This window comes from Leisingera sp. S132, assembly GCF_025144465.1.
GTDB lineage: Bacteria > Pseudomonadota > Alphaproteobacteria > Rhodobacterales > Rhodobacteraceae > Leisingera.
This window is the reverse complement of the sequence record NZ_CP083553.1, coordinates 1,441,382-1,496,802: the sequence shown is the minus strand read 5'-3', so window position 1 is coordinate 1,496,802 and position 55,421 is coordinate 1,441,382. Positions and strand designations below refer to the sequence as shown.

The window sequence follows — 55,421 nt, the reverse complement described above, 5'->3', positions numbered from 1 at the left end:
GCGACAGCGCCTCAAACGGGCCGCCGTAGCGGTGCCGCATGGCCAGCCGGAACATTTCCCAGGCGCCCTGGACGAACAGCGCCCACAACACCAGCACGGCCATGCCCGTCAGTCCATTATTGATCGCCGGCACAACACCGCGGCCTGCGCGTTTGCCCATGAAGATCCAGCCGCAAAGCAGACCCAGCACCACGTTGATATGCACAAAATATCCGAAGTTGGTGCCTTCGGGCAGCTGCGGCATGACCAGAAACGAAACGATAAACGCCAGTGTTGCCAGGGAAATTGCGGCGGCTAGGCGGGCTCCGGTGGGCATGTCAGGTCAGTTCCGTGGCGCAGTTCAGTTAACGATGCGCAACTGTAATCTGCGTCACGTCGCAATTTCCAGTCTTAAAGGCAGCGGCGCAGGAAGTGAGGTAAAAGTTCCACATCTTGTGGAACCGTTCATCAAAGCCCAGGGCTGCGATCCGGTCCCACCGGGTGTTAAAGGTCTCATGCCAGCGCCGGAGCGTCTGGTCGTAGCTGCTGCCGAATTCGATCGACCGGACCACACCGAGCCCGGCCTTTTCCACCTGGGCGCGCAGCACTGACGGGGACGGCAGCATGCCGCCCGGGAAGATGTGCTTCTGGATAAAATCGACGCCCTTGCGGTACACCTCCCAGCGCCGGTCCGCGACGGTGATGATCTGAAGTGTCGCCTTGCCGCCGGGCTTTAGACGGTCCCGGACCGCGCCGAAATAGGCGGGCCAGTATTTTTCTCCCACCGCCTCGAACATCTCGATCGAGGCGATTCCGTCGAATTGGCCCCGGCAGTCGCGGTAGTCTTGCAAACGCAGCTCTACTGCATCTTAAAGCCCCGCTTTTTCAACCCGTTGCCGGGCAAACCTTAACTGTTCCTTACTGATTGTCAGCCCGGTGACACGCAAGCCGCGCTGGCTTGCGGCATATTCGGCAAAACCGCCCCAGCCGCAGCCGATCTCCAGCACATGGTCGCCGGGCTTGACCCCCATCTGATCCACAAGGGAGGCGTATTTGGCGGTCTGCGCCGTCTCAAGGCTGTCCTGGCCGCTGCGGAACAGGGCGCTGGAATAGGTCATCGTGTCGTCGAGCCACAGCTGGTAGAACGCATTGCCGAGATCGTAGTGATGGGCGATGTTTTTCCTTGCCTGGCGGCGGTGGTTGCGGTGCAGCCAGAAGCGGAAGCGTTCATAGGCGCGTGCCAGCCCCTGGCCCGGAAATCCGTCATAGACGGTATCGGCCCCCATATGCACAAGATCCATAAAGGATTGCAGGTCGGAGGTGCTCCACCAGCCTTCGAGATAGGCGTCTGAGAAGCCCAGGTCGCCCTCGCGGATCAGGCGGGCAAAGCAATCGGGGTGGTGGATGATCAGATCCGCCGCGGGTCCCGGATTGCGGCCCCTGGCAGTGAAAATGCGCCCGTCCGGCAGCTGGATATCCAGCTGCCCGACCTCCATGGCCTTTACCTTGGCAAACACTGCCGGAAAGTAGCGCGGCAGGTCTTTCTGGCCCTCAACGGACGTGAACTTCATTCGCTTCCCCCTGTGCAGGAAACAGGCGTGCTATGGCAAAAAGCTAGGCCGCAGGGGGCTTTGAGGCAAGGAAACTATGCGTTAGCCGTTTTCACGGCTGTTGTGATAGGCCGTGAGCGCGCGGTCCCGGCCTGCCTGCAGGCTGATGACCGGCTCCGCCCGCGCCATGTCCGGGGAAAGGCCCCAGGACAGCGGGGCTGCGCCGTAGAAATCCAGCGCAGTCTGCGGCGGTTTTCCCTGGCCTTCAGCTATCCAGCGGCGGGTGTAGGCGCCATCGGGGTCGAACTTGTCCAGCTGGCCCGACGGGTTGAACACGCGGAAGAAGGGCGCCGCATCGGGGCCGGAGCCCGCCACCCATTGCCAGCCCATGGCGTTGGAGGCCGGATCCCAGTCCACCAGCGTGTCCGCGAACCAGTCCATTCCAATTTTCCAGTGGGCCATCAGATGCTTGGTGAGGAAACTTGCCACGATCATCCGGGCGCGGTTGTGCATCTTTCCGGTCACAAAAAGCTCTCGCATGGCGGCATCGACAAAGCCGTATCCGGTCTGGCCGCGCTGCCAGGCCTGCACTTCGGGCGTCACCTCCTGCGACCATGGGAAATCCTGCCATTCCTGCCGCCAGCTGGCGGTCAGGATATGCGGCGAGTGATACATCAGGTGATAGGCAAACTCGCGCCAGACCACCTCTTTCAGGAAGGTCTCCGCTCCCTGGCTGGACTGCTCCATTGCCGCGCGGCCCCGGTGCCACAGGCGGTGCGGGCTGATTTCGCCCCAGGCGAGGTTTTCCGACAGGCCGGAAGTGGCGTCCTCGCCTGGAAAGTCGCGGCGGTCCTTGTAGGCGACGACCTTGTCTTCCAAAAATTCATCCAGCCGCGCCTGCGCCGCAGCCTCCCCCACGCGGCAATAGCGGGCCACAACTTGGGCGCCGCGGCGCATCGCGGCGGCCATGTTCCACGCAGCCAGGCTGTCACTGGCAGGCCATCTGTCCGGCGCGGGCAGTTTGCCCGGCGCAGGCAGCAGGCTGGATACATCGCGCACCCGCACGGATTTCCAGAACGGGGTAAAGACCTTGTACATGCCGCCGGTCTTGGTCTCGACAGACCAGGGTTCAAACAGCAGCCGCCCGCCGTGGGACTTGGCCGCAATCCCCTGAGCCTTCAGCTGTTGCTTGACCTCCGTGTCACGGGTTATGGCCTGCGGATCGTAGAGGCGGGACCAATGCACCGCCCCTGCCCCGGTTTCCTCGGCCAGCTCCCGCAGCACCGCAAGTGCTGAACCCCGCCGCAGGATCAGGCGCGATCCGGCCTTTTCCAGCGCCCTGGCAAAGCAGTCCAGCCCGAGGCCAAGCCGGAACTTGGGAGCCGCGCCCAGCGCCAACTCCTGTTCGTCGAGGATATAGACGGGCAGCACCGGGGCGCCGCTGTTCACGGCAGCCGTAAGGGCCGGATTGTCTGCCAGGCGGAGATCCCGCCTGATCCACCAGATGACCGGGGCACGGCTGTTCATATCGTTTCCTTTTGCGGTTCCTGTTACAGCACCCGGTCCAAGGCCTCGATCAGCTTGGCGATTTCTGCCCCGGACGTGTAGTGGGTGAAGCTGATACGCAGCACACCCTCGGCTGGATCAATGCCCATCGCCTCCAGCGCGCGCACGGCGTAGAAATCGCCGCCGCCTGCCATGATGCCATGTTCTGCAAGCTGTGCCGCAACCGGCTCAGCCGCGCGGCTGAGGGCCAAGGCCACGGTGGGTGCACGGTTTCCGGCGGTGGACGGACCCAGCAGGCGCAGATCGTTGCGGTCCTTCACTGCGTCCAGCAGCGGTTGCAGCAGCTTGATTTCATGCGCGCGCATCAGGTCGTGGACAAAGGCGCCGGTTTCGGAGGCGCTGCCGCTGTGGCCGTGATGCGCCGCCAGAGACTCGAAATAATCCGCCATGCCGGCCGAAGCCGCCACCTGGGCGTGGTCAGGGCCTGCCGGAGTGAAGCGTTTGTAGAGGTCGCCTGCGTTGAAGTAATGCGCCTGGTTGGGCAGCAGCGCGCCCAGCGCGCGGCGGATCACCATGACGCCCTGATGCGGACCGTAGGTCTTGTAGGAGGAGAACAGGTAGATGTCGGCGCCCAGTTCATCGACGTTGGGCAGGCCGTGCGGTGCGTAAGAGACGCCATCGACGCAGACAAAGGCACCCGAGGCATGGGCCAGCGCGGTGATCTCCGCCACCGGGTTGATCTCTCCCACCACGTTGGAGCAATGCGGGAAACAGAGCAGGCGGACGTTCTCATCCAGCAGGTTTTCCAGCTGTGCCGTATCCAGATGGCCGGTCTGCGGGTCGAGCTGCCATTCGCGGACCTCGATCCCCTCCTCTGCCAGACGCCGCCAGGGGCCGGTATTGGCCTCGTGGTCCTGATTGGTGACGATGATCGCCTCGCCCGGCTTCATCAGCTTGCGGAAGGCCTGCGCCAGCACGTAGGTGTTCTGGGTGGTCGAGGGGCCAAAGCTCAGCTCATCCGTGGCAACCCCCATCAGCGCAGCCAGGCGAGCGCGGGCCTCGTCCATTTCCTCGCCGCCGAGACGGGACGCCTCGTAGGGCGCGTAGGGCTGGACCTTGCGCTGGGTGTAGAACCGGGTCAGCCGGCCGATCACTTGCTGGCAGGTGTAGGACCCGCCGGCATTTTCAAAGAACGCCTGCCCCTCAAGGCTGGGTTCGGCAAAGGCGGGGAACTGTGCCCGGACGAAATCAATATCCAAAACGCTCATCGCGTGTCTCCTCAGTCGCTGCGGTTCAGGGGGCGACCGGCACATGCCAGGGATCACCCCGAACATGGCAGGTCTTCCAGCCGAGCCGCGCTCCCGCACAAGGATTGAGGGATCGCAGGCAGCCCTGCAAGGCGCAAAAGCCGGAGCAGAACGCAAGGGTCGTAGCGTACCCGTAGCGGTCCGGTCAAGCGGTATGGCTGATGCCGGAAACTGTCATCAGGGCATGGCAATCTGGCGGCATCACATCATGGAGGATTAGATATGGCTTTCACACCAAAGGATTTCCTGGTCTGGGGCGAGCTGCCGGTCAGCGACCTGGACGCGGCCGTCACCTTTTACAGCAAAGTGACGGGGGCCGATCTGAGCATCGACAGCAGCGGCCCGAACCCGATTGCGATGTTCAAACCCGCGGATCAGGCAACTGGTGTTGCCTTGCATCTCTATCCCGGCAAACCCGCAGGCGACGGCCGCGGCCCCACCCTGCATCTGACTGCCGAGGGCGAACTGGAAGACGTGATGGAGCGGGTCACGGATGCAGGCGGCAAAGTTGTCTCGGAAACCATCGAGATCCCGCCCGGGCGGTTCTTTTATGCCACCGACCCGGATGGCAATTCGCTGGGCTTCTTCAAGTACAACGGATGATAAGGCAAACACCCCGGCAGATTTGCCGGGGTGTTCTGTCACGCATGGCAAGCGACCCTAGCGTGCCTCTGTCTGCAGGCCGCGGAAGATCGCCCAGCACATCAGCAGCAGCACCACGGTGAACGGCAGGCCAGTCGAGATCACCATCGCCTGCAACGCGCCAAGGCCGCCGCCGAGCAGCAGAACGATGGCAACGGCGCCCTCGAAGATGCACCAGAACACCCGCTGCGGCACCGGCGCGTCGACCTTGCCGCCTGCTGTGATGGTATCGATCACCAGCGAGCCGGAGTCCGACGAAGTCACGAAGAACACCACCACCAGCACGATGCCGACAAAGGAGGTGATCCCGGCCAGCGGCAGCTCTCCCAGCATCTTGAACAGTTTGAGTTCAAGCGCCGCGTCCTGCGCCCCGGTGAAACCGTCAGACAGCACCTGTTGAATGGCTGTGCCGCCAAAGACGCTCATCCACAGAACGCAGACGAGGCTGGGGATCAGCAGCACGCAGATCACGAACTCCCGGACGGTGCGGCCGCGGCTGACGCGGGCGATGAACATGCCCACAAACGGCGACCAGCTGATCCACCAGGCCCAGTAGAAGGCGGTCCAGCCCTGGCTGAAGTTCACATCCTCGCGCCCGACAGGGTTCGACAGTGCCGGCAAATACTCGACATAAGCCATAAGGCTGGCGGCAAACCCTGTCAGGATAGCGGCGGTCGGACCGACCAGCAGCACGAACACCAGCAACAGGAAGGCGAGCCCCATGTTGATCTCCGACAGCACCTTCACGCCGCCGTCCAGGCCGCGCAGGACCGAGATCAGCGCAACAGCAGTGATCGCGGAAATCAGGATCACCTCGGTGGTCGCGCCTGCCGGCACGCCAAACAGCTCATTCAGGCCTGCGTTGGCCTGGGTCGCGCCGAAGCCAAGCGAGGTTGCGAGGCCGAACAGCGTGGCAAAGACCGCCAGAATGTCGATGACATGGCCGGTCCAGCCCCAGACGCGCTCGCCGAAAATCGGATAAAAGGCAGAGCGGATGGTGAGCGGCAGCCCCTTGTTGTAGGTGAACAGCGCCAAGGCCAACGCCACAATGGCGTAAATGGCCCAGGGATGAAGCCCCCAGTGGAAGATCGTCGCGGCCATGCCCAGGCGCACCGCCTCGGCTTCATCCCCCGCTGCTGCGCCCAGCGGTGCCCAGTCGGTCCGGGCGCCGCCGCCCTCAGGCACAGTCGTGCCGCCAAAGGCGGTGGAGAAATGGCTCATCGGTTCGCTGACGCCATAGAACATCAGGCCAATGCCCATGCCCGCGGCAAACAGCATCGCAAACCAGCCCAGGTAATTGTAATCCGGCATTGCCTCATTGCCGCCCAGGCGCACCTTGCCCCAGGGGGAGACGATCAGAAACAGGCAGAACAGAACGAACAGGTCTGCGGCACCGAAGAAGAACCAGTCGAAATTGCTGGTGACGGCGGGGCGCAGCCAGTTGAAGAAGGCGCCCGCCTGTTCCGGCAAGGCCAGCGCGTAAAACACAAAGGCCACGATGACCAGCCCGGACACCAGGAACACCGGGTTGTGAATGTCGACCCCGAACGGGCCGATCTGGGTTTCGATATTGTCCTGACCGATCTCGTATTCGGTATCTATGATATCCGCCTCGCCCTCTGGGGCGGGGATACCCTGATTGGTGGTTTCGTCAGCCATTGCAGCCTCCTTTCCCGAATGCTTTGCCGTGCAAACCTCCGTTTGCACGCTCGTAGAGGGCGGCGCGCCGCCTTGCCCGCGGCAGTGAGCGGACAAAGGGCGGCAAATCGGCATCATGCCCGGGTATTCAGATTTCTTGCGGCTTATGGGCGTCAGCCCGGGTACCGCGGGGCAATGCAGCCCGAAGGACTGCCCGGAAACACCGCAGCCCGATATTGGGGCCGCCCTTGGAGAATGAAAAACGCGCGGGCATCGCCGCGCGTCTTCCGACAGATACAAGCCATTATAAGGATTTAGGCGTTCACGTCCACCACCACCCGGCCCTTGACCTGACCCTTGAGGATGTCCGCGCCCAATTGCGGCAAATCGCCAAGGGCCGCGGGCTGGATCATCGCTTCCAGCTTGTCCATCGGCAGGTCGCTGGCGATGCGCTGCCAGGCACGGACGCGGTTTTCATAGGGCTGCATGACCGAGTCGATGCCCAAGAGGTTCACACCGCGCAGCAGGAAGGGGATCACGGTCGCAGGCAGCGCTGCCCCGCCTGCCAGGCCGACCGCAGCAACCGAGGCGCCGTATTTCATCTGCCCCAGCACGCGGGCCAGCATGGCGCCGCCAACAGCGTCCACGCAGCCCGCCCAGGATTCGCTCTCCAGCGGGCGCTTGGTGGTCTCGTTGATCTCCTCCCGCGCAACGATCTGCGTTGCACCCAGCGATTTCAGGTAGTCCGCCGTTTCCGGTCGGCCGGTCACGCCAGCCACTTCATACCCGAGGTTCGCCAGGATCGCGGTGGCGACAGATCCGACACCGCCCGCGGCGCCGGTGACCAGCACCGGGCCATGCCCGGGTTCCAGCCCGTGATCCTCCAGCGCCATGACCGCCAGCATTGCGGTAAAGCCCGCGGTGCCGACCGCCATCGCCTGGCGGCTGTCCAGCCCCACGGGCAGCGGCACCAGCCAGTCCGCGCGCACGTTGGCTTTCTGGCTGTAGCCGCCCCAATGGGCTTCGCCCACGCGCCAGCCGGTCAGCACAACCTTGTCGCCTGGCTTGTAGCGGTCATCCGACGACGCTTCGACGGTGCCGGCAAAGTCGATGCCCGGCACATGCGGGTACTTGCGCACCAGCCCGCCGCCTGGCCCGATGCACAGCCCGTCCTTGTAGTTCACGGTGGAGTATTCCACCGCCACGGTCACCTCGCCCTCGGGCAGCTGATCCAGGCTGATCTGCTCCACCGCGGCAGTGGTCTTGCCGCTGTCTTCGTCCTTGTTCACCACCAGTGCATTGAACATCGTGCCATCCTTTCCTGTACCGCGAACCAGATCCCATGTTCATCCGGCCCAATATATCCCGGGGCGCCGCGGCCTGCCGCGGCGGGGGCAGCGCCCCCGGTGCTCAGCGTCAGCGCCAGAATTTCTCCTGCACTGTAGCAGGCCGCATGCCTGCCGGGGTCTCAACCTCCAGCGCAGTGCCCGGTGCCCAATGGGACCGGTCCACCATGCCAATTGCCGCGTTCACGGCGAACTCCGGCGAGAAGATGGCCGAGCCAATCTCTCCGGCCCGGCGTCCGTCCGCGTAAAGCGGCCAAGCGTCCAGGCAGGGCGGGATCTCTCCGCCAATCACCAGCGGCCGGATCTGGCGGGCGGGGCCATTGGCCGCCTGCTCTGCCAGTGCAGCCTTGCCAATGTAGTCCTCCGGCGAGTTGCAGAACTTGCCCAGCCCGCATTCATATGGCGTGTTGTCGCGGGTCATGTCGTTGCCGTAGCTCAGCAGCCCGCTTTCGATCCGTTCGATCGCATTGGGGCAGCCTGCCCGCACGCTCAGGTCTGCGCCGGCCGCAAACAGCGCATCCCACAAGGGCATCCCCAGATCCGAGCCTTCGACGTAGACCTCGAACCCGCCCTGCTTGGACCAGCCAGAGCGCGCCACCACGAGTTCAGCACCCTGAAATTCAAGCCGCTTGTAGCGGAAGAACCGGATATCACGCACCGCTTCGCCAAAGACGCGGGCCATCAGATCATCCGCCTTGGGGCCCTGCACCGCCAGCGGGGAAACATCAGGTTCCGTGATCTCCACATCGAAGCCCTTGGCAATGGCGATCCCGAGCGCAAATTGCAGCAAGTCGCCGTCGGCAAGCGACAGCCAGTAGTGATCCGCGGCCAGTTTCACCGCCACCGGATCGTTCAGCATGCCGCCGTTGTGATCGACCGTCGGCACATAATAGCACTGGTCGTCTGCCATCTTGTCCATGTCGCGCGGGCTGATCAGCTTCATCAGCCGCAGCGCGTCCGGCCCCTTGATGCTGACCTGGCGCTCGCAGGCCACGTCCCAGACCTGCACGTGCTCCTTCAGGTGAGCGCAGTCGTATTCCAGGCTGTCAAATACCGTTGCCAGCAGCATGTGGTTGTAGACCGTGTACCCCTTGACGCCCGCGGCCTCGACACCGGGGGAAAAGGGCGTGCGCCGGATGCGGCGGGAGGGAAAGATGCTTGCCATGCTCAAGTCTCCGTTTGAGCGTTTCAGGTGATTGGCTGCGTGCGGCAGAGCCAATGCCGCAAAAGCCTGCGTGCAGAGGATCCAGGCATTGCCCTCCCCCGACTCAGGCCTTAGGTTTTAAATGTCAGACTTTTAAATGTCAGACAAATGATTTCTTGCCCGGGCCGCGTCCGGGCCGCACATTGCAAGGACACCGGGTATGCAGATTGACCCCAGCAGTTCCGCCGATCTGTCGGTTCAAATAGCCCAGGCGATCAAGGATGCCATCATCTCCGGAGACTTGAACGTGGATGAGCGGCTGCCGTCGGAGGCGGAGCTGTCCGATCATTTCCGTGTCTCCCGCCCGACGGTGCGCGAGGCGCTGAAACGGCTGGCGGCGCAATCGCTGATCCGCACCCAGCGCGGAGCTTCCGGCGGGGCCTTTGTGAACCGGTTGAGCTTTGAAGATGCCTATGCGCAGCAGGTTACCACCTCGACCCTGCTCTTGAGCATGAACGAAGTAAGTTTTGATACCGCCTGCGAGGCGCGCTATGCGCTCGAGCGGTCCTGCGCGCCGCTGTCGGCGGAACGACGCAGCGCTGACCACCTTGCCACCATGCGGGCAGAGATTTTCCGCCAAGGCCAGCCAGGGCTGACGGATGTGGCCTTCTGCGCCTCGGACGTGGCCTTTCACCGGGCGCTGGTGGACGGGGCCTGCAATCCGGTTCTGTCCTATCAGCTGGCCGGCGCGGTGGAGGCGATGCAGCCCCTGATGAACATGATCACCTTCACCGCCCGCGACCGCGCCGTGATCACCGGGCTTCACACCCGGATTGCCGATGCTATCGAGGCGGGCGATGGCGGCGCAGCAGTTGCGGGCCTGCAGGACCTCGAAGATGAAACCCGCAAACTGGCAGCCAATGTCTTTTCCGCACGGGCGCGGAGGTAAGGTTTTGTTAACCATAAGCCGGGAAGCTTCCGGCATGGTCAAACCCGGTTCCTCCCTGTCCCCGGATATCTGGATGCGAGATATCTTCGCCTGCAAGGCAGTGCAGAACGGCGGCGTGGTCCGCCGCAAGCTTCGCGACATTGAGCGCCATGCCGGGATGGAGGCGTTTCTAGCGGAGGTGCGCGCCCGCGGTTTTCAAGCGGTGCAGAACCGTGAGCAGGTCATCATCTTCTGCAACAGCGCCCCGATCCGCAGATTGATGCAGCACCGCCGCTTCCCGGCGCGGGAAACGGCCAAAAATCCTGCGAGGATTTTTAAGTGCATCAATTGCCGCTAGCGCCGGTTTTCCGCGCCGGAAAACTGGCCGGAATCCTCGCAGGATTCCGGTTCCCCCCTTTGCATCCGCGCAGAAGCCGACTATATGACTCCTGTTCCCTAGTGGAACTATGGACATAAACGCGCTCGTAATAAGCGGATCGGACCCGGGGGCGGTACCCGGCGGCTCCACCAATATCCTTCGTTTGGGGATCATGGGGCCGAAACAGGATCGACGGACGTCTAAAGGGGTTTTGCTTTGTCTCGGCGGGGTGCCACCGTACCGGCCCAAACAGTACAATTGCAAACGACAATCGTGCTCCGGTTGCTCTGGCTGCGTAAGCAGTCCGAAAAACCGAAATCTAAGCCCTTAGGCTTTGCAGCTTAAGGCGGGGTTCGCAGGTACCTGGCAACAGAAACCTGCACTTTACCTTTCCCCGGATATCATGATTATTTGACGCAACCGGATGCAGCCGCGTCTTTGGCCGGACACCGGCTCCCTAAGGGTAAACATGATCAAAACCGCCAGCACACTCCACGTTTCGCCGCGACGGGTATCCCCGGCGGACAGCCCGGCTCAGCCTGTAGCGGATGCCTGCCCCAACATGGCTGCGCCATTTGACCCGGACAGGTGCGCAGACATGCCGCTGACTCATCTGCTGCATTTCTGGTTTCAGGAAGTCTGGTGCAAAGGCAACCTGAGTGCCGTGGCACAGGTGATGACCCCAAACACGCTGATCTCCGGCGCGGTCTCAGCCCTGGCCGAACCGGAATGCGACTACAGCGAAGTGGTCGCGGCGCTGCGCAATCTGGTGGGGCCGATGCGGGTGGCCTTCACCCACGCAATGGAAACACGGGACTGGGTCTCTGTCCGTCTGCTGGTCGACACCAGTGATCCCAAGGATGGAACTGCGTTCCAGTTCACCGGCCAGGTCATGGCACGGGTGGCAGACGGCAAGATCGCGGAACTGCATTCCAACATGGATTATTTCAGGATGTTCGAACAGCTTGGCCAGCTGCCGCCGGAGGCGATGGCCATCTGCATGACCGGCGAGCGGCTGCGGTAACGCAAACCTGCAAATACTTGACAACGCGGGTGCAAACGCGCTTTTTTGAGGCCCATGGGGACAACCGCGAACGCCCCGTGAGGCGACAGCCCAAGGTTCGCATGTTAACCTTGCTCGCGAGGAGACATGCCCATGGCTGCCCCGAATGAAATCACCCCCGCCCAGCTTTTGCGCCTGATTGGCACGCCAGATGCGCCGGTTCTTGTGGACATCTGCACCGATGAGGACTTTGCTGCGGATCCCTATTTGATCCCCGGCTCCTCCCGGCACCCGCATACCGGCATGGAAGATCTCAAGGAACGCCTTGGCGGGCGGCCATGCGTGCTGATCTGCCAGAAGGGCCTCAAGCTGTCGCAAGGCGCCGCAGCCTGGCTGCGCCACGACGGGATCGCCGCTGAATATCTGCAAGGCGGCATGTTTGGCTGGCGCAGCATGGACGGCGCGCCGCGCATTCCAGCCGCCGCCCTGCCCGCCCCTGTCCGCGGCAGCACCCTTTGGGTGACCCGCCACCGTCCCAAGATCGACCGCATCGCCTGCCCCTGGCTGATCCGCCGCTTCGCGGATTCGGCGGCACGGTTTCTGTTTGTTGCTCCTTCCGAAGTGTCGGGAGTGGCTGAACGTTTCGGCGCCACGCCCTTTGACGTCGAGGATGTGTTCTGGTCGCACCGCGGGGATCTTTGCACCTTTGACACCATGCTGGATGAGTTCTGCCTCAGAACCCCTGCGCTTGACACCTTGGCCCGGGTTGTGAGAGGCGCCGACACCAACCGGCATGATCTGGCGTCCGAGGCTGCAGGGCTGCTCGCACTCTCGGTCGGGCTGTCGCGCCAGTTCAAGGACGACCATGAGCAGCTGGAGGCAGGCATGATCCTTTATGACGCTTTATACCGCTGGGCCCGGGACGGGCGCGGCGAAGGCCACGACTGGCCTGCGGACCGGAAATCATGAACCCGCCCGCCTGGACAGAGATGCTCCGTGTCTTCGGGCGCATCGGCGTGCTGAGCTTTGGCGGCCCGGCAGCCCAGATCGCCGTGATGCACAAGGAACTGGTGGAAGACCGTCCCTGGCTGAGCGAAGAGAGTTTTCTGCGCGGGCTCAGTTTCTGCATGCTCTTGCCGGGACCGGAGGCGATGCAGCTGGCCACCTATACCGGCTGGCGGATGCGCGGTACTGCAGGCGGGCTGCTGGCAGGTCTGCTGTTTGTGCTGCCGGGCGCGGCAGTGATTGCAGCCCTGGTTTGGCTTTACGCGCTTTATGGCACGCTGCCGGCGGTGCAGTCGGCCTTCCTGGGAGTCAAGGCAGCCGTGGTTGTCATCATCTTGCAGGCCATGCGGCGGCTTGCCGGAAAGGCGCTGAAGCAGCCGTTGGACTGGGCGCTGGCGGGGTTTGGGTTTGCCGCGCTGTTCCTGCTGAACCTGCCGTTTCCGCTGGTGGTGCTGGCCGCCGCCTGTATCGGCCTGATGCGCAAGGACGCCAATGCCCCCGAAGCGCTGCATGCCCCGCCCGCCAGCAATGGCAGCACCGTGCGAACGATTGCCCTCTGGGGCGCCTTGTGGCTGCTGCCGCTGATTGCCCTGAGCCTGTCCGATGCGTCCTTCCTGGCGGATATCGGCTGGTTTTTTTCCAAGCTCGCCGTGGTGACCTTTGGCGGGGCCTATGCAGTGCTGGCCTATGTCAGCCAGACCGTGGTCAGCCAGTTCGGCTGGATCAGCGCCGGCCAGATGATCGACGCATTGGGGCTGGCAGAAACCACCCCCGGCCCGCTGATCCTGGTCACTCAATTCGTCGCCATGCTGTCAGGACTGCAGGCGGGCGGTTCCGGCCTGTTCCTTGCCGCGGGTGCAGTGGCGCTTTGGTCCACCTTCATGCCTTGCTTCCTGTGGATCTTTGCGGCTGCGCCCTATGTGGAACGCATCGCATCGCATCCGCGCCTCGGGATGGCGCTGAAGGCCGTGACCGCCACTGTTGCGGGCGTCATCCTGAATCTGACAATGTGGTTCCTGATGCATGTCGCCTTTGCCGGGACGACGGTATTTGAGGCTGGCGTTCTGCACATCCCAGTCCCCGTCTGGAACAGCCTGAACACGCCAGCCTTGTTGCTGGTTCTGCTTGCCCCGCTGGTGGCGCGGGCCGTGCGCGGCAATATGCTGCTCTTGCTGGCAATGATGGCGGCTGCTGGCCTGGCCATCGCTGAATTACCGTTTGCAATCAGCTGACTGCAGATTGTCACAGGGCCTGTTCTGCAGTAAAAATAATTGAGCGGCCCGCAAGGCTGCTCTTTTGTTTCCGGCAGAATCTCTTATGCTTAACAGCAAATGAACAAAGGGTGACTGCATGTCCCGTGAAATCGACTATGGCAACCTGATGCACTCTGCCATGCGCGGCCTGATCCGGACCGTGCTGCAGGACGTTTCCGACAATGGTTTGCCTGGCAACCATCACTTTTTCATAACCTTCGACACCGCTCATCCGGACGTGGAACTGGCGGATTGGCTGTCCGACCGCTACCCGGGTGAAATGACCGTCGTCATGCAGCACTGGTTTGACAATCTGACGGTTGATGACGACGGCTTTGGGGTCACGCTGAACTTCGGCGACTCGCCTGAGCCTCTTTATATCCCCTATGATGCAATCCGCACCTTTGTGGATCCTTCGGTGGAATTCGGTCTGCGGTTTGAAAGCGCCGACGAGGACGCAGACGTCTACTCAGCAGAACCGGACGCGGAGGACGATGCTGCCAGTGCTGAAGACCAGACGGAGGCCAAGAAAAAGGACGCGGATGTGGTGTCGCTCGACAGTTTCCGCAAGTAACCTGCCTGACTTTCAGGCCACAGGATCAGGCAGCCCGGCGGGCTGCCTTTTTTTTGGGGGGGGCACGCACGCCTTCAGTGCCGGACGAGGAATGTTTTCAGCTGCCGCTGCGGCTCGCCGTTCAGACGGGACGTATAGACCAGGTCCAGCCCGCCGTCCGCCAGCGTCCGGTCATACTGCTGCATCTCGTAGTCGCCGTTTGGATGTATGAACAGCGAAAACACTGTCAGGGTGTCGCCGGTGATCCGCCCCCAAACAAAGGGTTCGCCTTCCATCGGGTCAAGCGGCACTTCATGACCAAAGACATTCCGCTTCATTGCTGCAGAATAGACACTGTCACGCCGCGACGTCTGGAATTCAATCTCGTAGGTTTTGGATTTCCTGCTGCCGTCATCCCGTTCGGTCGTGGAGGTCCATTTTATGGTGAACCCTTTCTTCACCTCGCGGATCACCACGCTCATGTCGCGCGGATCGGTGTCGCCGCCGGCCTTGACGATTTCGACACTGCCGGAGTACTCGCCCGCAAACTGCGCAATCCCGGCTGCAATCCCCTGCCCTGCTGCGGCCGCGAGAATTCCGCCTGCCACGATCAGAGCGGCAAGAGATTTCAATGACAATTCAAGACACAAGCGGATTGGCACATTCATTTCCTTTCCGGATACAGCATAACCCGTTTCCCGCACCTTAAGCATAGCATGTTCTCAGGCAATGGCACGCGCTCGGTTGTGCCAATTCAACACTATACCTTGCGGCCCATTTGGCTATGCTGCGCGCAACTGGCCAATTGCGCCGAGATCCGGCACAGGCTAAACGGCATACAATCGCATACTCAACGGAGAGACAGACGGATGTCCGCAACCCGCACCGAAACCGACAGTTTTGGCCCGCTTGAAGTCCCGGCAGAGAAATACTGGGGCGCGCAGACCCAGCGTTCGATCATGAATTTCCCGATCGGCTGGGAAAAGCAGCCGGTGGCAATTGTGCGCGCGCTCGGCGTGATCAAGCAGGCCTGCGCCATGGCCAACAAGGCTTCTGGCAAGCTGGACACAAAAATCGCCGATGCGGTGATCCAGGCAGCGGGTGAGGTGATTGAGGGCAAGTTTGACGACAACTTCCCGCTGGTGGTCTGGCAGACCGGTTCCGGCACCCAGTCCAACATGAATTCCAACGAGGTGATCGCGAACCGCGCCATTGAGATCCTGGGCGGCGTGATCGGTACCAAGGATCCGGTGCACCCGAACGATCACTGCAATATGGGCCAGTCCTCCAACGACACCTTCCCCACCGCCATGCATATCGCCACAGCGATGTCCGTGCGCGACGTGCTGGTGCCAGGCCTCACGAAACTGGCCGAAGGGCTGGAGGCCAAGGCGGAAGAGTTCAAGGATATCATCAAGATCGGCCGCACCCACACCCAGGACGCGACTCCGCTGACCCTGGGCCAGGAATTCGGCGGCTACGCGCATCAGATCCGTCAGGGCCTGGCACGGGTCGAGGCGGCAATGCCCGGCATCTATGAGCTGGCACAGGGCGGCACTGCCGTGGGCACCGGTCTTAACACCCAGAAGGGCTGGGGCGAGACCGTGGCTGCGAACATGGCCGAGATCACCGGCCTGCCCTTTGTCACCGCCCCCAACAAGTTCGAGGCGCTGGCCGCCCATGATGCCATGGTGTTCCTGTCCGGTGCACTCGCCACCATTGCGGGCAGCTGCTACAAGATCGCCAATGATATCCGCTTCCTCGGCTCCGGCCCGCGCTCCGGCCTGGGCGAGCTGATCCTGCCGGAGAACGAACCGGGCTCCTCGATCATGCCGGGCAAGGTGAACCCGACCCAGGCAGAGGCGCTGACCCAGGTTGCCGCGCATGTGATGGGCAACGACGCGGCGATCAAATTCGCCGGTTCGCAAGGCCATTTCGAGCTGAACGTCTACAACCCGATGATGTCCTATAATCTGCTGCAGTCGATCCAGCTCCTGGGCGATGCCGCGGACAGCTTCACCGAGCGGATGCTGATGGGCATCGAGGCCAACAAACCGCGCATCGACAAGCTGATGAAGGAGAGCCTGATGCTGGTCACCGCGCTGGCGCCGACCATCGGTTATGACAATGCCACAACCGTTGCCAAGACCGCCCACAAGAACGGCACCACGCTGAAGGAAGAGGCGATTGCTCTGGGTTTTGTTGATGAGGCAACCTTTGACGCCGTGGTCCGCCCCGAGCAGATGATCGGACCCAAGGACTGATGGGTAAGCCGGTCAATCTGAACCGGTACAGGAAAGAAAAAGCGCGGGCCGAGGATAAGGCCCGCGCTGACCGGAACGCCGTGACCTTCGGGCGGACCAAAGCAGAGAAAGACCTGGACAAGGCGCGTAACTCGCAAGACGCCCGCCGCCTGGACGATCACAAGCGCGACAAATGAACGGCCGCCCCAGGAAGCACTCCCTGACCTTGCGCGGACACCGGACGTCGGTGTCGCTGGAAGATGATTTCTGGGATGCCTTCCGCGAGATCGCAGTGCAGGAAGACCGGGCAATCAATGATTTGGCAGCTGAAATTGATGAAACGCGCGGCGAGGACTGCGGACTGGCTTCCGCCATCCGGCTGTTTGTGCTGCGCCGGTTAAGGGAGCGTTAACCGCGATCCCGGACAGTGGCCGCATGGCCCGTGTGTTTCGCACTGTTTCTCCTGAGTTTTGGATGCAGCAGATTTTCGATGTGAAGTCTGCCCGCACAGGCGGTGTTGTCCGGCGCAAACTGCGCGATGTCGAGCGCAATGTTGGCCTGGCCCGCCTGCAAGCCGAAGTAGAGCGCCGCGGCTATCATGCGGTCTTAAACGGCGAGCAGATCATCATCTTCTGCAACAACGAACCCGTCCGTTTGCTGTGCTGACGCCAAAGTTTTCTGAAAACTTTGGCCAAAACTTTTCAGAAAAGTTTTGGCTACCTGGGTGTTAAATGCAGCCAGATCCCGTTCTTCGACCGCACTGTCAGATGCGCTACAGGCACTGGCACCTTCCCCGCAACCGGCTCGATCCGGAACCGCCGCAGGATCATCGAAAGGATCAGCGGCCCCTCCACCATTGCGAATCCTGCCCCGGTGCAAACGCGGGGCCCTGCTGAGAACGGGATATAGGCGTCGCGCTGGCACTGCTTGCCGTTCTCTGTGCCCCAGCGGGCGGGATCGAAGGCATCCGGGTTTTCCCACAGCCGCTCATGCCGGTGCAGGTGCCAGGGACTCAGCACCATCTGCGCGCCCTTCGGAACGTCCCGGTTGCGGAAGCGTTCCGGGCAGGCGGCTTGGCGCACCATCATCGGCACCGGCGGATAGAGCCGCAATGTTTCGCGGAACACATCGCGGCTGATCTTCAGCTTTGACACAGCGGCAAAGCTCTCATCCTCCAGCGCGGCCGCCTCGGCCGCCAGTTTTTCCTGCCATTCCGGATACAGCGCCATCAGATAAAGCGCCCAGGCAAGGGCAGAGGCGCTGGTTTCATGACCCGCCAGGAAGAAGATGGCCACCTGATCCACCATTTCGCCTGCATCAAAGGCCGTGCCGGTTTCCGGGTCACGGGTGGTCATGATCTTGGTCGCCAGGTCATCCGGCGCGGTGCCGGCCTGAATTGCGCCCATTCGTTCAGCCGTCAGCTGTGCGATCAGCGCCCGGATCTCAGCCGCGTTCTGCCGGGTTCCGCGGCGGAAAAACCGCGGCATCCACCGCGGCAGCGGCACAAAGGCAGCCAGGTTCAGCAAGGGCTGGCTGCGCTGGTAGTCACGGAAGCGGGTAAAGACCTGCCCCGCCACCTCATGTTCGATCGGAATTGAAAACAGTGTCCGGAAAATCACGTCTGCTGCCGCGTGCGATGTTTCCTCCTCGATCTCCACCGGCCCCTGCCGCCCTTCCAACCGGGCCACAGCAGCCTCCGCCGCCGCCCGCATGGCCGGATAAGTGTCCTTCAGCCTGCCGCCCTCAAAGGCAGGGTCAATGATCCGCCTCTGCCGCTTCCAGGCTTCGCCATTGGTCAGGAACACCGAATTGCCGAGCAAGGGCTTCAACCCCTCGGCAATGCGGTCCGACTTTGGAAAATCATCGGGACGCTCCTTCAGCAGCAGCTTCACAAGATCCGGCTGGTTCACAAGGAAGGAGAGGAAGAACGGCGTCCGGAACTCGGCCATCCAGGCGCGGTAAAGCTTGGCAGGCTGTGCCGACAGAATGTCCTGGCGGAACAGTTTCACATAGCGCCGCAGCGACACCCGGTCAGGCCGCGCGGATGGTTTCGGTGGCAGCACTGGGGTCATTCGGCAGCCACCGAGGTGAATTTCGAGACCGGCACGTCAATCCGGGACCGGGAAGGCTTGCGGTCCCTGTAACGGTCTGCCAGCGTCAGCGGCCCGGCCGTGATACGGAAATAGTCATAATCGCCGGGCCGGTCAAAGGCGCAGAGGTACTGGAAATGCAGCCGGAAGAACCGCCAGCGAAGCTCCTGCCAGCGTTCCGGACTGAGGGTCTGGGTGAAGGCCGCGGAGAAAACCAGCGGCCAGCGCTTACCGTTTGGAGCCACACCGCTGACGGCCACCGGATCACAGAGGGCAAAGGCGCAGCCATCGCCTGGCGCCGTGACATCCACCCAGGCAAGCTCCTGGCGCTGGCACAGGTACTTCAAGTCAGTCCGCAGCCGCCGCGCCCGCGGCAGGAAAGAGACCATCGGCACCACCTGTCCCAATGTCAGAAAGCCCAGGGACGGCCGTTCCGGCGGCAGCCCTTCGCGGATAAGGTCCGCCAGCACTGAGATGCCAAGATGGGCACCTGAGGAATGGCCGACAACAAGCACCTCCTCCAGATTTTGATCCTGCAACGCTTCTGCAATCAGAGCGCGGAACTGGCCCATCCGCGCCTCCATCTCTGGCGCCATGGCGCCGCGGGTTGCAGCAGTATGCGCGTAATCATGCATCAGGTAATAAGCAAAGAACTTGCCATCGCGCCTTTTGAACCAACGCAGCAGCGCGCAGCCCGCGCCAAGACCAAGGGCCCAGCCCATCAATACGGCCGCCAGCCCCCCGAGGCTCAGCAGCCCGGCAAGAATGCCAATCGCATGGGCCACGCCCCAGGCCAGCAGCAGTGCCATAAGCGCCTGCAGCAGCAGCATTCCAACCGGGTAGAGCGCCGCGATCACCGGCCCCTTGCGCAGCCGCATCAGCCGCCGCAGCGTTCCGGTGGAGATATAGATCCAGGCGGTCCGCACCAGTTGCCAGTAAGTGCCCGCTATCGAGGCCTCCATGCTGCCGCGCACAATGTCGGACCAGACCAGCACCTCTATGTCCGCCTCGGACCGCTGACCGTCCATCTCCGCGGCAGCATGCCAGCCGTAGGGCCCTTTGGTCTGTTTCGGAGAGAGTGTCAGGCTGTAGCCGGAAATCCGCGCCTGTGCAGCGCCTTCCTTGCGGTAGAGCTCCCGGTAGCGGCGCGGATGAATGGGGTCATAGCCGGGGATGTAGAACACCCGCCGCCTGCGCACTCCCTTTGGGTTGGAACCGGTTTGATCCACGCTGACCTGCTCTGCCTTTCGCAACACAGACTAGCAGCGCAATCCGGCAAGAGTAAGGCCCGGACGGTTCAAGAAAAAGGGGCCCGAAGGCCCCTCGCACTCAATGGTTTCAGCCCAGCGTTGCCAGTGCCGGGAAGGTTTCCAGCAGCCACCAGGAAAAGGTTGTGAACAGGCCAGTGACCAGCATGATGCCGACAAACAGCAGCAACCCGCCCATCACTTTTTCGATCAGCCCCATGTGGCGCTTCAACTTGTTCATCAGCGTCATCGACCGGTTGAGGAACATTGCCGCCAGCAGGAAGGGCACCCCCAGCCCCGCCGCATAAACCCCCAGCAGGATGGTGCCGCGGCTGACGGAGGCTTCCGATGCCGCCAGTGACAGGATCGCGCCCAGCTGGGGACCGATACAGGGCGTCCAGCCAAAGGCGAAGGCCAGCCCCAGAACATAGGCACCCAGGGCGGAGCCGCCCGACTCGCCTGCCTCCATCCGCGCCTCGCGGTCCAGCAGGGGAATGCGGAACACCGACAGGAAGTGCAGGCCGAATATGATCACCACCACGCCTGATACTTGCGCAAAAAGCTCCTGATTTTTCAAAACAAAAGCGCCAAAAGCCGAGGCGGTGAAGCCGAGCAGCAGAAACACCGTCGACAGCCCCAGCACAAAGAACAGCGCGGCGATGATTGCCTTGCGCCGCGCCGCGGAAGTGCCCTGCATTTCACCAATAGTCACGCCGCTCATATAGGCCAGATAAGGCGGCACGATCGGCAGCACGCAGGGCGACAGGAAACTGATAACGCCGCCCAGCAGCGCCACCAGCATGGCAGGGAGCAGCCCTGCGTCGATGATCTCGATTCCAAACATGTCCCAACACTTATTCCAGCCGCGGTCCAACGTCACGGGGACGGCTGGTCACATCCTTGTGGACAGCATGAAACATCCCGCTTATCTGCACACCATGACCGAGATCAAAGAGACCTTAGATGCAATCGGGCTGCTGTGCCCGCTGCCTGTCCTGAAGGCCCGCAAAAGGCTGAAATCGCTGCAGCCCGGCCAGGTTCTGGAACTGCTTGCGGATGACCCCGCAGCCGTGATTGATGTGCCTCATTTCTGCAATGAGGCCGGCCATGAATTTCTTGGCCACAGTGCCGGAACCGGCCATCAGGTCTATTTGATCCGCAAGGGCAGCTAACCCGGAAGAGGCTGCGGCACCTCCGCGAGGGAACCGGAATTCGGCGCGAATTCCGGCTCGGAAAACGCGTGTTTTCCGGGCCGTTTTCCGCGCCGGAAAACGGCGGCCGCAAACAACAGAAGGCACAAAATGAAAGGCAGGCCAAACGGCCTGCCTTCTCCAAAATCATATGCGGGCTTCAGCCGCCCATTGACCACCAGCCGCGGCGCTTGGGCTTGGGCGGTGATGCCGGTTCCGGCTCCGCCTCAGCACCGGCCATCGCTGGCTCCGGCTGCTTTTCTTCGGCCGCGGTCTCTTCCTCAGCAGCCGCTTCTGCATCAGGCTCCTCTGCGGCGGGTTCGGATTCCGCCTCAGCTTCTGCAACAGCGGCTTCCTCAGCGCTCTCTGCGGACTCGGCTTCAGCTTCCGCGGCGTCTACTTGCACAGGCGCGGCTTCAGCTTCTGCCGGAGCCTCCTCAGTTGCTGCGGCCGTTTCAGCCTCCGGTTCTGCAGCCTCTGCCACTGGCGCTTCTGCCTCAGCCTCCTGCTCAGGAGCGTCCGCTGCATCGGCAGCTTCGGCAACGGCGACGGTTTCTTCAGCGGATTCCGCCGGCGCTTCCTCTGAAGCAGCGTCCTCTCCGGCAACGGCCTCCGCCTCGGCAGGCTTGGCCTTCGGCTTGCGGGAGCGTGTCCGGGTGCGGGAGCGTTTTTTCTCCTTCACCTCTTCCGCCGGGGCTTCCTCGCCTTCAGCAGCAGTCTCAGACGCCTCGGCGGCCTCCTCTTGGGGCTGTTCCTGATCCTCGGATGCCTCGTCACCGGTCTCGCCAGTCTCACCATTCTGAGACTGCTCGCCATTGCCCCCCTTCCGGCGGCGGCGGCGGCGGCGCTTGCGCTTGGGTTTGTCGTCCTGCGATGCATCATCAGCGGTCTCAACTGCTGCCGGTGCCTCCTCCTCGTCCTGCCCGGCCTCATCCGCGTCCACCTGATCCATGATCGAGGTGTCAACCGACACCACCGGAGCGGCGGCGGCAGGCACGTTGCGGGACGCGGTCTTGAACTTCTCAAGCACAAAGTCCGGGCTGACCAGATGCGCGTCGCCTTCGATACGCACGGACAGGCCGTAGCGCGCCTCGATCTGGGCAATGTGCTCACGCTTCTGGTTCATCAGGAAGTTGGCAATGGAAACCGGGCAGCGCACCAGCACCTCGCGGGAGCGGCGGCGGGTGCCCTCTTCCTCGATCTGGCGCAGGATCGACAGCGCCATCGAGTCGTCGGAGCGGATCAGGCCGGTGCCATGGCAATGCGGGCACGGCGCGGTAGTGGCTTCGATCATGCCGGGGCGCAGGCGCTGGCGCGACATTTCCATCAGGCCAAAGCCGGAGATCCGGCCCACCTGGATGCGGGCCCGGTCGGTCTTCAGCTTGTCCTTCATGCGCTTTTCGACGGCAGCGTTGTTCTTGCGCTCGTCCATGTCGATGAAGTCGATCACGATCAGACCGGCAAGGTCGCGCAGGCGCAGCTGGCGGGCCACCTCTTCGGCGGCCTCCAGGTTGGTCTTCAGCGCGGTTTCCTCGATCGAGCCTTCCTTGGTGGCGCGGCCGGAGTTCACGTCGATCGCCACCAGAGCCTCGGTCACGCCGATCACGATGTAGCCGCCGGATTTCAGCTGCACTGTCGGGTTGAACATGCCCGCCAGGTAGCTTTCCACCTGGAAGCGCGCAAACAGCGGCAGCCCTTCCTGGTAGTGCTTCACGTTCTTGGCGTGGGACGGCATGATCATCTTCATGAAGTCCTTGGCGATGCGGTAGCCGCGGTCGCCTTCCACCAGAACCTCGTCGATCTCGCGGCTGTAGAGGTCGCGGATCGAACGTTTGATAAGGTCGCCCTCTTCATAGATCTTGGCCGGCGCAATGGATTTCAGCGTCAGCTCGCGGATCTGCTCCCACAGGCGCTGCAGGTATTCATAGTCGCGCTTGATCTCGGATTTGGTGCGCTTGGCACCGGCGGTGCGCACGATCAGGCCCGCGCCTGTCGGCACGTCCAGCTCGGTTGCGATGTCTTTCAGTTTCTTGCGGTCGGCTGCATTGGTGATCTTGCGGGAGATGCCGCCGCCGCGGGCGGTGTTGGGCATCAGCACGCAGTAACGGCCGGCCAGCGACAGATAGGTGGTGAGTGCGGCGCCCTTGTTGCCGCGCTCTTCCTTGACCACCTGCACCAGCAGCACCTGGCGCACCTTGATCACTTCCTGGATCTTGTAGCGGCGCGGGCGCGGTTTGCGCGGCGGACGAATGTCGTCGCTGTCGTCCTCATCGGCCACCGACTCGATGCTTTCGTCCTTGGAGGTTGCATCGGCGCGGCTGGTTTCCGCTTCGTCGTCTCCTTCGTCACCGGTGTCTTCAGCGTCGTCATCGGCTTTTGCTGCCTCTGCAACTTCAGCCGCCCCGGTGTCCGCCTCTGCCTCAGCTTCAGCTTCGCCGGCAGCTTCCCCGGCCTGCGTCTCTTCAGCTTCCGGGGCTTCAGCGGCAGCAGTCTCTTCTGCTTCCGTCTCTGCGGCCTCACCCTCTTCCGGCTCTTCCACCGGGGTCTCGGCAACACGCTCCATCGGCGAGGAGCCTTCCGGCACCTCGGCCAGTTCTGCCGGGACATCCGCAGCCTCAGAGCTGTCGGTCAGGTCAATGGTTTCCATGCCGGCGATTTCACCGGTGACTGCGTCGGAGGCCTCGACCTCCTTGGTTTCCACAGCATCCTTGGACGAAGCCTTGGCAGCCTTGGCAGAGGACTTGGAACGGCGCGAGCGCTTGGGCTTGGCCGGTTTCTCGTCCTCGTCCTCATCACGGGCGCGCATCGCCTCGGCATAGGCGCGTTCTTCCTCCATCAGGGCCTCACGGTCCGCGACGGGGATCTGGTAATAATCCGGGTGGATCTCGGAAAATGCCAGGAAACCATGGCGGTTTCCACCATAGTCGACAAAGGCCGCCTGCAGGGACGGCTCAACCCGGGTTACTTTTGCGAGGTAGATATTGCCAGCAAGCTGGCGTTTGTTTTCGGACTCAAAGTCGAATTCCTCAACCTTGTTTCCATCGACCACCACGACGCGGGTTTCTTCCGCGTGGGTGGCGTCAATAAGCATCTTCTTTGCCATGGGTCCTTGGTGCACCTGCCCTGAGCGCCCGCAAGCCTCCTGTTTCCAGGCGGCCGCGCGCGTTTCGGGTGGTGTCTTGTCAGGGCGATAATGGACGGCGCGGTGCAGCAGGTGGTCCCGGGATCGATGCCCGGCCTTCCTGCCTCAGTGCTCTTCGCTCTCGCGCGCGTCATCGCGGTTCTTCTCCGGCAGGCGGGATGTGCCCGTCCCTGCCTTGTTATCCCGGCACCGGCGGTAATTCCGGCTTGGGCGCTAAACTGCCCTCTTGTTTCAAGAGGGCCAATCGGTCTGGCTGCAGCTTTCTCGGATCATGCCGGACAAAAGCCGAAGCCAGCGAAACTCATCAGAACGGGCGAAACCATATGCCGGTGTCCGGCCCGTTTCGCCAGCATAAGGCCTGTGGATAGGTAATGACAATGGACATTCGTCACCACAGAGCCTGAAAATACAAACGGCCTGCCCCTAGCAGGCAAGCCGTTAATATCAGGTTAGTTTTCTTGCAGAACCACGGAAACGGCACCATGAAACAGCGGTTGCAGGGTCAGGCAAGGTAATCCGAGCGCTGCAGGCCGTATTTGGCCATTTTCTCGTTCAGCGTCCGGCGCGGCAGGCACAACTCGTCCATCACGCTGGCGATCGAGCCCTTGTGCCGGCGCATGGTGTTATCGATCAGCATGCGTTCGAACGCTTCCACGTATTCCTTCAGCGGCTTGCCTTCGGTGGTCATCACCGGCTGCATCTCCTCGTGATCCGACATAAGGAGCGATGCAATGGTGCCTGAGCCGCGCCGCGACTGCAGAACTGCGCGTTCGGCGATGTTGATCAGCTGCCGCACGTTGCCCGGCCAGGGCGCCTGCAGCAGCTGCGCAGCTTCCTGGGCGCTCACTTGCGGTGCATCACAGCCGTATTCCTCGGAGAATTGTTCCGACAGACGGGTGAACAAGGTCAGGATATCCTCGCCGCGCTGGCGCAGCGGCGGCACAGTGATGCGCAGCGCCGCCAGACGGTAGAACAGATCCGGGCGCAGGGCGTCTTCGCAGGTCTTGCCCGCTTCCTGCAGGTTGGAGATGGCGACAATCCGGGTTTCTGCAGGGGTGCCCTGCTCGTTGATGACGCTCAGCAGCTTTGCCTGAAGGGTTTCCGACAGCGCGTCGATGTCCTCCAGCACCAGCGTGCCTCCGCGGGCCTCCTCGATGGCCGGCAGCATGCTGTCCTCAGGCAGCATCGGGCCAAACAGGCGCTTGGACAGCACCTCCTCCTCCAGAGCGGCACAGGAAATCAGCACGAACTTCTTGCCCGCACGGCTGCCAACTGCGTGCAGCGCGTGGGCAACCAGAGTCTTGCCGGTGCCGGTTTCGCCATCAATCAGCACATGGCCGTCGGCCTGCCCAAGGTCCAGAATGTCCTCTCGCAAGCGCTCCATCACCGGGCTCTGGCCGATCAGTTTCTTCATGATCTGGCCGCCATCCGACAGTTCACGCCGCAGCACGCGGTTGTCCAAGGTCAGGCGGCGGGCGCCGGTTGCGCGTTTGGCCAGTTCCGACATGCGGTCCGGGTTGAAGGGTTTTTCCAGAAAATCGAAGGCACCGACGCGCATCGCCTCAACCGCCATCGGCACGTCGCCGTGGCCGGTGATCATGATCACCGGCAGCGCGGAATCGCTGCCCATCAGCTTTTTCAGGAACTGCATGCCGTCCATGCCCGGCATCTTGATGTCGGAGATCACGATGCCCGGATAGTCCGGGCCCAGCACCTTCAGGGCCTCTTCGGCGCTGGAGAAGGTTTCCGTGTCATAGCCAGACAGCGCCAGCCACTGGCTGATCGACTGCCGCATATCCTGTTCGTCGTCCACGATCGCGATTTTCATAGCCTGGGCCATGCGCGTTCACTCCTAATCACTCCAGGCTGCCTATTCGGCAGCTTCAATACCGTCCACCAGGACCGGCAATTGCATTTCAAAGACCGCACCGCCGTTCTGCCCGTTGCGGGCGGTCAGCCGTCCCCCAAGGTCGTTGACGATCCCCGAGGAGATGGCAAGCCCCAATCCAACCCCGTCGCCGGGCTGCTTGGTGGTGTAAAAAGGCTCAAACAGATTGTCGAAGTCCTTGATACCCATCCCGTTGTCACGCACCGACAGGGTTGCTGTCTCGCCCGCTGCCAGCAGGATTTCCACCTCAGGGTCTGCCACGGATTTGGTGGCGTCCAGGGCGTTGCGCAAGAGGTTGACCATTACCTGCTCCAGGCGCATCCGGTCCCCCATTACCATAACAGGTTCTTCGGGCAGGATGCGGGTTATTTTCACATGCCGCTGACGCAGCTGCGGCTCCATCATAGACAGGCTGGAGGCCAGCGCATCGCCCAAGTTTACAGGGCTGAACGCATCGCCGCCCTTGCGCGCATAGGACTTGAGCTGACGGGTGATTGCGCCCATCCGCTCGATCAGGTCGTCGATGCGCCCGAAGGAGGCCAGCGCCTCGTCCGGACGGTTCCGGTTGAGCAGCAGGCGGGCGCCGGCAAGATAGGTTTTCATCGCCGCCAGCGGCTGGTTCAGCTCGTGGCTGACGGCAGCGGACATCTCGCCCAACGCGGCCAGCTTCGAGCTCTGCGCCAGGCTTTGTTCAGCCACCGCAAGGGTCTTTTGCATGCGTTCACGCTCGGCAATTTCCCGCTGAAGGCGAGCATTCAATACGCGAAGCTCTGCCGACTCGCGTTGGAACAGCGCCATGCGCAGCGCGGTCTTGCGGCTCAGGAAATAGAACGCCAGCGCCAGAAGGATGGCGAATCCCATGATCTCCAGCGCCAGCACCGCATTCACACGCTCGCGGACAGAGGAATAGGTGGTGAAGGTCGCCATGCGCCAGCCCTGGAACGGCACCCGGGTTTCGAGCCGCATCACCGCTTCGCCCTGCAGGTAGGCATCCGGCGGCAGCGCCGTCCAGTCGGTGGTGGCGCGGATCGCCCGCTGGATCGCGCCCTCGGGCGTTTGAAGCGTCAGCGCGTCGTCCTCCTTCAACCCGCGCCAGCGTGCCTCGGTCGCAAGAATGATGTTGCCGGTGCTGTCAGTGACCAGTACCGCATCCGAAATTCCGGCCCAGGCGCGTTCAAACTTCTGCAGGTCTACCTCGACAACGATCGCGCCCAGTACTCCGGTCGCATCAATCACCCGGCGGGAATAGGTGAACCGGTAGCCCCCCACCTCCCGCGGGATGACCGAGAACACGGTAGACTTGGCGCGCACCGCATCGACGAAATAGGCCGCATTGCGGTGGCTCTCTCCCAGCCGGTTGCGATCAGTCGCCGCCACCGTGCGCCCGTCCTGCGCCAGGAGCATGATCGAGGCTGCCCCGATTTCATCAACAAAGGAAATCAGCCGCTGGGTCGAGAGAGAGAAATCGCTGGACTGCAGCGCCGAGATCAGGGTCTGGTCGCGCGCCAGCAGTTGCGGCACGATGGCATGCTGGCGCAGTTCGCTCAGCAAGTTTCCAGAGTAAAGCGCCAGCCGCAGCTCTGCCCGGTTGCGCGTGCTTTCGGTGAACCTGTGGGTTAGCGCCCGGTTGGTGGTCCAGACCGTGACCGCAGCCACAGCCATGAACAATACAAGCGCAAGCCGTGCCCGCCACGAAATCGTGCGGGACCCGGACTTGGACTTGTTTTTGGTCTCATCAGAGCGCGAAGCGGTCATAAGGCCACCCTATGACCGCCGCCGCTTATCCTCAAGTCACGCAGCGGTGACCATTCCTGCCAATGCGCGAAAGACTGCCGCGCCGTCGGTGCCGCCATGGCCCTCGTCCGCGGCCCGTTCCGGGTGCGGCATCATGCCAAGAACACGGCGGTTTTCCGACAGGATGCCCGCGATGTCAGCGATCGACCCGTTGGGGTTTTCTTCATAGGTGAAAGCCACCCGGTCCTGATCCTGCAGCGCCTTCACAGTGTCCGCATCGGCGAAGTAATTGCCGTCGTGGTGGGCAATCGGCACGCCGATCACATCACCGGCATTGTAACCCTGGGTAAAGACGCTGTCAGACGTCGCAACCTTCAGGTTCACGGTGCGGCAGATGTACTTCAGCCCCGCGTTGCGCAACAGTGCACCCGGCAGAACGCCGGTCTCCGTCAGAATCTGAAAGCCGTTACAGACGCCGATGGCATAGCCGCCGCGGTCCGCATGCTCAATCACGGCCTTGCAGATCGGCGACTGGGCCGCAATGGCACCGCAGCGCAGGTAATCACCATAGGAGAACCCGCCCGGCACACCGACGATGTCGACGCCTGCGGGCAGCGCGCTGTCCTTGTGCCAGACCATCGACACATCGAAACCGGCCTGTTCAAACGCCACCGCCAGATCGCGGTCGCAGTTCGAGCCCGGGAAAACAACTACCGCCGCCTTCATCAGGCCATCTCGATGCTGTAGGATTCGATCACGGTGTTGGCCAGCAGCTTCTCGCACATCGCGGTCACATCGGCCTCGGTGGCGCCCTCTGCCAGATCCAGGTCAATCACCTTGCCCTGACGCACGCCTTCGACCTTGTCAAAGCCCAGAGCCCCCAGCGCGTGGCGCACGGCCTCGCCCTGCGGATCCAGAACCCCGTTCTTCAGCATCACATGCACCCGTGCCTTCATCGCATCATCCCTCAGGTTTTCGATGGCGAAGCCCTGCCGGGCTTCATCTTTCCAAAAATACTCAAAGACCCGCGGCGCGGCAGGCGCTGCGGGTCCCCTATCTCAGTTCACCAGCGTCGGTTTGCCCGGCGCAGGCGGATTGTTCGGCATCACACCCAGGCGGCGCGCGACCTCAGAATAGGCATCGGTCAGGCTGCCCAGGTCGCGGCGGAACACGTCCTTGTCCAGCTTCTGGCCGGTCTTGATGTCCCAAAGACGGCAGCTGTCGGGGCTGATCTCGTCAGCAATCACCAGACGCTGGAAGTCGCCCTCGTAAATCCGGCCGATCTCGATCTTGAAGTCGACCAGGCGGATGCCCACGGCCAGGAACACGCCGGACAGGAAGTCATTCACGCGCAGCGCCAGGCTCAGGATATCATCCATGTCCTGCTGGCTGGCCCAGCCAAAGGCAGCGATGTGCTCCTCGGTTACCAGCGGGTCACCCAAGGCGTCGTCCTTGTAGCAGTATTCCACCACCGGGCGCGGCAGCTGCGTGCCCTCGTCGATGCCCAGGCGCTTGGAGATCGAACCGGCCGCATAGTTGCGTACGATCACTTCCAGCGGAATGATCTCGCAGCTGCGCACCAGCTGCTCGCGCATGTTCAGGCGCTTCAGGAAATGGGTCGGCACGCCGATCTGCCCCAGGCCCAGCATGAAGAACTCGCTCAGGATGTTGTTCAGGACACCCTTGCCCTCGATCACGTCGTGTTTTTCGGCGTTGAAGGCGGTGGCGTCATCCTTGAAGTACTGCACGATGGTGCCGGGCTCGGGGCCCTCGTACAAAGTCTTGGCCTTGCCTTCGTAAATCTTCTTGCGACGCGCCATTGGGAACCTTTCGGGTCAATGCCGGGAATCCGGCCCTGCGATGTGCCGCTCTAATAGTGCAAGGGGGCCTCAGCCGCAAGCATGCTGCATGGCGCGCATGCGGGCCATCCCCTGCCGCCGGGCCGCAGATGGACGCCCGCAGTTGCCGCCCTGCCCTGGCGCCCCCTTTTCGCGGCAGCCCAAACGCCTTGCTGCGCACAGTTTTTTCTTGCCCTGGACCGCGATCATGCTCCTATCATGTATAGGTGTGCAACAGGTTTAATGAGGACGCGATATGACCACGTTTGACGAGCGCGAGCAGGCCTTTGAAGCGAAGTTCGCGCATGATGAGGAGATGCAGTTCAACGCGCAGGCGCGCTGCAACAAACTGCTGGGCCTGTGGGCTGCCGGGCTTCTGGGACTTGGCAGCAAGGACGCCGAAGCCTTCGCAAGCACAATTGTCGCGGCGGATCTGGAAGAAGCCGGCCACGAGGATGTTGTGCGCAAGCTGGAAGGCGAGCTGCAAGGAAAAGCCTCTGCCGATGAGATCCGGGCAAAACGCGCCGAGCTGCTGCCGCAGGCCAAGGATCAGATCCTGACCGAGACCGGCTGAGGCCCGGCAGTTTTCCGCGGCGCGCCGCTTTAACCCCTTTTTTGCTGCTTTTGCAGAAACTTCCACTGGATACGGCGGATTTTGCGCAGCGCCTTGCCGCATTCCTCCCATGGTCATCAACTATGCGGCAGCCGGGCAGCGCTCTCATAATGAAGATGAGGAAAATGAAATTGCCCTTCCATGCCGGGCGTGAGACAGGGAAAACAGACCTATTTGCCGCCCGGCCCGCCGGGGCGGCCTGATGACACGGGACAGAACCGATGACCAATACCTTCAAACACCTTCTGGACACCAGGGACGTGCTGCTGGCGGATGGCGCGACCGGCACCAACCTCTTTGCCATGGGCCTGCAATCCGGCGACGCTCCGGAGCTGTGGAACGTCGATGAGCCCAAGAAAATCCTGGCTCTGTACCAAGGCTCGGTGGATGCGGGCAGCGACCTGTTCCTGACCAACAGCTTTGGCGGCACCGCTGCGCGCTTGAAACTGCACGATGCGCAGGGCCGCGTGCGCGAGCTGAACCGCATCGCTGCCGAACTGGGCCGCGAAGTTGCCGATAAGGCAGAACGCAAGATCGCCGTTGCCGGCTCAGTCGGGCCAACCGGCGAAATCTTCGAACCGGTCGGGGAGATGTCCCATTCCCTGGCGGTTGAGATGTTCCACGAGCAGGCCGACGCTCTGAAGGAAGGCGGCGCTGACGTGTTGTGGCTGGAAACCATTTCCGCCCCAGAGGAGTTCCGCGCTGCAGCGGAGGCTTTCAAGCTGGCCGACATGCCCTGGTGCGGCACCATGAGCTTTGACACTGCAGGCCGCACCATGATGGGGGTGACCTCCTCTGACTTGGCGCAGCTGGTGGAAGAGTTCGCCAACGCGCCGCTGGCCTTTGGCGCCAACTGCGGCACCGGCGCCTCCGACATCCTGCGCACCGTGCTGGGCTTTGCCGCGCAAGGCACCGAACGCCCGGTTATTTCCAAGGGCAACGCCGGCATTCCGAAATATGTCGACGGCCACATCCATTACGACGGCACCCCGGAGCTGATGGGCAAATATGCGGTGATGGCCCGCGATGCAGGCGCCAAGATCATCGGCGGCTGCTGCGGCACCATGCCCGATCACCTGCGGTCCATGCGCGATGCACTGGACAGCCGCCCGCGCGGAGACGCGCCCGAGCTGGAGAAAATCGTCGAAGTGCTGGGTCCTTTCACTTCGCAAAGCGATGGCACCGGAGAGGATGCCGCAGCTGGCGGAGAGCGCCGCGGACGCCGTGGCCGCCGCCGCGCCTGACGGATAGCAGGCGCAGACAGAACACATGGCGCCGCGCCTTCACATGCGGCGCCACCTTTATCCCTCCGGCTCAGCCTATCCGGTGATACGAAAACCGCTGATGCCCGGTTCTGGATCGACTCTTTCCGTCAGAACGTCCTTGACCGAGGCCGCCCCGGGACCGCGGCCCATTCTGCGCACCATGTCCGCAACGCTGGCCACAGGTCCTATCAGCAAGGCCCGTACCGAGCCGTCCGGCTCATTGCGGACCCAGCCCGACAGCCCGTGACGCAAAGCCTCCGCCCGCGCCCAGGTACGGAAAGCCACGCCCTGCACGCGCCCTGTGACACGCGCCTTCATAGCAACCGTGGTCATTGGACACGCTCCTTTTGTCAGAATGATGCCCAGCATAGCACAGTTCTGCCGCCAAGGCTGTTCATAACCAGTCAGAACAGCGCTAACTGGTCACCCGGCTGCGGCGGCCGGGCAAATAAATCGCAGCGCAGTTCCTCCGTCCGCTCCCGCAGGCCCAGCCGTTTGCAGGCTGCCTTGAACCGCTGCGCAGTCATCTCGGCATAGCGCCCTTCGCCCCGCATCCGGTGGCCCCAGCGCGGGTCATAATCGCGCCCGCCGTGCATCTCGCGCAACCGGGCCATCACCTTGGCCGCCCGGCCCGGCGCATGTTCTGCCAGCCATTCCTGCCACAGCTCCGACACTTCCCGCGGCAGCCGCAGCATAATCCAGCTGGCGGCATCCGCGCCCGCCTCTGCCCCGGCTGCCAGCAGCGCCTCCAGTTCATGATCCGTCAGCCCCGGCACCACGGGCGAGGTCATCACCCGCACCGGCACCCCGGCCTCTGTCAGACGCCGGATAGCCGCCAGCCGCCGGGCGGGCAGCGGCGCCCGCGGTTCCATCCGCCGCGACAGGTCCGGGTCCAGCGTAGTCAGGGAAATCCCCACCCTTACCAACCCCTTGGCGGCCATAGGCGTCAGGACGTCGAGATCCCGCTCCACCATTGCCCCTTTGGTCACGATTGCCACCGGGTGGTTGAAGTCGCGCAGCACTTCCAGGCAGGCGCGGGAAATACGCAGATCCCGCTCGCAGGGCTGGTAGGGATCCGTATTGATGCCAAGTGCAATTGCAGCCACCTTGTAGCTGGGCGCTGACAATTCCTTGCGCAAAACCCCGGCGGCATTGGGACGCGCAATCAGCCGGGTTTCGAAATCCATCCCCGGCGACAGCCCAAGATAGGCATGGGTCGGCCGCGCAAAACAGTAAATGCAACCATGCTCGCAACCGCGGTAGGGATTGATCGAGCGGTCAAACGGCAGATCGGGCGAGCGGTTGTAAGTGATCAGCGAACGCGCCGTTTCCTGGCGCACCTGAGTGGGAATCACAGCATCCGGCACTTCCTGAAACCAGCCGTCGTCCACCCCTTCACGGGCCATGTCGAACCTGCCTGCCGCATTGCTGAGGCTGGCGCGCGTTTTGCGGCGCATTGTGTATGGCGTGTTTTCAGGCAGCATGGACGCAAAATAGCGACCACAACGGAACAAATAAAGAACAAATGGGCGAAATCGAAGATTTCCATGTGGAATCTTCATTATTCTTGCGCCGGAATTGTCTCTATACGTCGGTTAGAAACGCGGCAGTGTCGCAAATAATGCAGTTCGCAAACAGCATTCTGTCACAAAAGCCTCAGAAATAGGCCAACACCGGGGATTCCCCCGTCAGCAAGGATTAGGCGCATGTCGGACGAAGAAGACATCATCCTCTCGGAACTCGATGACGAGGAACTTGTTCAGCAGATGTTTGACGACCTCTATGATGGTCTCAAAGAGGAAATCGAAGAAGGCGTGAACATCCTTCTCGAGCGCAAATGGACTCCGTACGACATCCTGACCAAGGCGCTGGTTGGCGGTATGACCATCGTCGGCGCCGACTTCCGCGATGGTATCCTGTTCGTTCCGGAAGTGCTGCTGGCGGCAAACGCAATGAAGGGCGGCATGGCCATCCTGAAACCGCTGCTGGCCGAAACCGGCGCCCCGCGCGTCGGCTCTATGGTGATCGGCACCGTCAAGGGCGACATCCACGACATCGGCAAGAACCTGGTTTCGATGATGATGGAAGGCGCAGGCTTCGAAGTGGTCGACATCGGCATCAACAACCCGGTCGAGAACTACCTGGAAGCCATGGAAGAGCACAAACCCGACATCCTCGGCATGTCCGCTCTGCTGACCACCACCATGCCCTACATGAAAGTCGTTATCGACACCATGGTCGAGCAGGGCCTGCGCGACGATTACATTGTGCTGGTTGGCGGCGCACCGCTGAACGAAGAGTTCGGCAAGGCAATCGGCGCCGACGGCTACTGCCGTGACGCAGCCGTGGCCGTGGAAATGGCCAAGGACTTCGTTGCGCGCAAGCACAACTCGATGAGCGCCTGATTTGGCACGCAAAGGACGCGCAGCCCGCTTGACAGAGCGGGCTGCCTTCCGCCCGCCGACCGGGCGGACGCTTGAGGAAAGCTCCCTCACCGAACAGGGCCTGGCCGCCCCTGAGAAAAAGACTGGCCGTATCCTGCTGATTGCTTGCGGCGCACTGGCGCGCGAGATCCTTGCCATCAAGGACGCAAACCGCATGGATCACATCGACCTCACCTGCCTGCCTGCCAAACTGCATCTTTATCCCGAGCAGATCGTCGACGCTGTCGACGGCGCGGTGGCCAAGCATTCAGCGGTTTATGACAAGATCTACGTGGTGTATGCCGATTGCGGTACCGGCGGCGCGCTGGAGCGTAAATGCGCCGAGCTTGGCGTGGAAATGGTTCCGGGCCCGCATTGCTACTCCTTCTTTGAGGGCAACGAAACCTTTGCCCGCCATTCGGAAGAAGGCGAAATCACCGCCTTTTACCTGACCGATTTCCTGGTCAAACAGTTCGACGCCTTCGTCTGGCGGCCCATGGGCCTCGACAGAAATCCGGAACTGCGGGACATGGTGTTCGGCAACTACACCAAACTGGTGTTCCAGTCGCAGGTCAATGACCCCAAGCTGGTGGAAAAGGCCCGCGAATGCGCCGACCGAATGGGCTTGGCCTTCGAGCACCGCCACACAGGATACGGCGACCTCGAAACCGCCATGACGAACTGGGCCAGATAGCCCCTTTCATCTTTCCCGGCAATACTCCGGGGAGCGCGAGGGGCCGGCCCCTCGCCCGCCGCCTCAGGCCTGTGCCATCGCCGTTTCGCGGACCCGCTCGATCATCGCCCGCAGTCCATTGGACCGCTGCGAAGAAAGATGTTCATTCAGCCCCAGCCGGCCCAGCTCTGCCTTGGCATCCACTGCCGCGACTTCGGCCACTGGCAGCCCATTGTAGAGGCAGCGCAGCACCGCGATCAAACCGCGCACGATCATTGCGTCACTATCGCCATCGAAACAGAACTCACCGCCCTCAACGGTGGCATGCAGCCAAACCTGGCTGGCACAGCCGTCCACCTTGGTCGCAGGCACTTTCAGCGCTTCGTCGAGCGGCTCCATTGCCTTGCCCAGATCGATCACATGGCGGTAGCGGTCCTCCCAGTCCTCCATGAACTCGAAGTCTTCAACGATCTCTTCAAAGGCGGCAGTGGCCATCGTCCGTCTATCCTCAAATCCCGCATCATGTGCAGATCAGCACCTAAGCCCCTGCCCGCGCCTTTTCAACCGCTTTTCAAGCTGCTGCCAATCGGGTAATCCGTTGCAAAGACAATTTGAACGGGCGGGGACAGATGCATAAACCATTGGCTCTTACTTTGGCCTGCGCGCTGGTGCTTTCAGCGTGCGGCTGGCGGGATTCACGGCTGAACCCGACCAACTGGTTTGGCAGCTCGGAACCGGCAGAGGTGGAGGTGGCGGAAAACGTCAACCCGCTGCTGCCGCAGGAAAGCAATGCCAGGGGCATCTTTGCCAAGAAACCGCCCAAGGACAAAAGCGTTCTGATCAGCCAGATCGCCGGGCTGCAAATTGAACGGACGGCCTCCGGTGCGATCATCCACGCAACCGGCATTGCCGAGCGACAGGGTGCCTTCAAGGTCGAGCTGCGCCCAGTGGAGGACGCTGAGGATGGGGTGCTGGCATACGACTTCCGCGTGGTCTACCCAGAAGAGCCGACCCTGACCGGCAGCGAGTTCAGCCGCACGCTGCACGCCGCACGCACCCTGTCGAACCAGGATCTGGAGGCGGTCCGCATCGTCCGGGTGAATGGCGAGACAAATGCACGTGAAAGCCGCCGGCGCTGAAGCCCTGACTATCCCAAAAAAGAAAACACCCGCTAAGGCGGGTGTTTCTCTATTAGGGCCAGTTGTGTCAAGCGAGAGGAGACACTCATCTTTGCAAATTTTTTCCGTTTGCCGGAAGTTGGCGCGTCCATTCTGAAGGGCTGCTCGAAACGAGAGATATGAAGCATATATTGGTCCCTAAGTGTAAATGACCGCCTGTTGCAGCGGTCATTTAAATGATTTTTTCTACGAAGTCGGCCGTAAGGGAGACTTCTCGGACTTCAGAACAAGAAGTCGTCTTCGGTCAACATCGCGGCAGTTACCCCCTGAAGCACGACGGTTCCGTGGCCGGATAGCGAAACTTGAGCATCACCTGAAACGTCAGTGATGGCTAGGTCGGGCTCTGTTGCGCAAATCGGGTGAGGGATTCATCTCATGAATCCAGCGTGATAGCTGGAGGGCATGAGCAGACCAACACCCCCGACCTACAAGATCAAGAACTGGCGGGCCTATAACGAAGCGCTGAAGCGTCGTGGCTCTCTGACGATCTGGTTCGATCCCGAGATGACGTGGGAGGCCCGGCCGACCGGCAAGAGAGGCCGACAGCCCATCTATAGCGACGCCGCGATCAAGACCTGCCTGACGATGAAGGTGCTGTTCCGTATGGCGCTCAGGCAGACGACCGGCTTCGTGGAAAGTCTCCTGCGATTGAGTGGATTGGACTGGTCGGTACCGGATTTTAGCACGCTTTCACGCCGCCAGAAGTCTCTCGCCGTGAACATCCCGTATCGTGGTTCTGAGGGGCCGCTACACCTGCTGATCGACAGCACTGGGATAAAGGTAGAGGGCGAAGGCGAGTGGAATGCGCGCAAGCACGGTGGCTCGAAACGCCGCGTGTGGCGCAAGGTTCACCTCGGTATCGACGAAAAGACACTGGAAATCCGGGCAGTCGAGTTCACCAGTAGCAACATTGGTGATGCGCCCATGCTGCCGGAACTGCTTAATCAGATCCCGCCCGAGCAGGAGATCGGCAGTGTCACGGCAGATGGCGCCTACGATACGCGCAAGTGCCACGATGCCATCGCCAACCGAGGTGCCAATGCCGTCGTCCCGCCCCGCAAGAACGCCAAGCCCTGGAAACCCGACACCGCAGGCGCGATTGCGCGCAACGAAGCGCTGCGGGCGTCGAAATACCTTGGCCGAGCGCTTTGGCGGAAATGGAGTGGATACCACCGCCGAAGTCGTGCCGAAACCAAGATGCACTGCATGAAACTGCTGGGACAAAGACTGATGGCACGGGATCCTGGACGTCAGGTTGCCGAGCTTCAGCTCCGTGTTGCGGTCATGAACGGATTCACCGCGCTTGGCATACCCGTCACAGAGGCAGTGGGATAAGTCCGTCTGGGGAAAGGGGAACCTTGGCCCTCAACCGATTTGCGCAACAGAGTCACTCCAGAACGCTTCAATTTAAAAACGAGTCCCCCTCACTCGGCCTGCTCAAACCATGACAGTCGCATTTACCCGGATCGGTAGATCTTCTGCCGCAGTTACGTCGCCACGCTTTACCGCCGGCCAAGTCGGTTCAGACCTGTCAATATCCGTTTCGAGCACAAGACTTGAGGCGGCCAAAACACTCGAAACCCAAATATCTCCTTCTGCCATAATGGCTTCCTTTTTCCTACTCCAGATACGCAGATCAAATGAAGATACACTGCCAGAAATTCCATCGGGTCTACTGGTGCTGCAACTGCAGGACCACACCCAAAGACCTAAGATACTCTTGACATTTTGAAACTATATTGCACGCTGAACAGGCAAGGCGTTGACAGCTTGAGGGTGATTTTCATGACCCATGCCAGCAAGGTCAAGTGCTAACCAGCTTACAAGCACTTCAAAGCATGTGGCTGCAAGGCATTCAACCATAATCGCAAAGAGTTCCGCAACCGGCAGCTTGTGAGGGTGCTTCAGATTCCCCCTGTTTGGTGGGCTAGCAGCTGTTTGCATGGGACACAGGCAACTGACATTAACGGGACAGCGAAATGCAAAAGGCGCTTTGCCGTGCAATGAGTTGCCTGTCTCCGTGACTCCTTGTGCCCCTCACCGGCAGGCATGCTGTAAGTTTGACGGCTGAAATTTAAGCGTCAAAGCAGCTTATAGCCCAGAGGCTGCTTGATGGGCGTGTTCGCCTGACATGATGATCCATCCCGGCAAGGGTCTTGCTTCTCTTCGAAGTCGGCACACGGCCGCTTCATGATGGGGTTGGAAGGAAAGGCATCCCAATCTTTCTTGCGGACTGCGACCGAAGCCGCGTTCAACCCCGCCCCGGGATTACCGCCCACCCGTCCCTGCACGGGACGTCTATCCGCGCGTCATGCGCGAATTCTGGTGTGCTGCATCAGGCGGGTTGCGCCTGCCAGCGGAATTCAGTGTTGTCGGTCCACATCCGGTGCAGGATAGTGGCTAGGCGCCGGGCAACGGCAACGACCGCCCTGAGCCGCCCTCTGCGTTTTGCAACTGACAGGCCCCATGCCTTCAGAGAAGAATTTTTGGTGTTTCTACGCATGATCGCACCAGCAGCCTCCACCAGTGCCCACCGAACACCGGCATCACCACATTTTGAAATACCGCGCCCGTGATCAATTTCACCGGATTGATAGCGTGCCGGCGTCAGGCCGAAATGGGCCGGAACAGAGCGGGAGCGCCGGAAGCGAGCAGCTTTGTCAACGCCGGTGCGGAATGTTAGTGCAACCAGCGGGCCGACGCCGGGTGCGGTCATGAGCAGCCTGCATACGGGATCATCAGCCGCCAGTAGATGCATCGCCTTATGCAAATGCTGATATTGAACGCGCAGTACGCGCCGCACCTCCAGGAGCGGTGTCACAGCCAGTGCAAGATGCGGGCGCGCTTCAAGCAGTTCCTTGACTCGGCTCTCAAACTGCGCGCGTGTGACGGCCCCGACTTTCATGCCAAAATTCCGCAACAAGCCACGCAAATTGTTCTCTGCGTCAATGATCTTTGACTGCAGGAATTTTCGCGCCGTGAGCAGCATGCGGATCTCCTGGCTGCGCTCGGTCTTTACGTGCACCGGGCGAAAGAGACCGACACGCATCATTTGTGCAATGCCGCGGGCGTCATTCCGGTCTGTTTTGTTAATCCGGGCGGAAAGGGCGGCCCGCATGTGCCGTGCTTCCACACAGGTCACTGGGTAGCCTGCCGACGCCAGCCCGCTGTAAAGCCATTGGGACAGCGGGCCGGCTTCGAGACCAACCCGCCGGTAGCAGCCTGCAAATTTTTCAAGCAATGCAGCGATTGAGGCCGGTTCACTTTCCACCTTCGCTTCCTTAACCAGTTCCCCTGCCCCATCCAGGATGCAAACGCTGGTCGAGCGAAGCGACACATCCAAGCCAACAAACAGATCCATAACTATACCTCCGTGATGTTGTCATCAGGAGCTTGCCTGCATAGCCGACGATCTGCCACCCTCCGAGACGTAGCGAGGAAGCCCTAATCATCCCATCTTTCTTTTACAATACTGTCACCAGACTGGGAAACTACAGCTCAACCACCTTCACGTCCTGACCCTTTGCTGCCAGTCCGATCTTGCCATCACACAGACGCAGCGCGTCTTCACCGAAGACCTCACGCCGCCAGCCGCTGAGGGCCGGCACATCGCGCAGGCCCGCTGCAATTGCGTCCAGATCCGCACTGGGCGCGATCAGCTTGGCCGCCACACCCTCCGCCTCGGTTTTGGCTTTCAGCAGCACCCGCAGCAGATCGGCAAGTGCCGGGTTCACCTGCAGTTTCTCCTTGCTGCGGTCGATCTTGGGATGCTTTTCAGCAGGGCAGGCAACGCCCTTGGCCACGGCCTCCAGAATGCCTTCGGCGATCGCGCCCTTGCGGGCCTCGCGCAGCAGCAGCCGGGAGCCGCCAAGATCCCCCGGATTGCGCGGCTTGGTCGAGGCCAGCTCCACCAGCGCATCATCCTTGAAGACCCTGTTGCGCGGCACGTTGTTGGACTGGGCATAGGTTTCGCGAAAGGCTGCCAGCTCACGTACAACGGCCAGGAACTTGCTGGAATTGGTGCGGGTCTTCACCCGTTTCCAGGCGTCTTCCGGCTTGATGTCATAGGTGCCCGGATCGGTCAGCACCTGCAGCTCCTCGGTCACCCAATGGGCGCGGCCGCTCTTCTTAAGCTCAGCCGCCAGGAACTCATAGATCTTGCGCAGGTGGGTCACATCCGCCAGCGCATAGGTTTTCTGCGCGTCGCTCAGCGGGCGGCGCGACCAGTCGGTAAAGCGCGAGGTCTTGTCCAGCCCCTGCTTAACGATCTTGCGCACCAGCGTTTCATAGCCGGCCTGCTCGCCAAAGCCGCAGACCATCGCCGCAACCTGGGTGTCAAACAGCGGCTTGGGAAAGACCTGCGCGTCGACCCAGAAGATTTCCAGATCCTGACGCGCGGCATGAAACACCTTGACCACATTCTCGTTGCGGAACAGTGCATAAAGCGGCTCCAGCGAGATGCCATCGGCCAGCGGATCAACCAGAACCGCATCGTTCTCCCCGTCCCCGGCATAGGCCAGCTGGATCAGGCAGAGCTTGGAATAATAGGTCCGTTCGCGCAGAAACTCGGTATCCACCGTGACATAGGCGTGCTGCGCTGCAGCTTCGCAGAAGGCCTGCAGTTCTTCGGTAGAGGTCAGAGTTTTCATCAATTACGGCTTTTTCATTATCAGTAAGACCGGGCCGTGATACGCGCTTGTCCCGGCCAATGCAAACAGGTGCAAGGCCGGGCAGAGATTTCTGCCAGCGGCCCTGTGGCCGCCGGCACACGGGCGCCGCATGCGTTCAGAATTTGTGATCATACTGACGCCAAACATTCATTTTCATAATGCGTAACGTGCTCCTAGATTGGGGATACACCCGTCACAGGAGGACAAACGATGACCATACTTGATCTTTCCCCCGCCAAAACCGGTGGTTTCACGCTGTCCCGAGGATTGATTCCGGTGCTTGCGGCAGCATTGCTGCTGGTGCTGATCGGCCTGCCCGCACTGATGGCGCCGGAACAGCAGGCCGAACAGCTGGATTGGCGCGGAAACAGCGCGGCCGTGCAGGAAACCCGTTAAGGCAGCTGCACCGGCGTCTTGTCACCCGCGGCAAAGCGGCGCAGCACCGCCGGATAGAGCTTATGCTCCTGCTCCAGTACCCGCGCGGCCAGCGCGTCCGGTGTATCACCTTCCAGCACCGGCACCCGCGCCTGGCCCAGGATCGGGCCGTCATCCAGCAGCGGTGTCACTTCATGAACGGTGCAGCCATGCTCTGCGTCGCCCGCTTCCAGCGCGCGGGCATGGGTGTGCAGCCCCTTGTATTTCGGCAGCAAGGAGGGGTGGATGTTCAGCATCCGCCCCTCGAATTGCGAGACGAATCCTGCGGTCAGCACGCGCATGAAGCCGGCCAGGCAGACGATGTCCGCACCGGCATCAAAGATGGGCTTTACCAGATCAGCCTCAAACGCCTCGCGGTCGCCCTTGAACGGACGGTGATCCACCACAGCAGTTGCAACACCAGCCGCAGCGGCCTTGGCCAGCCCGCCGGCATCGGCGTTGTTGGACAAAACCAGGCAGGGACGCGCCGGATGATCGCCGGTCATGCTCTCCAGCAGCGACACCATGTTGGAGCCGCCGCCGGAAATCAGAATGGCAACCCGTTTGTGGCTCACAGCAGCTTGCCCGCGTAGCGCATGCCAGCACCGGCGGTGACGGTGCCGAGGCGGGCGACGGTCTCGCCCTCTGCTTCCAGCACCTTGACCAGTTCATCTGCGCGGTCCGCGGAAACCGACAGGATCATGCCAATGCCGCAGTTGAAGGTCTTCAGCATTTCCGCCTCGGCAATGCCGCCGGTCTCGGACATCCATTTGAACACGGGCGGCAGGTCCCAGGCGTTCAGGTCGATGTCGGCACCCAGATCCTCAGGCAAAACCCGCGGCAGGTTTTCAGTCAAGCCGCCGCCGGTGATATGCGCCAGGGCATGCACGCCGCCTGCCCGCACCGCGGCCAGGCACTGTTTCACATACAGACGTGTCGGGGTCAGCAGAGCCGCGCCCAAGGAACCTTCGCCAAACGGGCAGTCTGCCTCCCAGCCCAGGCCCGAAACCTCGACCAGCTTGCGCACCAGCGAATAGCCGTTGGAGTGCACGCCGTCGGATGCCAGGCCCAGCAGCACGTCGCCCTCCTGCACACCTTCGGGCAGCGCAGTGCCGCGCTCCATGGCGCCCACGGCAAAGCCTGCGAGGTCGAAGTCGCCTTCCGGGTACATGCCCGGCATTTCCGCGGTCTCCCCCCCGATCAGCGCACAGCCGGAGCGCACGCAGCCCTCGGCGATACCTTCGATGATGCGGGCCGCGACGTCTGTTTCCAGCTTGCCGGTTGCGAAATAGTCAAGGAAGAACAGCGGCTCGGCACCCTGGCAGACCAGGTCATTGACGCACATCGCCACCAGGTCGATGCCAACACCGTCCACCACACCGGTGTCGATGGCGATCCGCAGTTTGGTGCCGACACCGTCAGTGGCACCCACAAGGATCGGGTCGCTGTAGCCCGCAGCCTTCAGATCAAACAGCGCGCCAAAACCGCCCAGCCCGCTGGCCACGCCGGGGCGGTTGGTGCGCTTGGCGGCCGGCTTGATCCGGTCAACCAGGGCGTTGCCCGCATCAATGTCCACACCTGCATCTGCATAGGTCAGGCCGTTCTTGCCGCTGGTCATCACATGGCTCCTTCAAATCGGTTGCGCAGCCTTTAGCGCAAGGCGCATCAGAAGGGAACTAGGGAATCTGCTGCGCCATCCCCGACAGCGCAGCAGAGCAGTTTTCACAACAAAAATGCCGGTCTCAGATGCCAAATTGCCAGGGCGCTGCCTGATAGGCGAAGGCATCGCCCTGCCGCAGAACGCGGCCCAGCGCCGGGAAGTCCAAATGCGCGCCGGTGACCAGCAGATTGTCCGCCGCTGCCCGGTCCATCATCTTGCGACGTGTTTGCGCGGTCAGGGCCGGGTCGTTGTCAAAGGCGATGGTCCAGTCCGGCAGCGCAAACTGCAGTGCGGCGCTGTGGATCAGGTCGCCCCAGAACAGCAGCCCCTCGCCGCCTGCATCCAGCATGAACCCGGTGTGGCCCGGTGTATGGCCCGGCAGTTCCAGCGCGGTGAAACCGGGTGCCGCCTCGCCCTCGCCCTGCAGCAGTTGCAGCCGGTCCGAATAGGGTGCGACAGAGCGGCGGGCCATGTCAAAGAAACCACGGCTCCCCTCAGGCACGCCAGCCATGATGGCATCATCATGCCAAAAGTCCCATTCCCGCTGCGCCACCACCAGCTCGGCATTGGCAAAGGCCGCACCGCCGTCCGGCGTGATCAGCCCGCCGGAATGATCCGGGTGAATATGGGTCAAGAGAACGGTATCAATACTCTCCGGAGCAACGCCCGCTGCTGCCAACCCGGCGCCCAGCGCCCCCAGGCCCGGCCCCATCAGCTGGGCGGTGCCGGTGTCGATCAGCAGCTTCTTTCCGCCTCGCTCCACCAGGTAGCCGTTGACCGGAATTTGCAGCGCATCGTCCTGCAGCCGGTGCAACCCCTGGGCGAGAACTGTATCAGCCTTGGCAGGATCAAAGCCGTTGAACAATTGGGTGCCGAGCGGCAGGTGGCCATCCAGCAGCACGGTAATCCTGGCATCCCCAATCGTGAAGGCGTGAATGACCGGAGAAGCGGCCGCTGTGCCTTCAGCCGCCCAAGCCCAATTGCTGCCAGCAAGCCCGGAAGCCAGCGCCGCCGCTGGGGCCGCTGCCAGCCCGCCCAGAAAAGCCCTGCGATTGATTGTCATAAGAAACTCCAATATCTGTTTTCAGGAATAGTCCTGTGCACCGGACTTAAGCCGGCGATTTCCCAGCTTGCAGCCCGCCAGCACCGATAACGGTTATTAGCAATTCTTATAGGCGGCCCATGGACAAGCTGACACTGCTGGAGACTTTCACCATTGCGCTGGACGAAGGCAGCCTGAACCGGGCCGCCCAGCGCCGCGGCATCACCCAATCAGCGGTCAGCCAGCAGATCAAGCAGCTTGAGGCCCAGATCGGCCAGCAATTGCTGCACCGCACGGCAAAAGGCATCCATGCAACCCGCGCAGGCGGCCTGGTTTACAGACACGCGCAAGCTTTGCTAAGCGGCTACAACCGCATGACAGCAGAAGTGGACTCGCTGGAAGGCAGCGTCTCCGGCACATTCCGCATCAGCGTGAACTCCTTTCTGGGCCGCAGCGTGATCGGGCCGATGCTGCTGGATCTCAACCGTGAGCACCCGGACCTGAACATTGTGATGCGGCTGGAGGACCGGCTGGTCGATGTCGTGCGCGAAGGGTATGATCTGGCGATCCGCACCGGGCAGCTGGGCGATACCGATGGGTTCGGACGCAAGATCTCCACCCTGGAAACCGTGCTGTTTGCCACCCCGGACTATCTGGACCGCGAGGGCCGGCCGCAAACGCCAGAGGAGCTGAAGCGGCTCAAGTTCATCCAGCACCACGAGGACCAGACCCGCGGCTTCTTCCCCTTGCGCCGCGGCGGGCAGGAATTTCCCGCACCGGTGCAGGTGGGTTTCACCGCCGATGACCCCGATCTGATCATGCGCGCCGTCAGCAGCGGCTCCGGCTACACCCGTGCGCCCCGCTTCATGGTCGAGGACCAGCTGGCCAGCGGCGAATTTGAACAGGTGCTGCCCGGGTATGAAGCACCGCTCAAGGACGTGTTTGCCGTCTACCCGTCCCGCCGCACGCCGGACCGCCGCCGGGACCTGACGATCGAACACACGGTTGCCTGCCTGGAAGCCCTGCACAAGCGTCCACTGGCGGAAACGCCAGCAGTCTCTGCAATCACCGCTTGACCTTGCCTGCCTCTTTTCCTAACCACAAATCCATGGCGGGCCTGTAGCTCAACGGTTAGAGCAGAGCGCTCATAACGCTTTGGTTGCAGGTTCGAATCCTGCCGGGCCTACCAGAAACACCGCCTTTTTCACCAGAAGCATCAATTCTTGTGCCAGCAGGGCATTGCTTGACTGTCATACGTACCTCCGCGCGCACCGGTTAAGCCCGCCTTCATATCACGCCCAGCTTTTGCTTTCATAACCACCACAGCCCGGTAAAGTGGCCTTGGGCGGTTCCACCCCTTTGTTCCATAGCGACTTTGATTCTGTTTCCAGAACCTGCCCGCGCCAGAAACATTCTTAGAGGCACGACATTTATGGCGACCGAAAAACTCACCATCATCAAGGCAGACGTCAAGAACGAGGTCACCAAGAAGGTCAAACCCAAATTTGTCCAGCTCGGCAACATGAACTTCGCCGCCACTGTGGAAGTGGACAAAAAGGTGGCAGCCGAACTCGACACCGACGCCCGCTTCGTTGCCAAGCTTTATGATGATGCCACCAAGGAATACAAAAAGCTTCTGAACGAGTGCTGCCTGCGGGTCGATGCAGCCAACAACCTGGGCTCCGTAATGCCGCTGAGCGATAAAGAATGCAAAGAGCTGGACGCCGACATTCAAAAGATCTTTGCCAAGTACGAAAAGTCGATTGAGCAGGTTGCGACCAAGCATTTCGACAAGTGGAAACAGGCCAACAAGGACCGCAAGAAGTACCGCATCAAGGTGGTCAGCGCGATTGTGCTTGGCAGCGCCTGCGCCATTGGCTCCACCGCCTCGCTTGCGGCTGGCGCGGTGACCGGCGGCGTTTCCATTGCCGCCAGCATTTATGGCATTGCGCAAAGCATCGTGTCAGTGGCGCGGGCCGTTCAAAAGGTGACGTCCGACATCGTCAAGATCCATGGCGAGCTTGAAAAGGCGCTGAAACAACTGGTTTCCGCCTATGAGAAGCAGTCCAAGGCCAAGGTGAAAGCCAAGGAAATCGGCAAGGAGTTTTTGGCTGACTTCCTGATGATCGAAACCGCGGGTTTCAACCGGGTCGACAAGCATCTGGAAACCTACAAGGCCAAGCTCAAGAACATTGATCTGGAAATCGCGGCTCTCGGCAAGGAGCTGAACAAGCTCCTGGACAAGCAGAGCAAGCTCGACAAGGAGATCGAGAAAAAGCTTGGCAAGATGGCAAAGGACCGGGGCTACAAGAGCAAAAAGCTGGACGGGCTGTTTGCTGCAATGGAAGCCACCCGCAAGGAAACCGCCAAGCTGATCAAGAGCATCGAAGCCTATCACGTCAGCATCAAGCCGGCCGAGAAATTCCGCGACAACTCGCAAAAGGCTGTCGACGCCCTGCGCCACAAGGATCCCGTATGGGCCAAATGGGTCATCTGGGTCGGCAGCTTGGGACTCAGCACCGCTGTCACCAGCATTGCATCCGGCGGAGAGAACCTCGTCAAAGCTGCGTCAGCCATCGAAACCGGGTTCAATACCCTGTCCAAAGAGTTTGCGTGACGGCCGGCTGACCAAGCCAGCTCAAATGCGTGAAACCATGGATTGGCAGCCCATGCTGGGCTGCCAATGTGCTTTTGCACTGGCGCATTCAGCGGGCGATTACAATATCTGCTTTCAGCCCGCCCAGGTCCGTGCTTTCGCCCAGCCGCAAGGTCCCGCCATGAGCCCGCGCGGTGTCAGCAACAATTGCCAGCCCCAGCCCAACACCAGACCCCCGGTTCTGATTGCGGGCCGGGTCCAGGCGGGTGAACGGGCGCACCGCGTCACCGCGCTGCTCCGCTGGAATGCCCGGCCCGTCATCCTCAACCCTGATCCGCATCGATTTATCTGTCATCGCAACGGAAACCCGCGCCCGGGTGCCATAACGCACGGCATTGGAAATCAGGTTTGCAACCGCCCGGCGCATCGGCTGGCGGCGCAGCATCACCTGCCCCTCGCCGGACATCTCGCCCAGTGTCACCTGCTGCTCCTGCCGCTGCCAGTCGCTGATGATATCGCGGACCAGCTCGTGCGGATCCACCGGCTCCGGTTCGCTGACCGCAGCGCCGCGGGAGAAGTCCAGGAACGCATCCAGCAGCGCCTGCATTTCATCGACGTCACGCAGCATGGGCGCCGCGTCCTCCTCGTCCAGCATAGCCAGTTCCAGCTTCATCCGGGTCAGCGGCGTGCGCAGATCATGGCTCACCCCTGACAGCATCAGCGTGCGCTGCTCGATCTGGCGTTCGATCCGGGCGCGCATGTCCAGAAAGGCGCTGCCCGCTGCCCGTACCTCGGTCGCACCGGACGGTGAATACGGTACCGCCCGCCCGCGCCCAAAGGCCTCCGCCGCATTGGCCAGCCGCTTGATCGGCCGCAGCTGGTTGCGCATGTAGAGAAAGGAGATCATCATCATGAAAAAGCCGAACAGCAGCATAGTGACAATCAATTGGTGCGGGGCTGCGGCGGTCACCCGCCGCCGGTCAAAGCTCAGCTCAACCAGCCCATGCGCAGTGCCATAATAGACCTGAACCATCCGGTCAGGCAGGAACCGCGCTGCCAGAAACCCAGGAAGCGTCTTCTCGAGCTCCTCGCGCACCACCCTGCCGGAAAACTCGATCAGACTGAACTCGTCTTCTGGCAGCGGCGCACCGGGCGGCAAAAACCGCGCCCGCATCTGCAAGGGCTGCAACACCGGGGCAATCTGTGCCAGCGCCGTTTCCTGGTCCGGCGCGGCATCCGCGATTTGGCGCAGCAGCTCCATCTCGCGCTGGATGGTCGCCGTCATCTGCACTGTCACGTCCTCGAGGTCGCGCTTGATGAACACGACGGAAATCACGATCTGCAGCGCCACGATCGGCACCACCAGGATCAGGGCCGCCCGGGCATAAAGGCTGCGCGGCATATATCGTTTGAGCCATTGGAAGAACATGGGCTAAGCCTATAGGGCGCCGGGGAAAGAGGGAAGATTGCCCGGATCCGGAAAACATCCATGAGGCAAGACTATGCAGGCACCGGACGACTTCAACCCGCAACCCGGACTGGCAGAGGCGCTGGAGCCGGGCCTGCGCCGCATTCTGGCGCCGAATCCCTCCCCCATGACCTATCGCGGCACCAATACCTATGTGCTGGGCACCGGCGGGCTTGCGGTGATCGACCCGGGGCCGGAGTCTGACGCGCATCTTGCCGCGATCCTTGCATCGGTGCAGCCAGGCCAGCAAATCACCCATATCATCGTCACCCACAGCCACCTTGACCATTCACCGCTGGCGCGCGGTCTCAGCCGGGCCACCGGCGCGCCGGTCTATGCTTTCGGCGGACCGCAGGCGGGGCGCAGCGAGGTCATGTCCAATCTTGCAGCAGGCGGGCTGGCCGGCGGCGGCGAGGGCATCGACAAAGAGTTCTTGCCTGACATCACTGTGGATGATGGCGGGATCATCCGCGGGGACGGCTGGGAACTTGAAGTGATTCACACCCCCGGCCATCTGGGCAATCACATTGCGCTGGCCTGGAGGGACGCCTGTTTTACTGCCGATCACGTTATGGGCTGGGCCAGTTCTCTGGTATCACCGCCGGACGGCGACCTGACCGATTTCATGGCCTCCTCCCGCCGCCTGCGGCAGCGCAGCTGGCGGGTCTTTCACGCCGGTCACGGCGCTCCCATTTTTGACCCTGCCGGGCGGCTCGACTGGCTGATTGCCCACAGGGAATCGCGCGAAGCCGCGATTCTGGCTGCGTTGGCCCAGGCGCCGGCCACCGCCTGCAGCCTTGCGGAGCAAATTTACACAGACACCCCGCCTGCCTTGCTGAAGGCCGCGGAACGCAACGTCTTTGCCCATCTGGTCGACCTCACAGGCCGCGGCATGACAGTGCCTCAAGGCGCCCTGTCGGCATCGTCGGTCTTTGAATTTCCGGAAGGCTGATTTTTTTCAAAAAAGTGCCCGCAGCCCTCTGGACGCCCATTTCCGGGAACGCTATACGGCACGAACCGTTCCGGCGTAGCTCAGCGGTAGAGCAGTTGACTGTTAATCAATTGGTCGTAGGTTCGATCCCTACCGCCGGAGCCATAAAAAGCCCTCAAGCCTCAGCCGCTTGAGGGCTTTTTTGCATCTGTTTCACCCTCGTACTGCTTCGTGGCGGCTGCGCGCTTTTCAAACTCTTTATGTCTAGATATAAAGGCATTAATAAACTTTATTGGAGGCAGCATGGCCGCGCCCCGGGCGAATATGAGCTACCGCGAAATAAAGCAGGTGGTGCTGGACCGTATTCACAACAAGATCTGGGCACCGGACAGTCTCCTGCCGAGCGAAACCGATCTCGCCGAGGAGTTCTCAAGCACCCGCACCACAGTAAACCGGGCGCTGCGGGAGCTGGCTGAGGAAGGCTATCTGGAACGGAAGCGCAAGGCCGGCACCAGGGTTCTGAATGCACCGGTCAGAAAGGCGCAGTTCGCTATTCCTCTGATCCGCGATGAGATATCAGACTCCGGCTCCGAGTACCGCTATGCGCTTGTCGAGCGAGCCGTCATGCCTGCTCCAGCCTGGCTATCCGCAAGAATGGAGATCCCTCATGGACGTGACGTGCTGCATCTCAGATGTATGCACTACGCCGGCAATACACCCTTTCAGTATGAGGTCCGCTGGATCGTCCCGGACAGCATTCCGGGGGTTCTGGAGGCCGATTTTTCAAGCTCTGGCCCAAATGACTGGCTGGTTCAAAAAGTGCCCTTCACGAATTTGGAGCTGAGCTTTCTGGCAACCAAAGCAGACCAGACCGTTGCAGACTTTCTGGATACCCAAGCAGGCGATCCAATCTTCACCGCCGAACGCATCACCTGGCTGCGCGGCCAGCCGGTGACGCTGGCCAAGCTGTTCTTTGCACCGGGTTACAGGATGACAACGCACCTCTAGAGGCAGGGTTGAACCTGAGTATTCATAAGGTGCTGACTGACGTGCCAGCCACCTCAAAAAAATTACCTCCGCATGAGAATTTCCTCTGGACGCAGCAAGCCGGAAATCCTATACGACGCCACATGTTCCGGCGTAGCTCAGCGGTAGAGCAGTTGACTGTTAATCAATTGGTCGTAGGTTCGATCCCTACCGCCGGAGCCAAAGAATTCAAGGGCTTAGCGTTTCACCGCTAGGCCCTTTTCTATTGCGGCATTTATCTTTGCGGCGCATGAACGGACGGCTATCCCACTCGGGAGACCTGCAAAAACGCACCGCCAGACAGCCCTGCTCCCCGCGGTGCGCAATGCAATCGTCAACTGTTGGGACGCACCCGGGCAGCGGTCTTGTTGGCAAAGGCTTCCAGCCGTTCGCGCGCCGCGGGCTGAGTGTTCACTACACCCGCCACCACTGCCTCGGCATAGGCGGCATCCATACCGGACATGTTGTTCAGATGGCTGATCGCTGAACAGATCGCATAGTTGGTCAGCGGCAGGTTTTGAGCGATCTTGTCCGCCAGCTCCAGCGCCTTGTCGAAGCTGGAGCCTTCGGTGATGTATTGCGCCAGCCCCAAGTCGACCGCCTCCTGCCCTTGATATACACGGCCAGTCAGAATCATGTCGATCATCCGGTATTTTCCGATCATGTCAGAAACCCGGATGGTCGCGCCGCCGCCGGTGAAGATGCCGCGCTGGCCTTCGGGAAGCGCGAAATAGGTGCTCTGATCGATCACCCGGATATGGGCGGCGCTGGCCAGTTCCAACCCGCCGCCGACAACTGCGCCCTGCAGCGCGGCGATAATGGGAACGCCGCCGTATTCCATCTTGTTGAAGGCTTCATGCCAGCGCAGGCACACATGCATGAAATCGTCAGGGCTGCGGTCGGCCTTCCAGTGCTCGACCAGATCGAGGCCCGCGCAGAAATGATCACCATTGCCTGCCAGCACCACGGCCTTCACGCCATTGCGGTGAGCGTTGCTGAAGAAGGTAACCAGCTCCTCGATCGTGGCGGTATCCAGCGCGTTGCGCTTGGACGGGCGGTTCAGCCGGACGATGCTGACGCCATTGTCCTGCTGTTCGATTTCCAGGTTTTCAAAAATTTGCGCGTTTGCCGCTTGGGTCATGGCTCTGGCCCTTTCCTTGGTTCCCGGCACACATGTGCCTTTGTTGTTTTTCGTTCAAAGATGGAGCGCCGCATCATTCAGGCTGGCGCTGCCCTCGGTAATCCGGACGCAATCGGCGCCGCACTCCACCAGGATGTGCTGAGCATAGAACACCGCGGTTGAAATTTTCCGGATCATGAAAGCCGTGTCTTCGCCTTGCTCCAGCTTGGCACTGGCCGCCAGGACGGAACGGCCCAACTGCCAGGCGGCAGCGAGGTTGCCCGTGAGCATCAGGAAAGGGACGCTGCCGCCATAGGCCGCGTTAGGGTCCTTGCCAGCAGTCTCCAACAGCCATTCCAGGCTGGCCTCAAACTTCTGGCGCGCCTCGGCCAAGCGTCTTGCCACGGCCTGCGCCTGGGCATTCCCGCCCCGCAGTGCCTGCTCGGTTTCCTGCACCATCCCGGCAAAGCGGAGCGCGGTTGCGCCGCCGTCCCGCAGCACCTTACGGCCCAGCAGGTCGTTTGCCTGAATCGCAGTGGTGCCCTCATAGATCGGCAGGATCCGCGCGTCGCGGTAGAATTGCGCAACACCGGTTTCTTCGATGAAGCCCATGCCGCCATGCACCTGCACGCCCAGCGAGGTGACTTCCAGAGACCGCTCGGTGCAGAATGCCTTGACCAGCGGCACCAGGAATTCGGCCATATCCTCAGCTTCAGAGCTGCCCTGTTTGGCCAGGTCCAGCCAGCCCGCAGTCGCAATCGCCAGCGCCCGCCCGCCTTCGGTCAGCGCCCGCATCCGCAACAGCATCCGTTGGACATCCGGGTGGCGGATGATCGGCGCGGCATCCTTGGTGGTGCCATCCACCGGGCGGCTTTGCACGCGCTCCTGCGCGTATTGCAATGCATGCTGACAGGCGCGCTCCGACACGGCGACCCCCTGCACACCCACGGCAAAACGGGCCGCACGCATCATCACGAACATATACTCCAGCCCGCGGTTTTCTTCGCCCACCAGAAAACCGGTCGCGCCGTCGTATTCCAGCACCGCGGTCGGGCTGGCCCGGACGCCCAGCTTGTGCTCCAGGCTGACACAGGTGACCGCGTTGCGGCGGCCCAGTGCGCCATCCTCCCCGACCAGGAACTTGGGCACGATGAACAGGCTCAGCCCCTTGGGGCCGGCCGTGGCATTCGGGGTTCGGGCCAGCACCAGGTGAATGATGTTCTCCGTCAGCCCGTGCTCGCCATAGGTGATGAAGATCTTGGTGCCGGAGACCGCATAGGTGCCGTCAGCGGCAGGCTCCGCCTTGCAGCGCACCCGCCCCAAGTCGCTGCCGGCCTGCGGCTCTGTCAGGTTCATGGTGCCGGACCACTGGCCGGAAATCATCCGATCCAGATATTTCTGTTTCTGCGCATCCGATCCGGTCAGCAGCAGCGCCTCTACCGCGCCATCAGTCAGCAGCGGGCACAGGCCGAAGCTCAGGTCGGAGGCGTTCAGAATCTCGGTCGCAGCCGCCGCGGCCGCCCGCGGCAATCCCATGCCGCCAAATTCTTCCGGGTGCGGCAGGCTCTGCCATCCCATTTCGGCAAATTGCGCATAGGCCTGCGCATAGGGTTCAGGCAGCACGGTTTCCCCCCCCTCGAACCGCGCCCCGGCCTCATCCCCAATCCGCGACAACGGCGCAACCACGTCCGAGCAGAACCGCCCAAGCGCCTCCAGCGCCGCTTCCACATCATCCAGTTCAATCCCACCGCCTGCCGCACCTGTGCCCGTAGTGGCTGCCAGGTGCTCAATATCGAACATGATATCGCGAATGGGGGCCTGATATGTCATTTCCGTCGCTCCGGACTATTGTTTCTTCATGCCAAATACTCATTGCAACAAGGCACCTCCACGTTCAATACGGACAACATCCTTTCCAAAAGTGACAAAGAACCTCGGCACCATGCAGATAACCCCACCAGACTCCGCCAGCCTGGCAACGGTATCGCCAGAACTGGCCGCGGATTGGATTAATGCGCTTCAGCTGTGCTGCACAGACGAACAGCTCGGATCCTTTCTCCGGCGAGCGGGGCTGCAGCTGTCCGGCAGGCAGCTGACTCACAGGGTAACTCTCGATCAGATCGTTCGGCTCTATCAGATTACCGCTGTTGAAACCGGGGATGAGATGACCGGTCTCTGGAGCCGCCCGGTCCGGCCCAGGGCCTTGCAGCATCTGCTGACGTCCGTACGCGAAGCCAGCACCTTGCCGGCCGCGCTGCACCGGTTCTCCACCTTCTGGAATCTTCTGCTGGACGATTACCAGGTTCACCTCAGCGAGGACGGTGCAATCACCGGATTGCAACTGGTGCCGCGGGGCGAGCAGCCCGTACAGCGGTTCGGCCACATGTTGATCCTGAAGCTCGCACATGGCCTCCTGTCTTGGCTTGCAGGCTATGAGGTGCCTGTCCGCAAGGTTCAGTTTGCCTTCGAACGTCCCGCTTTTGCCCAAGACTACGCTGTCATCTTTCCAGCACCTGTCAGCTTCGGCGCGCCGGTCTCGGCCATTGCCTTTGACGCGGGCAGTCTTGGCCTGCCGGGTCCTCGCAGCAATGCGGAGCTGAACGACTTCCTGGCCCGTGCGCCCCGCGACTGGATCTTCACCGGATTTCGTGAGCACACCCAATCACTGAAGGTGCGGGAATTCCTGTACCGGACCAACTGGGAAAACTGTCATCTGGCAGATGCCGCGCAGGCGCTGAGTGTCACCCCGCGCACCCTGATGCGAAGGCTGGATGCAGAGGACACATCCTTTCAGGCAATCAAGGACGGGCTGCGACGTGACCTGGCAATCCGCGACCTGCAATCCGGACTGAAAAGCATCGAGGAAATTTCACAGGACACGGGGTTTTCCTCGGCTGCAAACTTCCATCGGGCGTTCCGCCGCTGGACCGGCGCGCCGCCAAGCGCCTACAGATCAGCGGCCAGCTGACCGCCCCCCCCTCTCAGCTCAGCGCCGCGGGCAAGGACGCATAGCCGCGAAACCGGATCCGCCCGCCCGGCACCCGCCCGGGCAAAATGCGGTAGTCCGGAAACCTGCGCAGCAGGCGTTCGATGGCAATCTTGCCTTCCAGCCGCGCCAGCGTCAGCCCGACACAGACATGCGGCCCGCCGGCAAAAGCCAGGTGCCGGTTCGGTGTCCGGGCAATATCAAACTGATCCGGGCTCCCAAACACTTCCGGATCGCGGTTTGCAGCCCCGATCACCAGATGCAGGTTGGTCCCAGCAGGCACCCGGATGCCGCCAATCTCCACCTCTTTGATGGTTTCGCGGTTGCCCAACTGGTTCGGAGAGCGGAACCGCAGCATTTCCTCCACCGCGGACTTGATCAGTTCCGGCTGCGCCAGCAATAGCTGCCTTTGCGCTGCGTGATCATTCAGCAACGCCAGCCCATTGCCAATCAGGTTGGTCGTGGTCTCATGACCTGCATTGAGGATGAAGATGCAATTCTGGATCAGCTCAATCTCGCTGAGCGTGCCCTCGGCGCCCTCGCCCCGGATCAGCCGGGTCAACACGTCAGTTTCGAGATCGCCTGGATTGGCACGGCGCCGGGCAATCAGATCCTGCAGATAGGACTTGAACTCCTCCACTGCACGATGCCCTGCCGACAATTGCGCCTCGCTCAGCGCAGGCTCCAGCGCACCAAGTATTGCCAGGGACCAATCCCGAAGCGGCGCACGCTCCGCCATTGGAACATCCAGCAGATTGCCGATGATCTGGATCGGGATGGAAGCGGCGAAATCGCCGATCAGATCCACCTGATCCCTGCCCGCCATCTCCTCCAGCAGAACATCGACGGTTTCAACCAGCCCCGGCTCCATCTTTGCAATTGCCCGCGGCGTCAGGGCTGACGTCATGATCTTGCGCACCCGTGTGTGCAAGGGCGGGTCCGAGAAAACCAGCGATGTCGTGTGATGCTCAAACAGCGGAGAACCTTCGCCATACTTGGGAGCAAAGATACGCTTCTTGTCTGAGGAAAAGATACCCGTGTCCCGGTAGATCCGGTCCAGATCCGCATGACGGCAAACCAGCAAGGACCCATCCGGCTGCGGCAGCACCGGCGCCTTGCTCAGCAAGGCATCGTAGTAGGGAAACGGATCCTCAGCGAAACCTTCCGGCGGGTTTGCCAGATCAAATCCCTCAATATTCACAGGCACATACGATCCACGGCTCATTCGCCACCCTCCCTTCGGCTGCCCGGACAGGGTTTCCGCCGCATTTGCGACTGTCAATCACTCAATCCAGCACGGAACCCAGCGTCAGAACAGCGGACTGCAATTTGCAAGGATGCCTGATTTCGCGTGACAACGGCAAACGCCCCGGATAGAAACAAACCATGAACACAGCCATTTCCTCCATCCGCAATCTCGGCCCAGCCTACGAAGAAGCCTGCCACCGCGCGGGTATTTCCTCCGCTGAGGACCTGCGCGCCCTTGGCGCCGATGCGGCCTATGCCCGGCTGTTGCAAACCGGCACCCGGCCGCATTTCATTGGTTACTACGTGCTTGTTATGGCGCTGCAAGGCCGCCCCTGGAATGATTGCAAAGGAAAGGAGAAGGAAGAGCTGCGCAAACGCTTTGATTCCATCAAGGCAGAAGCGCGGCCGCAGCACAGTTCCAAACTGCTGGCAGAGCTTGACGCCATTGGTGTGCGTGCGACCCAGGCCGACCTCAAGTCGCTCTGACCCAGGTCCCTGCAGTG

At 61.7% G+C, this 55,421-nt stretch carries 53 protein-coding genes, 3 tRNA genes, 1 other RNA gene and 1 pseudogene (1 of these 58 cut by a window edge); 29 read left to right on the top strand and 29 right to left on the bottom strand.

The features are described from left to right. From K3725_RS07360 to K3725_RS07345, 4 genes and pseudogenes are all read right to left on the bottom strand, one after another. Window positions 1-316, bottom strand: the 5' portion of a protein-coding gene (locus K3725_RS07360; protein ID WP_260018148.1) for a TrgA family protein. It extends 125 nt beyond the left edge of the window; 316 of the gene's 441 nt are visible here — the first part of the coding sequence; it begins with the start codon at window positions 314-316; its stop codon lies beyond the left edge, outside the window. Window positions 317-344: 28 nt separating this feature from the next. Beyond that, window positions 345-1,550 (bottom strand): annotated as a pseudogene (locus K3725_RS07355) (class I SAM-dependent methyltransferase). Window positions 1,551-1,631: 81 nt separating this feature from the next. Further along, window positions 1,632-3,056: a deoxyribodipyrimidine photo-lyase gene (locus K3725_RS07350; protein ID WP_260018147.1), complete on the bottom strand. Its 1,425-nt coding sequence runs from the start codon at window positions 3,054-3,056 to the stop codon at window positions 1,632-1,634. Between the two features lie 23 nt (window positions 3,057-3,079). Then, window positions 3,080-4,303 (bottom strand): aminotransferase class V-fold PLP-dependent enzyme, encoded by a 1,224-nt coding sequence (locus K3725_RS07345; RefSeq protein WP_260018146.1) that lies wholly within the window; start codon window positions 4,301-4,303, stop codon window positions 3,080-3,082. Between the two features lie 261 nt (window positions 4,304-4,564). On the opposite strand from K3725_RS07345, the gene K3725_RS07340 reads away from it, so the two are divergent. Continuing rightward, on the top strand, window positions 4,565-4,945 hold the full coding sequence (locus K3725_RS07340; RefSeq protein WP_260018145.1) for a VOC family protein: 381 nt from the start codon (window positions 4,565-4,567) through the stop codon (window positions 4,943-4,945). Window positions 4,946-5,002: 57 nt separating this feature from the next. Here the strand turns inward: K3725_RS07340 and K3725_RS07335 are convergent, their stop codons facing one another. The 3 genes from K3725_RS07335 to K3725_RS07325 form a co-directional block, all read right to left on the bottom strand. Next, window positions 5,003-6,643 carry a BCCT family transporter gene (locus K3725_RS07335; RefSeq protein WP_260018144.1) on the bottom strand — a complete coding sequence of 547 codons (1,641 nt, stop codon included), beginning with the start codon at window positions 6,641-6,643 and terminating at the stop codon, window positions 5,003-5,005. Window positions 6,644-6,936: 293 nt separating this feature from the next. After that, window positions 6,937-7,929: an acryloyl-CoA reductase gene (gene acuI / locus K3725_RS07330; RefSeq protein ID WP_260018143.1), complete on the bottom strand. Its 993-nt coding sequence runs from the start codon at window positions 7,927-7,929 to the stop codon at window positions 6,937-6,939. A 109-nt stretch (window positions 7,930-8,038) separates the two neighbouring features. Beyond that, entirely contained in the window at window positions 8,039-9,133 is a 1,095-nt protein-coding gene (locus K3725_RS07325; protein ID WP_260018142.1) for a dimethylsulfoniopropionate demethylase, read from the bottom strand. A 199-nt stretch (window positions 9,134-9,332) separates the two neighbouring features. Here K3725_RS07325 and K3725_RS07320 point away from each other — a divergent pair, with 199 nt between their 5' ends. The 7 genes from K3725_RS07320 (at window position 9,333) to K3725_RS07290 (ending at window position 14,254) form a co-directional block, all read left to right on the top strand. After that, entirely contained in the window at window positions 9,333-10,061 is a 729-nt protein-coding gene (locus K3725_RS07320; protein ID WP_260018141.1) for a FadR/GntR family transcriptional regulator, read from the top strand. Then, the gene (locus K3725_RS22570) at window positions 10,009-10,398 is read left to right on the top strand and encodes a hypothetical protein (protein WP_311202223.1); all 390 of its coding nucleotides are present in this window, start codon (window positions 10,009-10,011) and stop codon (window positions 10,396-10,398) included. Before K3725_RS07320 ends, K3725_RS22570 begins: the two co-directional genes overlap by 53 nt. Window positions 10,399-10,452: 54 nt before the next feature. Further along, window positions 10,453-10,803: a transfer-messenger RNA gene (gene ssrA / locus K3725_RS07310) on the top strand. Window positions 10,804-11,017: 214 nt separating this feature from the next. Then, entirely contained in the window at window positions 11,018-11,443 is a 426-nt protein-coding gene (locus K3725_RS07305; protein WP_260018140.1) for a nuclear transport factor 2 family protein, read from the top strand. A 132-nt stretch (window positions 11,444-11,575) separates the two neighbouring features. Then, window positions 11,576-12,391 (top strand): sulfurtransferase/chromate resistance protein, encoded by an 816-nt coding sequence (locus K3725_RS07300; protein ID WP_260018139.1) that lies wholly within the window; start codon window positions 11,576-11,578, stop codon window positions 12,389-12,391. Further along, a complete protein-coding gene (gene chrA / locus K3725_RS07295; RefSeq protein ID WP_260018138.1) occupies window positions 12,388-13,659 on the top strand; it encodes a chromate efflux transporter in 1,272 nt (423 codons plus the stop codon). Before K3725_RS07300 ends, chrA begins: the two co-directional genes overlap by 4 nt. A 118-nt stretch (window positions 13,660-13,777) precedes the next feature. Further along, window positions 13,778-14,254, top strand: coding sequence for an SspB family protein (locus K3725_RS07290; protein ID WP_260018137.1), 477 nt, complete (start codon window positions 13,778-13,780; stop codon window positions 14,252-14,254). A 74-nt stretch (window positions 14,255-14,328) separates the two neighbouring features. Here K3725_RS07290 and K3725_RS07285 read toward each other — a convergent pair whose 3' ends face one another. Next, window positions 14,329-14,865, bottom strand: coding sequence for a hypothetical protein (locus tag K3725_RS07285; RefSeq protein WP_311202222.1), 537 nt, complete (start codon window positions 14,863-14,865; stop codon window positions 14,329-14,331). Between the two features lie 237 nt (window positions 14,866-15,102). Between K3725_RS07285 and fumC the strand changes: the two genes are divergently transcribed. From fumC to K3725_RS07265, 4 genes are read left to right on the top strand one after another with little or no spacing between them, the layout of a single operon-like run. Then, on the top strand, window positions 15,103-16,497 hold the full coding sequence (gene fumC, locus K3725_RS07280; RefSeq protein WP_260018135.1) for a class II fumarate hydratase: 1,395 nt from the start codon (window positions 15,103-15,105) through the stop codon (window positions 16,495-16,497). Next, a complete protein-coding gene (locus K3725_RS07275; protein WP_260018134.1) occupies window positions 16,497-16,673 on the top strand; it encodes a DUF4169 family protein in 177 nt (58 codons plus the stop codon). Before fumC ends, K3725_RS07275 begins: the two co-directional genes overlap by 1 nt. Beyond that, complete coding sequence (locus K3725_RS07270; protein WP_260018133.1) at window positions 16,670-16,888, top strand: ribbon-helix-helix domain-containing protein; 219 nt, start codon at window positions 16,670-16,672, stop codon at window positions 16,886-16,888. The genes K3725_RS07275 and K3725_RS07270 overlap by 4 nt, the downstream gene beginning before the upstream one ends. A gap of 23 nt (window positions 16,889-16,911) precedes the next feature. After that, entirely contained in the window at window positions 16,912-17,142 is a 231-nt protein-coding gene (locus K3725_RS07265) for an N-(5'-phosphoribosyl)anthranilate isomerase (RefSeq protein WP_260018132.1), read from the top strand. 50 nt (window positions 17,143-17,192) lie between these two features. Here the strand turns inward: K3725_RS07265 and K3725_RS07260 are convergent, their stop codons facing one another. From K3725_RS07260 to K3725_RS07250, 3 genes are all read right to left on the bottom strand, one after another. Next, window positions 17,193-18,548 (bottom strand): cytochrome P450, encoded by a 1,356-nt coding sequence (locus tag K3725_RS07260; RefSeq protein ID WP_260018131.1) that lies wholly within the window; start codon window positions 18,546-18,548, stop codon window positions 17,193-17,195. Next, the gene (locus tag K3725_RS07255) at window positions 18,545-19,795 is read right to left on the bottom strand and encodes a hypothetical protein (protein ID WP_260018130.1); all 1,251 of its coding nucleotides are present in this window, start codon (window positions 19,793-19,795) and stop codon (window positions 18,545-18,547) included. Before K3725_RS07255 ends, K3725_RS07260 begins: the two co-directional genes overlap by 4 nt. 109 nt (window positions 19,796-19,904) lie before the next feature. Continuing rightward, a complete protein-coding gene (locus K3725_RS07250; RefSeq protein ID WP_260018129.1) occupies window positions 19,905-20,657 on the bottom strand; it encodes a cytochrome c biogenesis CcdA family protein in 753 nt (250 codons plus the stop codon). A 94-nt stretch (window positions 20,658-20,751) separates the two neighbouring features. Between K3725_RS07250 and K3725_RS07245 the strand changes: the two genes are divergently transcribed. Next, window positions 20,752-20,985 (top strand): sulfurtransferase TusA family protein, encoded by a 234-nt coding sequence (locus tag K3725_RS07245; protein ID WP_260018128.1) that lies wholly within the window; start codon window positions 20,752-20,754, stop codon window positions 20,983-20,985. A gap of 178 nt (window positions 20,986-21,163) precedes the next feature. On the opposite strand, the gene K3725_RS07240 is transcribed toward K3725_RS07245, so the two are convergent. The 6 genes from K3725_RS07240 to purC form a co-directional block, all read right to left on the bottom strand. Next, window positions 21,164-24,106, bottom strand: a complete 2,943-nt coding sequence (locus K3725_RS07240; protein WP_260018127.1) for a ribonuclease E/G — start codon at window positions 24,104-24,106, stop codon at window positions 21,164-21,166. 541 nt (window positions 24,107-24,647) lie between these two features. Beyond that, a complete protein-coding gene (locus K3725_RS07235) occupies window positions 24,648-25,985 on the bottom strand; it encodes a sigma-54 dependent transcriptional regulator (protein ID WP_260018126.1) in 1,338 nt (445 codons plus the stop codon). Between the two features lie 30 nt (window positions 25,986-26,015). Then, window positions 26,016-27,788: an ATP-binding protein gene (locus tag K3725_RS07230; RefSeq protein ID WP_260018125.1), complete on the bottom strand. Its 1,773-nt coding sequence runs from the start codon at window positions 27,786-27,788 to the stop codon at window positions 26,016-26,018. A 36-nt stretch (window positions 27,789-27,824) separates the two neighbouring features. Further along, window positions 27,825-28,493 (bottom strand): phosphoribosylformylglycinamidine synthase subunit PurQ, encoded by a 669-nt coding sequence (gene purQ / locus K3725_RS07225; RefSeq protein ID WP_260018124.1) that lies wholly within the window; start codon window positions 28,491-28,493, stop codon window positions 27,825-27,827. Beyond that, complete coding sequence (gene purS / locus K3725_RS07220; protein WP_019297460.1) at window positions 28,493-28,723, bottom strand: phosphoribosylformylglycinamidine synthase subunit PurS; 231 nt, start codon at window positions 28,721-28,723, stop codon at window positions 28,493-28,495. Before purS ends, purQ begins: the two co-directional genes overlap by 1 nt. Before the next feature lie 102 nt (window positions 28,724-28,825). Next, window positions 28,826-29,587, bottom strand: coding sequence for a phosphoribosylaminoimidazolesuccinocarboxamide synthase (gene purC, locus K3725_RS07215; protein WP_260018123.1), 762 nt, complete (start codon window positions 29,585-29,587; stop codon window positions 28,826-28,828). 274 nt (window positions 29,588-29,861) lie between these two features. Here purC and K3725_RS07210 point away from each other — a divergent pair, with 274 nt between their 5' ends. Together K3725_RS07210 and bmt are read left to right on the top strand one after the other, a co-directional pair. Continuing rightward, window positions 29,862-30,179: a DUF1476 domain-containing protein gene (locus K3725_RS07210; protein WP_260018122.1), complete on the top strand. Its 318-nt coding sequence runs from the start codon at window positions 29,862-29,864 to the stop codon at window positions 30,177-30,179. Between the two features lie 260 nt (window positions 30,180-30,439). Further along, window positions 30,440-31,462, top strand: coding sequence for a betaine--homocysteine S-methyltransferase (gene bmt, locus K3725_RS07205; RefSeq protein ID WP_260018121.1), 1,023 nt, complete (start codon window positions 30,440-30,442; stop codon window positions 31,460-31,462). A 75-nt stretch (window positions 31,463-31,537) separates the two neighbouring features. On the opposite strand, the gene K3725_RS07200 is transcribed toward bmt, so the two are convergent. After that, window positions 31,538-31,816, bottom strand: a complete 279-nt coding sequence (locus K3725_RS07200) for an acylphosphatase (protein WP_260018120.1) — start codon at window positions 31,814-31,816, stop codon at window positions 31,538-31,540. Window positions 31,817-31,887: 71 nt separating this feature from the next. Continuing rightward, a complete protein-coding gene (locus tag K3725_RS07195) occupies window positions 31,888-32,940 on the bottom strand; it encodes a PA0069 family radical SAM protein (protein WP_260018119.1) in 1,053 nt (350 codons plus the stop codon). A gap of 249 nt (window positions 32,941-33,189) precedes the next feature. On the opposite strand from K3725_RS07195, the gene K3725_RS07190 reads away from it, so the two are divergent. Beyond that, entirely contained in the window at window positions 33,190-33,888 is a 699-nt protein-coding gene (locus tag K3725_RS07190) for a B12-binding domain-containing protein (protein ID WP_260018118.1), read from the top strand. A gap of 1 nt (window position 33,889) precedes the next feature. Continuing rightward, complete coding sequence (locus tag K3725_RS07185; protein WP_260018117.1) at window positions 33,890-34,600, top strand: DUF1638 domain-containing protein; 711 nt, start codon at window positions 33,890-33,892, stop codon at window positions 34,598-34,600. Window positions 34,601-34,663: 63 nt separating this feature from the next. Here the strand turns inward: K3725_RS07185 and K3725_RS07180 are convergent, their stop codons facing one another. Further along, window positions 34,664-35,074, bottom strand: a complete 411-nt coding sequence (locus K3725_RS07180; protein WP_260018116.1) for a SufE family protein — start codon at window positions 35,072-35,074, stop codon at window positions 34,664-34,666. 134 nt (window positions 35,075-35,208) lie between these two features. Between K3725_RS07180 and K3725_RS07175 the strand changes: the two genes are divergently transcribed. Both K3725_RS07175 and K3725_RS07170 read left to right on the top strand, forming a co-directional pair. Next, window positions 35,209-35,718 (top strand): hypothetical protein, encoded by a 510-nt coding sequence (locus K3725_RS07175; protein WP_260018115.1) that lies wholly within the window; start codon window positions 35,209-35,211, stop codon window positions 35,716-35,718. Between the two features lie 441 nt (window positions 35,719-36,159). Next, entirely contained in the window at window positions 36,160-37,092 is a 933-nt protein-coding gene (locus K3725_RS07170) for an IS5 family transposase (RefSeq protein WP_260015482.1), read from the top strand. A 1,000-nt stretch (window positions 37,093-38,092) separates the two neighbouring features. Here the strand turns inward: K3725_RS07170 and K3725_RS07165 are convergent. Both K3725_RS07165 and rnd read right to left on the bottom strand, forming a co-directional pair. Beyond that, window positions 38,093-39,118, bottom strand: coding sequence for an IS110 family transposase (locus tag K3725_RS07165; protein ID WP_260018114.1), 1,026 nt, complete (start codon window positions 39,116-39,118; stop codon window positions 38,093-38,095). A 130-nt stretch (window positions 39,119-39,248) separates the two neighbouring features. Then, window positions 39,249-40,406 (bottom strand): ribonuclease D, encoded by a 1,158-nt coding sequence (gene rnd / locus K3725_RS07160; RefSeq protein ID WP_260018113.1) that lies wholly within the window; start codon window positions 40,404-40,406, stop codon window positions 39,249-39,251. 231 nt (window positions 40,407-40,637) lie between these two features. On the opposite strand from rnd, the gene K3725_RS07155 reads away from it, so the two are divergent. Continuing rightward, window positions 40,638-40,823, top strand: a complete 186-nt coding sequence (locus tag K3725_RS07155) for a hypothetical protein (RefSeq protein WP_039192667.1) — start codon at window positions 40,638-40,640, stop codon at window positions 40,821-40,823. Here the strand turns inward: K3725_RS07155 and purN are convergent. From purN to K3725_RS07140, 3 genes are all read right to left on the bottom strand, one after another. Continuing rightward, window positions 40,820-41,416, bottom strand: coding sequence for a phosphoribosylglycinamide formyltransferase (gene purN / locus K3725_RS07150; RefSeq protein ID WP_260018112.1), 597 nt, complete (start codon window positions 41,414-41,416; stop codon window positions 40,820-40,822). The genes K3725_RS07155 and purN overlap by 4 nt on opposite strands. After that, window positions 41,413-42,459 (bottom strand): phosphoribosylformylglycinamidine cyclo-ligase, encoded by a 1,047-nt coding sequence (gene purM, locus K3725_RS07145; protein ID WP_260018111.1) that lies wholly within the window; start codon window positions 42,457-42,459, stop codon window positions 41,413-41,415. Before purM ends, purN begins: the two co-directional genes overlap by 4 nt. 124 nt (window positions 42,460-42,583) lie before the next feature. Then, window positions 42,584-43,564, bottom strand: coding sequence for an MBL fold metallo-hydrolase (locus tag K3725_RS07140; protein ID WP_260018110.1), 981 nt, complete (start codon window positions 43,562-43,564; stop codon window positions 42,584-42,586). A gap of 119 nt (window positions 43,565-43,683) precedes the next feature. On the opposite strand from K3725_RS07140, the gene K3725_RS07135 reads away from it, so the two are divergent. The 3 genes from K3725_RS07135 to K3725_RS07125 all read left to right on the top strand — a co-directional run bounded on the left by K3725_RS07135 (window position 43,684) and on the right by K3725_RS07125 (window position 46,160). Beyond that, the gene (locus tag K3725_RS07135; RefSeq protein ID WP_260018109.1) at window positions 43,684-44,619 is read left to right on the top strand and encodes a LysR family transcriptional regulator; all 936 of its coding nucleotides are present in this window, start codon (window positions 43,684-43,686) and stop codon (window positions 44,617-44,619) included. A gap of 37 nt (window positions 44,620-44,656) precedes the next feature. Beyond that, window positions 44,657-44,732 (top strand) — tRNA-Ile (locus K3725_RS07130). A 243-nt stretch (window positions 44,733-44,975) separates the two neighbouring features. After that, on the top strand, window positions 44,976-46,160 hold the full coding sequence (locus tag K3725_RS07125; protein WP_260018108.1) for a hypothetical protein: 1,185 nt from the start codon (window positions 44,976-44,978) through the stop codon (window positions 46,158-46,160). Window positions 46,161-46,248: 88 nt separating this feature from the next. On the opposite strand, the gene K3725_RS07120 is transcribed toward K3725_RS07125, so the two are convergent. Next, a complete protein-coding gene (locus K3725_RS07120; protein ID WP_260018107.1) occupies window positions 46,249-47,568 on the bottom strand; it encodes an ATP-binding protein in 1,320 nt (439 codons plus the stop codon). A gap of 73 nt (window positions 47,569-47,641) precedes the next feature. On the opposite strand from K3725_RS07120, the gene K3725_RS07115 reads away from it, so the two are divergent. From K3725_RS07115 to K3725_RS07100, 4 genes are all read left to right on the top strand, one after another. Then, window positions 47,642-48,559 (top strand): MBL fold metallo-hydrolase, encoded by a 918-nt coding sequence (locus tag K3725_RS07115; RefSeq protein WP_260018106.1) that lies wholly within the window; start codon window positions 47,642-47,644, stop codon window positions 48,557-48,559. 69 nt (window positions 48,560-48,628) lie between these two features. Further along, window positions 48,629-48,703: transfer RNA gene (locus K3725_RS07110), tRNA-Asn, on the top strand. 159 nt (window positions 48,704-48,862) lie between these two features. Continuing rightward, entirely contained in the window at window positions 48,863-49,546 is a 684-nt protein-coding gene (locus K3725_RS07105; protein ID WP_260018105.1) for a GntR family transcriptional regulator, read from the top strand. Window positions 49,547-49,672: 126 nt separating this feature from the next. After that, a tRNA-Asn gene (locus K3725_RS07100) sits at window positions 49,673-49,747 on the top strand. 151 nt (window positions 49,748-49,898) lie between these two features. Here the strand turns inward: K3725_RS07100 and dmdD are convergent. Next, window positions 49,899-50,705: a methylthioacryloyl-CoA hydratase gene (gene dmdD / locus K3725_RS07095; protein ID WP_260018104.1), complete on the bottom strand. Its 807-nt coding sequence runs from the start codon at window positions 50,703-50,705 to the stop codon at window positions 49,899-49,901. A gap of 54 nt (window positions 50,706-50,759) precedes the next feature. Next, a complete protein-coding gene (locus K3725_RS07090; RefSeq protein ID WP_260018103.1) occupies window positions 50,760-52,514 on the bottom strand; it encodes an acyl-CoA dehydrogenase in 1,755 nt (584 codons plus the stop codon). A gap of 112 nt (window positions 52,515-52,626) precedes the next feature. Between K3725_RS07090 and K3725_RS07085 the strand changes: the two genes are divergently transcribed. Further along, on the top strand, window positions 52,627-53,652 hold the full coding sequence (locus tag K3725_RS07085; RefSeq protein ID WP_260018102.1) for an AraC family transcriptional regulator: 1,026 nt from the start codon (window positions 52,627-52,629) through the stop codon (window positions 53,650-53,652). Window positions 53,653-53,665: 13 nt separating this feature from the next. Here K3725_RS07085 and K3725_RS07080 read toward each other — a convergent pair whose 3' ends face one another. Then, complete coding sequence (locus K3725_RS07080; RefSeq protein ID WP_260018101.1) at window positions 53,666-54,895, bottom strand: cytochrome P450; 1,230 nt, start codon at window positions 54,893-54,895, stop codon at window positions 53,666-53,668. Between the two features lie 161 nt (window positions 54,896-55,056). Between K3725_RS07080 and K3725_RS07075 the strand changes: the two genes are divergently transcribed. Continuing rightward, on the top strand, window positions 55,057-55,404 hold the full coding sequence (locus K3725_RS07075) for a TfoX/Sxy family protein (protein ID WP_260018100.1): 348 nt from the start codon (window positions 55,057-55,059) through the stop codon (window positions 55,402-55,404). Window positions 55,405-55,421 lie beyond the last annotated feature (17 nt).

Excerpts from the sequence above, each read along its gene's own strand:
- K3725_RS07350 (WP_260018147.1), bottom strand. The coding sequence starts at position 3,056 with ATGAACAGCCGTGCCCCGGTCATCTGGTGGATCAGGCGGGATCTCCGC.
- K3725_RS07345 (WP_260018146.1), bottom strand. The coding sequence starts at position 4,303 with ATGAGCGTTTTGGATATTGATTTCGTCCGGGCACAGTTCCCCGCCTTT.
- K3725_RS07340 (WP_260018145.1), top strand. The coding sequence starts at position 4,565 with ATGGCTTTCACACCAAAGGATTTCCTGGTCTGGGGCGAGCTGCCGGTC.
- K3725_RS07335 (WP_260018144.1), bottom strand. The coding sequence starts at position 6,643 with ATGGCTGACGAAACCACCAATCAGGGTATCCCCGCCCCAGAGGGCGAG.
- acuI (WP_260018143.1), bottom strand. The coding sequence starts at position 7,929 with ATGTTCAATGCACTGGTGGTGAACAAGGACGAAGACAGCGGCAAGACC.
- K3725_RS07325 (WP_260018142.1), bottom strand. The coding sequence starts at position 9,133 with ATGGCAAGCATCTTTCCCTCCCGCCGCATCCGGCGCACGCCCTTTTCC.
- K3725_RS07320 (WP_260018141.1), top strand. The coding sequence starts at position 9,333 with ATGCAGATTGACCCCAGCAGTTCCGCCGATCTGTCGGTTCAAATAGCC.
- K3725_RS22570 (WP_311202223.1), top strand. The coding sequence starts at position 10,009 with ATGAAACCCGCAAACTGGCAGCCAATGTCTTTTCCGCACGGGCGCGGA.
- K3725_RS07305 (WP_260018140.1), top strand. The coding sequence starts at position 11,018 with ATGCCGCTGACTCATCTGCTGCATTTCTGGTTTCAGGAAGTCTGGTGC.
- K3725_RS07300 (WP_260018139.1), top strand. The coding sequence starts at position 11,576 with ATGGCTGCCCCGAATGAAATCACCCCCGCCCAGCTTTTGCGCCTGATT.
- chrA (WP_260018138.1), top strand. The coding sequence starts at position 12,388 with ATGAACCCGCCCGCCTGGACAGAGATGCTCCGTGTCTTCGGGCGCATC.
- K3725_RS07290 (WP_260018137.1), top strand. The coding sequence starts at position 13,778 with ATGTCCCGTGAAATCGACTATGGCAACCTGATGCACTCTGCCATGCGC.
- fumC (WP_260018135.1), top strand. The coding sequence starts at position 15,103 with ATGTCCGCAACCCGCACCGAAACCGACAGTTTTGGCCCGCTTGAAGTC.
- K3725_RS07275 (WP_260018134.1), top strand. The coding sequence starts at position 16,497 with ATGGGTAAGCCGGTCAATCTGAACCGGTACAGGAAAGAAAAAGCGCGG.
- K3725_RS07270 (WP_260018133.1), top strand. The coding sequence starts at position 16,670 with ATGAACGGCCGCCCCAGGAAGCACTCCCTGACCTTGCGCGGACACCGG.
- K3725_RS07265 (WP_260018132.1), top strand. The coding sequence starts at position 16,912 with ATGGCCCGTGTGTTTCGCACTGTTTCTCCTGAGTTTTGGATGCAGCAG.
- K3725_RS07260 (WP_260018131.1), bottom strand. The coding sequence starts at position 18,548 with ATGACCCCAGTGCTGCCACCGAAACCATCCGCGCGGCCTGACCGGGTG.
- K3725_RS07250 (WP_260018129.1), bottom strand. The coding sequence starts at position 20,657 with ATGTTTGGAATCGAGATCATCGACGCAGGGCTGCTCCCTGCCATGCTG.
- K3725_RS07245 (WP_260018128.1), top strand. The coding sequence starts at position 20,752 with ATGACCGAGATCAAAGAGACCTTAGATGCAATCGGGCTGCTGTGCCCG.
- K3725_RS07240 (WP_260018127.1), bottom strand. The coding sequence starts at position 24,106 with ATGGCAAAGAAGATGCTTATTGACGCCACCCACGCGGAAGAAACCCGC.
- K3725_RS07235 (WP_260018126.1), bottom strand. The coding sequence starts at position 25,985 with ATGGCCCAGGCTATGAAAATCGCGATCGTGGACGACGAACAGGATATG.
- K3725_RS07230 (WP_260018125.1), bottom strand. The coding sequence starts at position 27,788 with ATGACCGCTTCGCGCTCTGATGAGACCAAAAACAAGTCCAAGTCCGGG.
- purQ (WP_260018124.1), bottom strand. The coding sequence starts at position 28,493 with ATGAAGGCGGCGGTAGTTGTTTTCCCGGGCTCGAACTGCGACCGCGAT.
- purS (WP_019297460.1), bottom strand. The coding sequence starts at position 28,723 with ATGAAGGCACGGGTGCATGTGATGCTGAAGAACGGGGTTCTGGATCCG.
- purC (WP_260018123.1), bottom strand. The coding sequence starts at position 29,587 with ATGGCGCGTCGCAAGAAGATTTACGAAGGCAAGGCCAAGACTTTGTAC.
- K3725_RS07210 (WP_260018122.1), top strand. The coding sequence starts at position 29,862 with ATGACCACGTTTGACGAGCGCGAGCAGGCCTTTGAAGCGAAGTTCGCG.
- bmt (WP_260018121.1), top strand. The coding sequence starts at position 30,440 with ATGACCAATACCTTCAAACACCTTCTGGACACCAGGGACGTGCTGCTG.
- K3725_RS07200 (WP_260018120.1), bottom strand. The coding sequence starts at position 31,816 with ATGACCACGGTTGCTATGAAGGCGCGTGTCACAGGGCGCGTGCAGGGC.
- K3725_RS07195 (WP_260018119.1), bottom strand. The coding sequence starts at position 32,940 with ATGCGCCGCAAAACGCGCGCCAGCCTCAGCAATGCGGCAGGCAGGTTC.
- K3725_RS07190 (WP_260018118.1), top strand. The coding sequence starts at position 33,190 with ATGTCGGACGAAGAAGACATCATCCTCTCGGAACTCGATGACGAGGAA.
- K3725_RS07180 (WP_260018116.1), bottom strand. The coding sequence starts at position 35,074 with ATGGCCACTGCCGCCTTTGAAGAGATCGTTGAAGACTTCGAGTTCATG.
- K3725_RS07175 (WP_260018115.1), top strand. The coding sequence starts at position 35,209 with ATGCATAAACCATTGGCTCTTACTTTGGCCTGCGCGCTGGTGCTTTCA.
- K3725_RS07170 (WP_260015482.1), top strand. The coding sequence starts at position 36,160 with ATGAGCAGACCAACACCCCCGACCTACAAGATCAAGAACTGGCGGGCC.
- K3725_RS07165 (WP_260018114.1), bottom strand. The coding sequence starts at position 39,118 with ATGGATCTGTTTGTTGGCTTGGATGTGTCGCTTCGCTCGACCAGCGTT.
- rnd (WP_260018113.1), bottom strand. The coding sequence starts at position 40,406 with ATGAAAACTCTGACCTCTACCGAAGAACTGCAGGCCTTCTGCGAAGCT.
- K3725_RS07155 (WP_039192667.1), top strand. The coding sequence starts at position 40,638 with ATGACCATACTTGATCTTTCCCCCGCCAAAACCGGTGGTTTCACGCTG.
- purM (WP_260018111.1), bottom strand. The coding sequence starts at position 42,459 with ATGACCAGCGGCAAGAACGGCCTGACCTATGCAGATGCAGGTGTGGAC.
- K3725_RS07140 (WP_260018110.1), bottom strand. The coding sequence starts at position 43,564 with ATGACAATCAATCGCAGGGCTTTTCTGGGCGGGCTGGCAGCGGCCCCA.
- K3725_RS07135 (WP_260018109.1), top strand. The coding sequence starts at position 43,684 with ATGGACAAGCTGACACTGCTGGAGACTTTCACCATTGCGCTGGACGAA.
- K3725_RS07125 (WP_260018108.1), top strand. The coding sequence starts at position 44,976 with ATGGCGACCGAAAAACTCACCATCATCAAGGCAGACGTCAAGAACGAG.
- K3725_RS07120 (WP_260018107.1), bottom strand. The coding sequence starts at position 47,568 with ATGTTCTTCCAATGGCTCAAACGATATATGCCGCGCAGCCTTTATGCC.
- K3725_RS07115 (WP_260018106.1), top strand. The coding sequence starts at position 47,642 with ATGCAGGCACCGGACGACTTCAACCCGCAACCCGGACTGGCAGAGGCG.
- K3725_RS07105 (WP_260018105.1), top strand. The coding sequence starts at position 48,863 with ATGAGCTACCGCGAAATAAAGCAGGTGGTGCTGGACCGTATTCACAAC.
- dmdD (WP_260018104.1), bottom strand. The coding sequence starts at position 50,705 with ATGACCCAAGCGGCAAACGCGCAAATTTTTGAAAACCTGGAAATCGAA.
- K3725_RS07090 (WP_260018103.1), bottom strand. The coding sequence starts at position 52,514 with ATGACATATCAGGCCCCCATTCGCGATATCATGTTCGATATTGAGCAC.
- K3725_RS07085 (WP_260018102.1), top strand. The coding sequence starts at position 52,627 with ATGCAGATAACCCCACCAGACTCCGCCAGCCTGGCAACGGTATCGCCA.
- K3725_RS07080 (WP_260018101.1), bottom strand. The coding sequence starts at position 54,895 with ATGAGCCGTGGATCGTATGTGCCTGTGAATATTGAGGGATTTGATCTG.
- K3725_RS07075 (WP_260018100.1), top strand. The coding sequence starts at position 55,057 with ATGAACACAGCCATTTCCTCCATCCGCAATCTCGGCCCAGCCTACGAA.